At 50.3% G+C, this 57,671-nt stretch carries 53 protein-coding genes and 1 pseudogene (2 of these 54 running past the window's edge); 38 read left to right on the forward strand and 16 right to left on the reverse strand.

Annotated features, from left to right (window positions below; translation table 11 throughout):
- The 3 genes from ACLJR2_RS06105 to ACLJR2_RS06115 all read left to right on the forward strand — a co-directional run.
- Positions 1-1,148: the 3' portion of a DUF4459 domain-containing protein gene (locus tag ACLJR2_RS06105; protein ID WP_001534178.1), read on the forward strand. It extends 274 nt beyond the left edge of the window; 1,148 of the gene's 1,422 nt are visible here — the last part of the coding sequence; its start codon lies off the left edge, out of view; its stop codon occupies positions 1,146-1,148.
- A 131-nt stretch (positions 1,149-1,279) separates the two neighbouring features.
- Positions 1,280-3,451: a YgiQ family radical SAM protein gene (locus ACLJR2_RS06110; protein ID WP_001274467.1), complete on the forward strand. Its 2,172-nt coding sequence runs from the start codon at positions 1,280-1,282 to the stop codon at positions 3,449-3,451.
- Positions 3,452-3,653: 202 nt separating this feature from the next.
- On the forward strand, positions 3,654-3,848 hold the full coding sequence (locus ACLJR2_RS06115) for a hypothetical protein (RefSeq protein ID WP_000525382.1): 195 nt from the start codon (positions 3,654-3,656) through the stop codon (positions 3,846-3,848).
- Positions 3,849-4,005: 157 nt separating this feature from the next.
- Here ACLJR2_RS06115 and ACLJR2_RS06120 read toward each other — a convergent pair whose 3' ends face one another.
- The 4 genes and pseudogenes from ACLJR2_RS06120 to yqhD all read right to left on the reverse strand — a co-directional run bounded on the left by ACLJR2_RS06120 (position 4,006) and on the right by yqhD (position 8,253).
- The gene (locus ACLJR2_RS06120) at positions 4,006-4,461 is read right to left on the reverse strand and encodes an HIT family protein (RefSeq protein ID WP_000128244.1); all 456 of its coding nucleotides are present in this window, start codon (positions 4,459-4,461) and stop codon (positions 4,006-4,008) included.
- A 44-nt stretch (positions 4,462-4,505) separates the two neighbouring features.
- Positions 4,506-5,991 (reverse strand): annotated as a pseudogene (locus tag ACLJR2_RS06125) (DASS family sodium-coupled anion symporter).
- Between the two features lie 165 nt (positions 5,992-6,156).
- Positions 6,157-6,984 carry a 2,5-didehydrogluconate reductase DkgA gene (dkgA, locus tag ACLJR2_RS06130; protein WP_000013098.1) on the reverse strand — a complete coding sequence of 276 codons (828 nt, stop codon included), beginning with the start codon at positions 6,982-6,984 and terminating at the stop codon, positions 6,157-6,159.
- A gap of 105 nt (positions 6,985-7,089) precedes the next feature.
- On the reverse strand, positions 7,090-8,253 hold the full coding sequence (yqhD, locus tag ACLJR2_RS06135; protein WP_001058718.1) for an alcohol dehydrogenase: 1,164 nt from the start codon (positions 8,251-8,253) through the stop codon (positions 7,090-7,092).
- Positions 8,254-8,445: 192 nt separating this feature from the next.
- Between yqhD and ACLJR2_RS06140 the strand changes: the two genes are divergently transcribed.
- Positions 8,446-9,345: an AraC family transcriptional regulator gene (locus ACLJR2_RS06140; protein ID WP_001078198.1), complete on the forward strand. Its 900-nt coding sequence runs from the start codon at positions 8,446-8,448 to the stop codon at positions 9,343-9,345.
- 63 nt (positions 9,346-9,408) lie between these two features.
- Here the strand turns inward: ACLJR2_RS06140 and yghB are convergent, their stop codons facing one another.
- Together yghB and metC are read right to left on the reverse strand one after the other, a co-directional pair.
- On the reverse strand, positions 9,409-10,068 hold the full coding sequence (gene yghB, locus ACLJR2_RS06145) for a DedA family general envelope maintenance protein YghB (RefSeq protein ID WP_000268444.1): 660 nt from the start codon (positions 10,066-10,068) through the stop codon (positions 9,409-9,411).
- A gap of 139 nt (positions 10,069-10,207) precedes the next feature.
- Positions 10,208-11,395: a cystathionine beta-lyase gene (gene metC / locus ACLJR2_RS06150; protein ID WP_000130267.1), complete on the reverse strand. Its 1,188-nt coding sequence runs from the start codon at positions 11,393-11,395 to the stop codon at positions 10,208-10,210.
- A 251-nt stretch (positions 11,396-11,646) separates the two neighbouring features.
- Here metC and exbB point away from each other — a divergent pair, with 251 nt between their 5' ends.
- Both exbB and exbD read left to right on the forward strand, forming a co-directional pair.
- Positions 11,647-12,381: a tol-pal system-associated acyl-CoA thioesterase gene (exbB, locus tag ACLJR2_RS06155; RefSeq protein WP_000527863.1), complete on the forward strand. Its 735-nt coding sequence runs from the start codon at positions 11,647-11,649 to the stop codon at positions 12,379-12,381.
- A 6-nt stretch (positions 12,382-12,387) separates the two neighbouring features.
- Positions 12,388-12,813, forward strand: coding sequence for a TonB system transport protein ExbD (exbD, locus tag ACLJR2_RS06160; RefSeq protein ID WP_001251476.1), 426 nt, complete (start codon positions 12,388-12,390; stop codon positions 12,811-12,813).
- A 112-nt stretch (positions 12,814-12,925) separates the two neighbouring features.
- Here exbD and ACLJR2_RS06165 read toward each other — a convergent pair whose 3' ends face one another.
- The 3 genes from ACLJR2_RS06165 to ACLJR2_RS06175 all read right to left on the reverse strand — a co-directional run bounded on the left by ACLJR2_RS06165 (position 12,926) and on the right by ACLJR2_RS06175 (position 14,735).
- Entirely contained in the window at positions 12,926-13,810 is an 885-nt protein-coding gene (locus ACLJR2_RS06165; protein ID WP_000019035.1) for an SDR family oxidoreductase, read from the reverse strand.
- Positions 13,811-13,933: 123 nt separating this feature from the next.
- Positions 13,934-14,338 carry a hypothetical protein gene (locus ACLJR2_RS06170; RefSeq protein ID WP_000665656.1) on the reverse strand — a complete coding sequence of 135 codons (405 nt, stop codon included), beginning with the start codon at positions 14,336-14,338 and terminating at the stop codon, positions 13,934-13,936.
- The gene (locus ACLJR2_RS06175; RefSeq protein ID WP_000936441.1) at positions 14,325-14,735 is read right to left on the reverse strand and encodes a hypothetical protein; all 411 of its coding nucleotides are present in this window, start codon (positions 14,733-14,735) and stop codon (positions 14,325-14,327) included. Before ACLJR2_RS06175 ends, ACLJR2_RS06170 begins: the two co-directional genes overlap by 14 nt.
- A gap of 103 nt (positions 14,736-14,838) precedes the next feature.
- Here ACLJR2_RS06175 and ACLJR2_RS06180 point away from each other — a divergent pair, with 103 nt between their 5' ends.
- The 14 genes from ACLJR2_RS06180 to ACLJR2_RS06245 all read left to right on the forward strand — a co-directional run bounded on the left by ACLJR2_RS06180 (position 14,839) and on the right by ACLJR2_RS06245 (position 27,025).
- On the forward strand, positions 14,839-15,342 hold the full coding sequence (locus tag ACLJR2_RS06180) for an ESA_00282 family adhesion-associated protein (protein ID WP_001534190.1): 504 nt from the start codon (positions 14,839-14,841) through the stop codon (positions 15,340-15,342).
- Between the two features lie 278 nt (positions 15,343-15,620).
- Positions 15,621-16,115 (forward strand): TIGR00645 family protein, encoded by a 495-nt coding sequence (locus ACLJR2_RS06185; protein ID WP_000439335.1) that lies wholly within the window; start codon positions 15,621-15,623, stop codon positions 16,113-16,115.
- A 306-nt stretch (positions 16,116-16,421) separates the two neighbouring features.
- The gene (locus tag ACLJR2_RS06190) at positions 16,422-18,065 is read left to right on the forward strand and encodes a methyl-accepting chemotaxis protein (protein WP_001238433.1); all 1,644 of its coding nucleotides are present in this window, start codon (positions 16,422-16,424) and stop codon (positions 18,063-18,065) included.
- Positions 18,066-18,149: 84 nt separating this feature from the next.
- Positions 18,150-18,437 carry a DUF2623 family protein gene (locus tag ACLJR2_RS06195; protein ID WP_001059118.1) on the forward strand — a complete coding sequence of 96 codons (288 nt, stop codon included), beginning with the start codon at positions 18,150-18,152 and terminating at the stop codon, positions 18,435-18,437.
- Between the two features lie 189 nt (positions 18,438-18,626).
- A complete protein-coding gene (gene hybO / locus ACLJR2_RS06200; protein WP_000145429.1) occupies positions 18,627-19,745 on the forward strand; it encodes a hydrogenase 2 small subunit in 1,119 nt (372 codons plus the stop codon).
- Between the two features lie 2 nt (positions 19,746-19,747).
- Positions 19,748-20,734 (forward strand): hydrogenase 2 operon protein HybA, encoded by a 987-nt coding sequence (gene hybA, locus ACLJR2_RS06205; protein ID WP_001081721.1) that lies wholly within the window; start codon positions 19,748-19,750, stop codon positions 20,732-20,734.
- Positions 20,724-21,902: a Ni/Fe-hydrogenase cytochrome b subunit gene (gene hybB / locus ACLJR2_RS06210; RefSeq protein WP_000017678.1), complete on the forward strand. Its 1,179-nt coding sequence runs from the start codon at positions 20,724-20,726 to the stop codon at positions 21,900-21,902. The genes hybA and hybB overlap by 11 nt, the downstream gene beginning before the upstream one ends.
- Entirely contained in the window at positions 21,899-23,602 is a 1,704-nt protein-coding gene (gene hybC / locus ACLJR2_RS06215; RefSeq protein WP_000083044.1) for a hydrogenase 2 large subunit, read from the forward strand. The genes hybB and hybC overlap by 4 nt, the downstream gene beginning before the upstream one ends.
- Entirely contained in the window at positions 23,602-24,096 is a 495-nt protein-coding gene (locus tag ACLJR2_RS06220; protein WP_001221962.1) for a HyaD/HybD family hydrogenase maturation endopeptidase, read from the forward strand. The genes hybC and ACLJR2_RS06220 overlap by 1 nt, the downstream gene beginning before the upstream one ends.
- On the forward strand, positions 24,089-24,577 hold the full coding sequence (gene hybE / locus ACLJR2_RS06225) for a hydrogenase-2 assembly chaperone (RefSeq protein ID WP_000004951.1): 489 nt from the start codon (positions 24,089-24,091) through the stop codon (positions 24,575-24,577). Before ACLJR2_RS06220 ends, hybE begins: the two co-directional genes overlap by 8 nt.
- Positions 24,570-24,911: a hydrogenase maturation nickel metallochaperone HypA gene (gene hypA, locus ACLJR2_RS06230; RefSeq protein WP_000544945.1), complete on the forward strand. Its 342-nt coding sequence runs from the start codon at positions 24,570-24,572 to the stop codon at positions 24,909-24,911. Before hybE ends, hypA begins: the two co-directional genes overlap by 8 nt.
- 27 nt (positions 24,912-24,938) lie before the next feature.
- Complete coding sequence (gene hybG, locus ACLJR2_RS06235; protein WP_000334887.1) at positions 24,939-25,187, forward strand: hydrogenase maturation factor HybG; 249 nt, start codon at positions 24,939-24,941, stop codon at positions 25,185-25,187.
- A gap of 75 nt (positions 25,188-25,262) precedes the next feature.
- Positions 25,263-26,315: an ABC transporter substrate-binding protein gene (locus ACLJR2_RS06240; protein WP_001032018.1), complete on the forward strand. Its 1,053-nt coding sequence runs from the start codon at positions 25,263-25,265 to the stop codon at positions 26,313-26,315.
- Complete coding sequence (locus ACLJR2_RS06245; protein ID WP_015633131.1) at positions 26,315-27,025, forward strand: molybdate ABC transporter substrate-binding protein; 711 nt, start codon at positions 26,315-26,317, stop codon at positions 27,023-27,025. The genes ACLJR2_RS06240 and ACLJR2_RS06245 overlap by 1 nt, the downstream gene beginning before the upstream one ends.
- A 67-nt stretch (positions 27,026-27,092) precedes the next feature.
- On the opposite strand, the gene yghU is transcribed toward ACLJR2_RS06245, so the two are convergent.
- Positions 27,093-27,959 (reverse strand): glutathione-dependent disulfide-bond oxidoreductase, encoded by an 867-nt coding sequence (gene yghU / locus ACLJR2_RS06250; protein ID WP_000774854.1) that lies wholly within the window; start codon positions 27,957-27,959, stop codon positions 27,093-27,095.
- A 226-nt stretch (positions 27,960-28,185) separates the two neighbouring features.
- On the opposite strand from yghU, the gene gss reads away from it, so the two are divergent.
- Positions 28,186-30,042 (forward strand): bifunctional glutathionylspermidine amidase/synthase, encoded by a 1,857-nt coding sequence (gene gss / locus ACLJR2_RS06255; RefSeq protein WP_000033690.1) that lies wholly within the window; start codon positions 28,186-28,188, stop codon positions 30,040-30,042.
- Between the two features lie 669 nt (positions 30,043-30,711).
- Positions 30,712-31,770, forward strand: coding sequence for a methyl-accepting chemotaxis protein (locus tag ACLJR2_RS06260; protein ID WP_000475247.1), 1,059 nt, complete (start codon positions 30,712-30,714; stop codon positions 31,768-31,770).
- Positions 31,771-32,069: 299 nt separating this feature from the next.
- On the opposite strand, the gene uxaC is transcribed toward ACLJR2_RS06260, so the two are convergent.
- The 3 genes from uxaC to uxuA all read right to left on the reverse strand — a co-directional run bounded on the left by uxaC (position 32,070) and on the right by uxuA (position 36,261).
- Positions 32,070-33,482 carry a glucuronate isomerase gene (gene uxaC / locus ACLJR2_RS06265; protein WP_000190185.1) on the reverse strand — a complete coding sequence of 471 codons (1,413 nt, stop codon included), beginning with the start codon at positions 33,480-33,482 and terminating at the stop codon, positions 32,070-32,072.
- 11 nt (positions 33,483-33,493) lie between these two features.
- Positions 33,494-34,966 carry a fructuronate reductase gene (locus tag ACLJR2_RS06270; protein ID WP_000437132.1) on the reverse strand — a complete coding sequence of 491 codons (1,473 nt, stop codon included), beginning with the start codon at positions 34,964-34,966 and terminating at the stop codon, positions 33,494-33,496.
- A gap of 110 nt (positions 34,967-35,076) precedes the next feature.
- Complete coding sequence (gene uxuA, locus ACLJR2_RS06275; protein WP_000815487.1) at positions 35,077-36,261, reverse strand: mannonate dehydratase; 1,185 nt, start codon at positions 36,259-36,261, stop codon at positions 35,077-35,079.
- 404 nt (positions 36,262-36,665) lie between these two features.
- On the opposite strand from uxuA, the gene ACLJR2_RS06280 reads away from it, so the two are divergent.
- The 5 genes from ACLJR2_RS06280 (at position 36,666) to iraD (ending at position 41,797) form a co-directional block, all read left to right on the forward strand.
- Complete coding sequence (locus ACLJR2_RS06280) at positions 36,666-37,970, forward strand: MFS transporter (RefSeq protein WP_000784371.1); 1,305 nt, start codon at positions 36,666-36,668, stop codon at positions 37,968-37,970.
- Between the two features lie 395 nt (positions 37,971-38,365).
- Positions 38,366-39,244: a carbon-nitrogen hydrolase family protein gene (locus ACLJR2_RS06285; protein ID WP_000089254.1), complete on the forward strand. Its 879-nt coding sequence runs from the start codon at positions 38,366-38,368 to the stop codon at positions 39,242-39,244.
- A 38-nt stretch (positions 39,245-39,282) separates the two neighbouring features.
- Positions 39,283-40,206, forward strand: coding sequence for a polysaccharide deacetylase family protein (locus ACLJR2_RS06290; protein ID WP_000540893.1), 924 nt, complete (start codon positions 39,283-39,285; stop codon positions 40,204-40,206).
- Positions 40,207-40,931: 725 nt separating this feature from the next.
- On the forward strand, positions 40,932-41,417 hold the full coding sequence (locus ACLJR2_RS06295; RefSeq protein ID WP_000338746.1) for an Hcp family type VI secretion system effector: 486 nt from the start codon (positions 40,932-40,934) through the stop codon (positions 41,415-41,417).
- Entirely contained in the window at positions 41,417-41,797 is a 381-nt protein-coding gene (gene iraD, locus ACLJR2_RS06300) for an anti-adapter protein IraD (RefSeq protein WP_015633129.1), read from the forward strand. Before ACLJR2_RS06295 ends, iraD begins: the two co-directional genes overlap by 1 nt.
- Positions 41,798-41,931: 134 nt before the next feature.
- Here the strand turns inward: iraD and ACLJR2_RS06305 are convergent, their stop codons facing one another.
- Positions 41,932-43,416, reverse strand: a complete 1,485-nt coding sequence (locus tag ACLJR2_RS06305) for an NAD-dependent phenylacetaldehyde dehydrogenase (RefSeq protein ID WP_001286402.1) — start codon at positions 43,414-43,416, stop codon at positions 41,932-41,934.
- 161 nt (positions 43,417-43,577) lie between these two features.
- Here ACLJR2_RS06305 and ACLJR2_RS06310 point away from each other — a divergent pair, with 161 nt between their 5' ends.
- The 4 genes from ACLJR2_RS06310 (at position 43,578) to ACLJR2_RS06325 (ending at position 47,511) form a co-directional block, all read left to right on the forward strand.
- The gene (locus ACLJR2_RS06310; RefSeq protein WP_001093168.1) at positions 43,578-44,879 is read left to right on the forward strand and encodes an NAD(P)/FAD-dependent oxidoreductase; all 1,302 of its coding nucleotides are present in this window, start codon (positions 43,578-43,580) and stop codon (positions 44,877-44,879) included.
- 14 nt (positions 44,880-44,893) lie between these two features.
- Complete coding sequence (locus ACLJR2_RS06315) at positions 44,894-45,268, forward strand: cupin domain-containing protein (RefSeq protein WP_000542984.1); 375 nt, start codon at positions 44,894-44,896, stop codon at positions 45,266-45,268.
- A 208-nt stretch (positions 45,269-45,476) separates the two neighbouring features.
- On the forward strand, positions 45,477-46,976 hold the full coding sequence (locus tag ACLJR2_RS06320; protein WP_000475960.1) for an APC family permease: 1,500 nt from the start codon (positions 45,477-45,479) through the stop codon (positions 46,974-46,976).
- Positions 46,954-47,511 carry a DUF3156 family protein gene (locus ACLJR2_RS06325; protein WP_000100110.1) on the forward strand — a complete coding sequence of 186 codons (558 nt, stop codon included), beginning with the start codon at positions 46,954-46,956 and terminating at the stop codon, positions 47,509-47,511. The genes ACLJR2_RS06320 and ACLJR2_RS06325 overlap by 23 nt, the downstream gene beginning before the upstream one ends.
- Before the next feature lie 104 nt (positions 47,512-47,615).
- Here ACLJR2_RS06325 and ACLJR2_RS06330 read toward each other — a convergent pair whose 3' ends face one another.
- The gene (locus ACLJR2_RS06330) at positions 47,616-48,299 is read right to left on the reverse strand and encodes a helix-turn-helix transcriptional regulator (RefSeq protein ID WP_001275357.1); all 684 of its coding nucleotides are present in this window, start codon (positions 48,297-48,299) and stop codon (positions 47,616-47,618) included.
- A 511-nt stretch (positions 48,300-48,810) separates the two neighbouring features.
- Here ACLJR2_RS06330 and ACLJR2_RS06335 point away from each other — a divergent pair.
- Complete coding sequence (locus tag ACLJR2_RS06335; protein ID WP_000933437.1) at positions 48,811-49,995, forward strand: anaerobic sulfatase maturase; 1,185 nt, start codon at positions 48,811-48,813, stop codon at positions 49,993-49,995.
- Positions 49,996-50,063: 68 nt separating this feature from the next.
- Positions 50,064-51,803, forward strand: coding sequence for an arylsulfatase (locus ACLJR2_RS06340; protein WP_000712454.1), 1,740 nt, complete (start codon positions 50,064-50,066; stop codon positions 51,801-51,803).
- 47 nt (positions 51,804-51,850) lie between these two features.
- Here the strand turns inward: ACLJR2_RS06340 and ripR are convergent, their stop codons facing one another.
- Positions 51,851-52,729, reverse strand: a complete 879-nt coding sequence (gene ripR, locus ACLJR2_RS06345; protein ID WP_000423172.1) for an itaconate degradation transcriptional regulator RipR — start codon at positions 52,727-52,729, stop codon at positions 51,851-51,853.
- A gap of 91 nt (positions 52,730-52,820) precedes the next feature.
- On the opposite strand from ripR, the gene ripC reads away from it, so the two are divergent.
- The 5 genes from ripC to ACLJR2_RS06370 all read left to right on the forward strand — a co-directional run.
- A complete protein-coding gene (ripC, locus tag ACLJR2_RS06350) occupies positions 52,821-53,663 on the forward strand; it encodes an itaconate degradation C-C-lyase RipC (RefSeq protein ID WP_001112897.1) in 843 nt (280 codons plus the stop codon).
- Between the two features lie 23 nt (positions 53,664-53,686).
- Positions 53,687-54,214: a (R)-specific enoyl-CoA hydratase RipB/Ich gene (gene ripB, locus ACLJR2_RS06355; protein ID WP_001094307.1), complete on the forward strand. Its 528-nt coding sequence runs from the start codon at positions 53,687-53,689 to the stop codon at positions 54,212-54,214.
- A 24-nt stretch (positions 54,215-54,238) separates the two neighbouring features.
- Complete coding sequence (ripA, locus tag ACLJR2_RS06360; protein ID WP_000982333.1) at positions 54,239-55,564, forward strand: itaconate CoA-transferase RipA/Ict; 1,326 nt, start codon at positions 54,239-54,241, stop codon at positions 55,562-55,564.
- Positions 55,565-55,628: 64 nt separating this feature from the next.
- Positions 55,629-56,009: a VOC family protein gene (locus ACLJR2_RS06365; protein WP_000582672.1), complete on the forward strand. Its 381-nt coding sequence runs from the start codon at positions 55,629-55,631 to the stop codon at positions 56,007-56,009.
- 615 nt (positions 56,010-56,624) lie between these two features.
- Positions 56,625-57,671, forward strand: the 5' portion of a protein-coding gene (locus ACLJR2_RS06370; protein WP_001534160.1) for a Fic family protein. It continues 96 nt past the right edge of the window; 1,047 of the gene's 1,143 nt are visible here — the first part of the coding sequence; it begins with the start codon at positions 56,625-56,627; its stop codon lies off the right edge, out of view.

The following is a 57,671-nucleotide window of genomic DNA, read 5'->3' on the forward strand; positions in this document are numbered from 1 at the left end:
TTTCTACGATGAGTGGCGCGCCGTGGTGTGACATCCAGTTTTTTGAACAAGAGAATGACCATTCGGTGATTACTGGAAGTGAACATATGCGCTGTATCGATTTTCTCGTGACGCCTAAAAGAAAAGGGCTCATTCCCATGGGGACAAAGGGAACGCTGATGGATTACGGCAGCTATCTTGCTTTCGCACCGCAGATAAAGCGCATTACGCTGGAAGGCCGATTTCCTGAAGCCTCGCGGACCTGGCTTCCTGTAAGAAGCGTGCAAACCCGCGCAACCTCGATAGCCGATCTTAAAATTATGCTTAATGAGATTTATGCTCGCCACGGTTATATTTTCAGACCGGGCGGTGAGATGGAACGGTACTTCCGACAGCAGTCGTGGTATCGCCCACGCTATGCGAACGTTGATTACCTCATTACCGAGACAGAGCATCGTAATATCAAACTCCTCAAAGAGCTGCTTTCTCCTGAGTCACAGCGTAAAAAGGCGCTGTATATTCAGAACACAACCGATTTTTGTGAGGCGCTGAAAGCGAATAATATCAAATATGTCATGGACAATACGGCAGAATACCTTACGACTGGCGCAGATCAGCCAATCAATTTAGAAAAAGTATGGCAAAAATACAGAGACTTAATGATCAATGGCGGCGGAAACTGTCAACGCGATATCGAGAGCTATAAGCGCTACTCCTTTTTATACAGCGAACCTTTAGGTATTTATTATAATTCCACTTTTGAGTTTGATGAAAAGAAAGGGAAATATGTTCTCACTTATGTGAACCTTGATTCTTCCTGCAACAAAGAGGGTGACACGATTGAACTGGAAGGTATGATGGTCAAACGCGAGCACGTCATTGAAGATAATCAAGGCCAACACTCGGATAAAGATCTCGAATTAAAAACAATAAACCTTCAGTGTGTGGCAGGGGCCATGACGGATCAACCTGACTGGGATCGCTATGTCCAGCTCATTATTCCTCCTGAAAAATACAACTATTATCAACGGTTTATAGGAAAGAAAATCACCCTGCGAGGGAAAATCATGATTGCAGAATCCATGTATCATGTCACGCCGGTACTGCTGAATTTGCTCGAAGAACAAAATCCTATTATCAAAGTAGCAGATATGCCTGCTCGTCCATAAGTACGATAACCGGCGGGGCAGGCAATCGGCCCCGCTACAGAGTGCAGCCTCACCAATCAATTCGATTTCTCTCCCATTCCGGCTTATAATCCTCGGTCTTTGATTATTTTTTTACCATTTTTGGAAGCATTATGAGCGCTATCTCCCTGATCCAACCGGATCGCGACCTTTTCTCCTGGCCGCAGTACTGGGCCGCCTGCTTTGGGCCGGCGCCGTTTTTGCCGATGTCACGTGAAGAGATGGATCAACTTGGCTGGGATAGCTGCGACATCATTCTGGTAACCGGCGACGCCTATGTCGACCATCCGAGCTTCGGCATGGCGATCTGTGGCCGTATGCTGGAAGCTCAGGGCTTCCGCGTGGGGATCATCGCCCAGCCGGACTGGAACAGCAAAGACGACTTTATGCGTCTGGGCAAACCGAACCTGTTCTTCGGCGTCACCGCTGGCAACATGGACTCGATGATTAACCGCTACACCGCCGACCGTAAGCTGCGTCACGACGACGCCTACACCCCGGACAACGTAGCGGGCAAGCGCCCGGACCGCGCGACGCTGGTCTATACCCAGCGCTGCAAAGAAGCGTGGAAAGATGTGCCGGTGATTCTGGGCGGTATCGAAGCCAGCCTGCGCCGTACCGCGCATTACGACTACTGGTCGGATACTGTCCGCCGCTCGGTGCTGATTGACGCCAAGGCCGATATGCTGATGTTCGGCAACGGCGAGCGTCCGCTGGTGGAAGTGGCGCACCGTCTGGCAATGGGCGAAACCATCGATCAGATTCGCGACGTGCGTAACACTGCGATTATGGTTAAAGAAGCGCTGCCTGGCTGGAGCGGCGTCGACTCCACTCGTCTGGACACGCCGGGTAAAATCGATCCAATTCCCCATCCCTATGGCGAGGATCTGCCGTGCGCGGATAACAAGCCGGTCGCGCCGAAAAAGCAGGAAGCTAAAGCGATTACCGTGCAGCCGCCGCGTCCGAAGCCGTGGGAAAAAACCTATATCCTGCTGCCATCCTTTGAAAAGGTGAAAGGCGACAAGGTGCTGTACGCCCATGCGTCGCGTATTCTGCATCACGAAACTAACCCTGGCTGCGCGCGGGCGCTGATGCAAAAACACGGCGACCGCTATGTCTGGATCAACCCGCCCGCCATACCGCTCTCCACTGAAGAGATGGATAGCGTGTTTGCGCTGCCGTATCAGCGTGTGCCGCACCCGGCTTACGGCAATGCCCGTATTCCGGCCTATGAGATGATCCGCTTTTCGATCAATATCATGCGCGGCTGCTTTGGCGGCTGCTCTTTCTGCTCGATCACTGAACATGAAGGGCGCATCATTCAGAGCCGCTCGGAAGACTCTATTATCAACGAGATCGAAGCGATCCGCGACACGGTGCCGGGGTTTACCGGCGTGATCTCCGATCTGGGCGGTCCTACCGCGAACATGTATATGCTGCGCTGTAAGTCGCCGCGTGCGGAGCAGACCTGTCGTCGCCTGTCATGCGTCTATCCGGATATCTGTCCGCATATGGATACTGACCATACGCCGACGATCAATCTTTATCGCCGCGCCCGTGAGCTGAAAGGCATTAAGAAAATCTTAATTGCCTCCGGCGTGCGCTACGACATCGCTGTAGAAGATCCTCGCTACATTAAAGAGCTGGCAAGCCATCATGTGGGCGGCTATCTGAAGATTGCGCCGGAGCATACTGAAGAAGGTCCGCTGTCGAAAATGATGAAGCCGGGTATGGGCAGCTACGATCGCTTTAAAGAGTTATTTGACCTTTACTCTAAACAGGCCGGAAAAGAGCAGTATCTGATCCCATATTTTATCTCCGCGCATCCGGGCACGCGGGACGAGGATATGGTGAATCTGGCGCTGTGGCTCAAGCGCCACCGCTTCCGTTTGGATCAGGTGCAGAACTTCTACCCGTCGCCGTTGGCGAATTCGACCACCATGTATTACACCGGCAAAAACCCGCTGGGTAAAATTGGTTATAAGAGTGAAGATGTGGTGGTGCCGAAGGGAGACAGGCAACGTCGCCTGCATAAGGCGCTGCTGCGTTATCACGATCCGGCGAACTGGCCGCTGATTCGCCAGGCGCTGGAAGCGATGGGGAAAAAGCATTTGATTGGCGGTCGCCGTGAGTGTCTGGTGCCTGCGCCGACCATTGAAGAGATGCGCGAAGCGCGTCGCCAGAATCGCAATACCCGCCCGGCGCTGACCAAACATACGCCAGTGGAACATCAGCGGCAGGGGCTTGCTGCGAATAAGAAGCGCGGGAAAGGCGCAGGGCGTTAATTACCTTTGAATCTGTTGCTTCTGGAAGCTAATGTTTTTGGAAGTAACAGACATATAAATATATTGTATCGGTCTTTAGTAATTGCTAAATTACGGGGAGCTTTATATTTTATTTCAATATTATTGATTGTATAAATTAATTATATATTACCTTAATGATTAAGGCATGATGCTTGCACACAGCCCCAGAGGAGGGGATATCATGGGTATGATTATTATTCCCTGTTTTATCGTAATTGCTATAATAGCTGTTGTTATATTCATAATGGCTATTAAAGCATGTAATATGGAAAAACGTGAAGACAGGCAAATGACTCTTGCAGGGATAATTTTAATGGGTGTTATTGCCGCTATTCCTGGATGGTTTTTGTACGAAATATTTAGCCACGCGCCGTAATATTTAACCTACCAGGGTTGATATATTAAAATAGATAAGAAGTATATAATCTAAGGTATAATGCCTGATGGCGCTGCGCTTATCAGGTCTATGAATAGCACAGTTTTGTAGGCCGGATAAGGTGCTTACACCGCCATCCGGCAAAAGTGCTCCGTATTTATGCCTCACGAATTCTGGCCGCCAGCGCGGCCAGTTTTTCATCATCAGCCCGTTTATGATCGTGTGACGACAGATATCCTTCATACTGTTCGAAAAATTTATTCTGCCGCGATTCAATCGGTTTCCAGTGGGTTAAATCGCCAGTACCGTGCATGGGGCTTAATTTACTGTGCACATGGTCTACGCCGAAACCTTCGAAGAACATTCCCGTACGACTGACATCCGGGAAAGCTTTATCCAGTTTCTTAGCCACTTTTTGGGTCGCCAGCATCAGGTCCGCTAACGCCTGCGGCGGTAGATCGAACGCGTAGCTGGGGTAATGTTTTTTCGGGATCACTACGGTAAACCCATCGGTATTCGGAAAAATCGACAAAAAAGCCAGGTGATGCTCATCTTCCCAAACTTTATGACAAGGTGCTTTACCTTCAACTATTTGACAGAAAATGCAGGTCATTCCATTTCTCCGTTAACCGAGGGGCTTATCGATGCGTTAAGCGTTTAATACAACCCTAACACTTTCCACCATGCGAGGCCGACTGTCAAAAAGACCGCCTGATTAAAGAGGCTGATAATAAATCCCGTTCGCCACCAGACGCCCGTCGGTACATAGCCGGCGCCAAAAAGAATGGGGCCGCGTGCGTGGGTATACTGCGTAAGAGAGCAGTACAGGCTGCTGGTAAACGCCAGCATAAGCGCCATCGGCGCTGCCGGTATATTCAGATGCAGACCGACACCCAGAAATACCGCATACAGCGCGGCGATTTGCGCGTTGCCGCTGGCGAAAAAATAGTGGGTATAAAAATAGGCTGCGTTAAGCAGCAGCAGAATGATTATCCAACTAGTTCCATGCATCGTACTGCCGATGCTGTCGCCAATCAGGTTGCCAAACCAGCTGGTGAATCCTAGTTTCTTCAACTGGTTAGCCATCATCAGCAGCGCGGCAAACCAAATCAACGTATCCCAGGCGCCTTTTTCGCTTTTAACGTCTTCCCAGGTGAGCACGCCGCTCAGTAATAAAATCGAGAGACCGACAAAAGAGGCCGTCGTGGCATCCACGCCAAGCGAGCTGCCAAAAATCCATAGCACCAGCAACACGCCGACGGTCGCCAGCATGAGCCACTCGCCGCGCGTCATACTGCCCATTTGCGCCAGCTCTTTGCGCGCCAAATCCGGCGCATCCGGCGTATGTTTAATTTCCGGACGCGTCAGCCAGTAGACCAGCAGCGGGACGATAAGAAAAGAGACCAGGCAAGGCAGGAGCGCGGCGATAAACCAGCTTCCCCAGCTCAACGTAACGCCGGCGTTCGCCGCCAGTTTTACCGCCAGCAGGTTACCCGTATAACCGGTCATAAACAGTGCGGCGGTGACGTCGTTAACATTGCCAATACAGGTGATCAGAAAGGTGCCGATTTTGCTGCGAGACTCATCTTCCGGATGTGAATCAAAGCTGCGCGCCAGCGAGTCGGCGATCGGGTAAATCACGCCGCCGCAGCGCGCGGTGTTACTGGGCATCGCGGGGGAGAGGATCAGATCGGCAAACGCCAGACCATAAGCCAGACCCAGCGTTCGTTTACCTAACAGACGGATCATTTGTAGGGCGATACGCCGACCCAGCCCGGTTTTGATAAACCCACGGGCAATCATAAAGGCGACGACGATAAGCCAGATCAGCGAACTGTTCAGCTCGCTCAACGCCGTGGTAATCGCGCCGCTGGCCGTTTTGTCGCCGGCAGCATAGGCGAGCGCAAAGACGGTGATACCAATAATACCGACCGCGCCAATAGGCAGCACTTTCGCCACGATAGAGGCGATCGTTGCGACAAAAATAATCGCGGAATGCCAGGCCGGCGCGCTTAACCCGGAAGGGGGCGTTAGCTGCCACAGTCCGGCGGCGATAACCAGAATAAGAATAAATGGGAGCCATTTGACGCCCTGAGATTTTTTTTCCGCCACAATCACACATCCATAAATATTTTATATGTATTAAGTAAATTCATAATAAATATGAATAAATATTCACAAAATCAGAATAATTCTGCGCTTGTGTGTGGGGGAAATATACTGTTAAATGCGCGTAATTGTTTCTTAATGTTTCGGAATGCAAAAAAGCCCGACGACATCGTCGGGCATGGCGTGCGATAAATCCGGCTTAACCGCCGAACTGATCCGGATCGGGGCCGAGGCGTTTTCCTTGATCCAGTTTTGCGATCTCGCCTAATTCATCTTTATCGAGACGGAAATCCCAGACAGCAAAGTTTTCCGCGATACGGGAAGGGGTGACGGATTTCGGAATGACGACCAGCCCGCAGTCCAGATGCCAGCGAATAACAATCTGGGCGGGCGTTTTGCCGTATTTATCCGCCAGTTCGCGAATCACTTTCTGATCGAATACGCCTTCGCCGCCCTGCGCCAGCGGGCTCCAGGACTCGGTCTGGATTTTATGCGTCGCATTCCACGCATGTAGCTGGCGCTGTTGCATCAAGGGGTGAAGATCGATCTGGTTGATCACAGGGGTAACGCCGGTTTCATCGATCAGACGCTGGAGGTGATGGATCTGAAAGTTACAGACCCCGATACTCTTTACCAGCCCCTCTTTTTGCAGCGCGATCATGCCTTTCCAGGCGTCGACATAGTGATCGATAGCCGGTACGGGCCAGTGCATCAGATAGAGATCGAGATAATCAAGCTGCAGTTTTTTCAGACTCTCCTGCAGGGCTTCGCGGGGACGTTTTTGATCGTCATTCCACAACTTGGTGGTGATAAACAGCTCTTCCCGCGCTACGCTCGCTGCTTTTAGCGCTTTGCCGACGCCTTCTTCATTCTGATATGCTGTGGCGGTATCAATCGATCGATAGCCCACCTCCAGCGCTTTATGAATCGCCGCGATCACCTCTTCATTGCTTGCTTTCCAGACTCCCAGCCCAAGTTGTGGCATTACGTTGCCATCCTGTAGCCTGATAATGGTTGGATTAGCCATGATGTGTTCCTCTTTTAATTGGCTCGCCGGAGTCGGGGCCGGCGAGACTAAGTGACTTAAGTCTGGACGAAATGGCCAAAAACGAAAGTCAGAGGCGAAAAAACCTTAGCGCGCCGCTTCATAAATCCGACGGCTGACATCCAGCGTAATATCCTGATTTTCACCTAAATTTGTGCATCCATGCGCCTCAAGTTTAGCCAGTAGCGCCGGAATAGTGCTGCCATCCAGACCGTAATCGGACAAGTGGGTAGGCATGCCCATCTGTTCAAAGAAACGGCGGGTGGCGGCAATGGCGGCATCAATACGCTCGTCGTCGGAACCGTCGGTGATATTCCATACACGTTCAGCATATTGCAGGAGTTTTGCGCGTTTAACGTCTCGTTTTTCGTTCCATAGCGCAGGCAGAATGATAGCCAGCGTTTGGGCATGATCGAGACCGTGCATCGCGGTAAGCTCATGGCCCAGCATATGCGTCGCCCAGTCCTGCGGAACACCAGCGCCAATCAGGCCATTTAACGCCTGAGTAGCGGCCCACATCACGTTAGCGCGGACGTCATAGTTTTCAGGCTCTTGCAGCGCTTTGGGACCTTCTTCAATCAGTGTGAGTAAAATGCCTTCGGCGAAACGATCCTGAATTTTGCCGTTAACCGGGTAAGTGACGTACTGCTCAACGGTATGGACGAAAGCATCCACGACGCCGTTCGCAACCTGGCGTGGCGGCAATGTATAGGTGTAGACCGGATCCAGTACGGCAAACACCGGTTGCACGAACGAGGAGTGGAAGGCCTGTTTGTCGCCAGTGGTTTTACGGGAAATGACTGCGCCGGCGTTCGATTCTGAGCCGGTTGCCGGTAGGGTTAGCACAGACCCCATCGGGATTGCGCTACGAATCTCAGTACCGCCGGTTTCCAGAATGTGCCACGGATCGACGCCGTCCGTATACTGCGCCGCTGCGGCGATAAATTTGGTGCCGTCCAGTACGGAACCGCCGCCAACGGCCAGCAGGAAGGTAATATTTTCGTCGCGCACAAGCTGCACGGCCTTCATCAGCGTTTCATAGGACGGGTTCGGTTCAATACCGCCAAACTCCCGAACATCCAGTCCTTTTAACGCTTCCTGAACTTGCGCCAGTACGCCGGTCTTTTTCACGCTACCGCCGCCATAGGTAATCAGCACGCGGGCGTCCTGCGGGATCTGATCGCGAAGATCGACGATAGCGCCTTTACCAAACAGAATGCGGGTAGGGGTATGTAATTTGAAATTGTTCATTGCTCATTCCCTTATGTGGGTAAAAAGAGGGCAGGCGGCTGTCTGCCTGATGGTCATCATTGTGGTCTTGTGAGGGATGTCTCTCAATGCACATTTCTGCCAATGTTTTGCCTATTTCTCCAGAATGCTGGAGAAAATCGCTAAAAATGCGCACAATCCAGCGGAGTGGATTTGATGAAAAAATGGCGCGTTATGAATCGTGAAGCAATTTGCTTACAGTTGGCTGATAAAATTAATCATTTAAAAAATAATGATAAAATAATCAGCGAGCGGCTGGCGGGCATTCGTCTGTTGTATGGTGTTGAACCGGGACCGCGCACGCCGGTCATGTATCAGCCTGGCATCATATTTCTCTTTTCCGGCCATAAAATTGGCTATATTAACAAGCGCAAGTTTCGTTATGACGCTAATGAATATCTCTTACTGACCGTGCCGCTCCCTTTTGAATGCGAGACCTGGGCGACGCCGGAGGTACCGCTGGCCGGTATTCGGCTCGATATTGATGTGCTGCAACTGCAAGAGTTGCTCATGGACATTGGCGAAGATGAGCGTTTCCAGTTGCCGATGGCGGCCAGTGGGATTAACTCCGCCACGCTGTCGGACGAGATTTTATGCGCGGTGGAAAGATTGCTGGATGTGATGGAGCGCCCGCTGGATGCGCGGATTCTGGGAAAACAAATTATTCGCGAAATTCTTTATCATGTGCTGATGGGACCGCGCGGCGGGGCGCTGCTTGCACTGGTTAGTCGCCAGACGCACTTTAGCCTGATCAGTCGCGTACTTAAACAGATCGAAATGAAATACACCGAGAACCTGAATGTTGAGCAACTGGCGGCAGAAGCGAACATGAGCGTGTCGGCGTTTCACCATAATTTTAAGGCGGTCACCAGCACCTCGCCGTTGCAGTATTTAAAAAGCTACCGACTGCATAAAGCGCGAATGATGATGATTCACGACGGTATGAAGGCCAGCGCCGCGGCGATGCGGGTCGGCTATGAGAGCGCATCGCAGTTTAGCCGGGAGTTTAAACGTTATTTTGGCGTTACGCCGGGCGAAGATGCGGCAAGAATGCGGACAATGCAAGGGAGCTAAGTGGGGCATCCCGCCACGGGTCAACGAAGCGTAACCGGGCCATCCTGGCCGATTATGGATACGTCAGGCGTTACAGTATTTCTTTTTAATCACCACGACCAGCGTACCTAACAGCCCGGCGACCAGTAGCGCGACGGGAAGGATCATTAAAAATGTCATTACCTGGTCTTCATGGCGCTTAACAAACGGGATCATACTGAGCGCGTAGCCGAAGCTGGTCACGACAGTCACCCACAGCAGGCCGCTTAACCAGTTAAAAAACTGAAACCGGCGGTTGGACAGGCCGGAAATACCCGCCATTGTTGGCAGCAGAGTGCGGACAAACGCCAGAAAGCGCCCGGCAAGCAACGCTAACAAACCGTGGCGGTCAAACATGCAGGTGGCGCGCTGATGATATTTTGCCGGAAGCTGCGCCAGCCAGCCTTTGACGGTACGCGTATTACCGAGCCAGCGTCCCTGGATATAACTTAGCCAGCAGCCGAGACTGGCCGCGGTGGTGAGAATGCCAATCGTCGGCAAAAAATGCATCACATCCTGGGCGATCAACGCGCCTGCCAGTAGCAGCAGACTATCGCCAGGTAAGAATGACGCTGGCAGCAGACCGTTTTCTAAAAATAGTGTGGCGAACATGACAAAGTAGACGACGCTAACAACGTGTGGATTCGCCAGCGCGGCAAAATCATGTTGCCAGAGCGCAGCGATAATATCTTGAATGACAGCCATGAACTTTCCTGTGGAACAGCATTTACGCTTTTATTCGCCTATTGTACTCTTGAATCGTCCGGGATGCCTTGATCCCGGACGCAACAAACGCAGACTTTTCCACGGAAATTGTCTGCATATATGTCCATCCCCGGCAACTTTACACAATTCTGGCGAAGCCGGCGGCTAAATCAGCGATCAAATCATCAACACTCTCTAAACCAATATGCACCCGAACCAGCGTACCGGTAAAATCTACGCCGCCTGCGGGACGAATCGCGGCGATCTGTTCCGGCTGATTAGCAATAATCAGCGATTCGTAGCCTCCCCAGGAGTAGGCCATACTGAACAGCGAAAAGTTATCCAGATAGGCTGATAATTCTGCCTCGGTCAGCTTCTTATTGAGCACAAAGGAGAACAGACCGCTGCTGCCTGTAAAGTCTCGTTTCCAGAACGCATGACCTTTGCTACCCGGCAGGGCCGGATGATTAACGCGCGCGACCTGAGGATGGTTCGCCAGCCATGCGGCGATTTTGAGGCTGCTTTCTTGATGCTGGCGCAGTCGGACGCCGAGCGTGCGCAGACCGCGGCTGGTCATATAAGCCGTGTCGGCGTCGAGCATTTGCCCCATCAGATAGGCGTTTTCCCGCAATTGTTCCCAGCAGCGCGCATTTGCAACGGCAGTCCCGACCATCGCATCAGAATGACCAATCAGATACTTAGTGCCCGCCTGGATAGAGATATCAATATCGAATTCCAGAGCTTTGAACAGAACGCCAGCCGCCCAGGTATTATCAATCATGATGACGGTTTCTGGCGCGATGCGTCTGACCGCACTGACAATGGTCGGAATATCATGTACTTCCATGGTAATAGAACCGGGGGATTCCAGAAATACGACTTTCGTGTTCGGCTGAATATGTTGCGTGATATCCGCGCCGATGAGCGGGTCGAACCAGCTTGTCGTCACGCCCAGTTTGCCGAGAATTTTGCTGCAGAAATCCTGGCTGGGTTCATAGGCTGTATTGGTCATCAGGATGTGGTCGCCCTGCTCAACGAATGCCAGAATGGTGTTGGCGACCGCCGCCGCGCCGCACGGGAAGAGCGCGCATCCGGCGCCGCCTTCCAGTTCACACATGGCTTCCTGGAGCGAAAAGTGGGTCAGCGTTCCCCGGCGTCCGTAAAATAATTCGCCGTTGGCGCGATTGCGGGTAGCGTGTTTTTTGGCCTCGACGGTGTCAAACACCAGTGAAGAAGCGCGTTGAATCACACTATTCACGGAGCCAAGCGTGTATTTTTTGCTGCGTCCTGCGTTTACCAGTTTGGTATCCAGCTGTTTATCCGTCATGTTGCGTTTCCTGATTTTAACCGTCTGGATGTCTAAACTAGCATGAATATAACCATCTGCACCCTGGCGACGTGTGATACAGATGAAAATTTTGCCAAAATAAAAACAGGTGGCTTTTTTAATGCGTAAGCGCAAAGAAAAAGCATTAAAGGTGCGGCAGTATGTAAATAGTAATGAGAATGACTATCAATTCGACGTCGTTTTGATATTATTATGCTCAGATTTTGTGATTTGCGTCCTGGAGATACAGAGTGGGTAATAATTTGATGCAGACGGATCTCTCCGTCTGGGGTATGTATCAGCACGCCGATATTGTCGTGAAGTGCGTGATGATTGGTCTGATTCTGGCGTCAGTCGTCACCTGGGCTATCTTCTTCAGTAAAAGCGTTGAATTTTTCACGCAAAAGCGCCGCTTAAAGCGCGAACAACTGCAATTAGCCGATGTGCGCTCTTTAGATCAGGCTTCCGACATTGCGGCAGGTTTCAGCGCAAAAAGCCTCAGCGCACAGCTCATCAATGAAGCGCAGAATGAACTGGAACTCTCTCAGGGCAGCGAAGATAACGAAGGGATTAAAGAACGTACCGGCTTCCGTCTGGAACGTCGCGTCGCGGCAGCTGGCCGCTACATGGGACGAGGCAACGGTTATCTGGCGACGATCGGCGCCATTTCCCCCTTCGTCGGGTTGTTTGGCACCGTATGGGGCATTATGAATAGCTTCATCGGTATTGCGCAAACGCAGACCACCAACCTGGCGGTGGTTGCTCCTGGTATTGCGGAAGCGCTGCTGGCGACGGCGATTGGGCTGGTAGCCGCGATCCCGGCGGTCGTCATTTACAACATCTTCGCACGTCAGATAGGCAGTTACAAAGCAACGCTGGGCGACGTGGCGGCGCAGGTATTGCTGCTGCAAAGCCGCGATCTTGATCTGAATGCGAGCGCCAGTGCGCAGCCGGTACGCGCCGCGCAGAAATTACGGGTAGGGTAATGCGTCATGGCAATGCGTCTTAACGAGAACCTGGATGACAACGGCGAAATGCATGAAATCAACGTGACGCCGTTTATCGATGTCATGTTGGTTTTGCTGATTATCTTTATGGTAGCTGCGCCGCTGGCGACGGTGGACGTCAAGGTGAATCTGCCCGCTTCTACCAGTACGCCACAGCCGCGTCCGGAAAAACCGGTTTATCTGTCGGTGAAAGCGGATAACACCATGTTTATCGGTAACGATCCGGTGACGGATGATACGATGATTGCCGAGCTAACGGCCCTGACGGAAGGGAAAAAGGATACTACGATTTTCTTCCGCGCGGATAAAACCGTAGAGTATGAAACTCTGATGAAAGTGATGGATATGCTGCATCAGGCGGGCTATCTCAAGATTGGTCTGGTCGGCGAAGAGACCGCGAAAGCGAAATAAGTATTCTGCTGACGCTGTAGGCCGGGTAAGGCGAAGTCGCCACCCGGCTTTTTTATTGCCTAAGATGGCGCCTTGCGTAACAGAAGTGTGCCATCTTAATCGACTTCATACGTTAGCCTAAATGCTCCCCGCCGCACACGCCGTGCACTTCTGCGGTAACGTAACTGGATTCCTGGCTTGCCAGATAGACATACACCGGCGCCAGCTCTGCCGGTTGGCCGGCCCGCTTCATTGGCGTCTGCTGACCAAACTGCGGAATTTTATCCTGGGTTTGACCGCCGGAAATTTGCAGCGCTGTCCAGATAGGGCCAGGCGCGACAATATTCACGCGAATTCCTTTTTCCGCCACCTGTTTCGCCAGGCCACGGCTGTAATTGAGGATTGCCGCCTTGGTTGCCGCATAATCCAGCAGGTGCGGACTGGGCTGATACGCCTGGATAGACGACGTCGTGATAATACTGGCGCCTTTTGGCAGCATCGGAATCGCTTCCTGGGTTATCCAGAACAGGGCAAAAACGTTAACGGCGAAGGTTTGCTGAAATTGCTCGCTGGTCAGATCTTTTATCTTCGGGATTGCCGTCTGTTTACCGGCCACCAGCGCCAGAATGTCCAGACCGCCCAGCGCTTCACGCGCCTTATGGACCAGCGAACGGGCGAAAGATTCGTCGCTAAGATCGCCTGGCAATAACACCGCTTTACGGCCGCACTCCTCAATCAGCGCTTTAACCTGCTGGGCGTCCTCTTCTTCCGCTGGCAGATAGTTGATCGCGACATCTGCGCCTTCACGCGCGTAAGCGATAGCGGCAGCGCGCCCAATCCCGGAGTCGCCCCCTGTCACCAGCGCCTTACGATCTTTAAGGCGACCACTGCCGACATAACTTTTTTCACCACAGTCAGGAACAGGCGTCATTTTCGCCTGGACGCCGGGCGCCGGCTGTTTTTGCTTAGGATACTCGCCGGTGTAATACTGCGTGGTAGGGTCGTATAGATGAGACATTGAGCTTCTCCCTTCAGGTTGAACACCCTTTAAGCGTAGACACTTTTACTACCGTAAGAGGGAGAATCAGAACGATCCTTATGCTTCGCCCGTATTCACAACAGAGTTAACTAGCCATGAAGGTTATTTTTCTTGCCGTGCGACGGTGGTGACGTTGCGCGTCCGGTAGTCGCCATCGGAAAGCTTACGCATCAGACGTAAGGTTGCCGTCTCGCGAGCCAGCAGATGCTGCCAGTCACTTTCAAGACGAGACATAATTTTGTCTCGTAATTCAGGATGCTGCTCGATAATGGCATTGATGGTCGCGCCATAAATCTCCTCTTTGACCTGTAACGCATACATCTCCCGTCGGTTTTGCCACTTCAGGCGCACTAACGCCGCCGGTATGGATACCACCTCCTGCGTTACCTTTTCCAGGGTGGCATTTTTACTGGCGATTAGCGCTGCAAGATTTTGCTTTAAGATAAATTCATCACTTTTATGGTTGTCTAAAGCCAAATAAACGTTATTGTCTTCAACTTCTTTCATCTTTATCTTCCAGTGAATAAAATAGCGGCATATTGGTTTCTCGAGTGATTAAATTAAGCCAAATGGCATTGCCTTTTTCATTTATCATTGCGGTTTTATCCGCCAGTATTTTACTTAGCGTTTGGGCATCAATATCGCCTTCTGCCTGTAGTGCGTTTATCAGGCGGGCAAACGTTTCAATTTTAGCCACACAATACAGACGTTCTTTAATATGACGGTCGCGTTCTTCAAATAATACGTTTCTGTGTTGCCCGGCAGCGTTAGCGCTAATTAAAATATCGGGCTCGAAATCGCTGAGTTTTGTCTTTCCCTTAGGCAAATTTTTACTGTTTTCTGTGGCTTCAGGGGGCGGCGATGACAGGCGAAAATGAGAGGAAACCAGATGCTCAGGAAGCATGACTAAATATCCTTTACGATCAGTGGTATACTATTTTTAATAGTGTAGGTTTCGTTGACAATAACATGGCGTAATTTTAAAATCAAAAAAAATGGAGCCTGCTATGAACAGTATTTTTTATTCTGTTATTATATTGCTATTACTGACCGGCGCGATACTCTTCCTGATGTGGGAGGTTAATAAAAAACGTCCTGGTGGAAAAGTCGTAAATTTAAATCAAACTGAACCCATGACAAAGGAAGAGGGCGAAGATCATTTCTCAGTATTAATGAATTCGATAACGCCGGTATGGTACTGGCGCGTTAACCATGAATATATCGATTTCCTTCATGCAACGATAAAACGAATGACAATGACTGAGTTGAATGAAACGCCAGGATTATTTGACGCACAGCGTCGTTGCAGCGACCTTAACTCTGCCGTTTATAAGTATTACGACAATATTAAGAAGCGTTGTCTGAACGGAGAAAAGGTGCCGTATTCGGATTTGGACGTCCTTAATTTACGCCAGTGTTTTCGTGAGTTCAGTCTTGAAGCCTACCCGGCGTTGGTCGCGCTGGTATGGCCGGAATATCAGCGCCCACAGGTTAAACCGGATGAGATTTAGAGCCTATCCCATTAGGGCTATTTTACTTGCCATTTTGGACCTGGGCAGTGCTCGCCAAAACGCGTTAGCGTTTTGAACGCCGCTTGCGGCGGCCCGAAGGGCGAGCGTAGCGAGTCAAACCTCACGTACTACGTGTACGCTCCGGTTTTTGCGCGCTGTCCGTGTCCAAACTGGCTGCGCCAATAACGCCTGGTGGGATAGGCTCTTAACTGCATGTTGATCTGATGTTGCATGGTTGAGATATACTGTTGCTGGTTTTAGTTACCTGACAGGTCCCTATGGAACGCTTTCTTGAAAATGTAATGTATGCGTCTCGCTGGCTGCTCGCGCCGGTGTATTTTGGCCTCTCTTTGGCGCTGATCGCTTTAGCGCTAAAATTTTTCCAGGAAATTCTACACGTTCTGCCGAACGTTTTTGCCCTGGCGGAGGCCGATCTGATTCTGGTGCTGTTATCGCTGGTTGATATGACGCTGGTTGGCGGATTGCTGGTAATGGTCATGTTCTCCGGGTATGAGAATTTTGTCTCTCAGCTGGATATCTCTGCGGGCAAGGAGAAGCTGAACTGGCTGGGGAAAATGGATGCGACTTCGCTAAAAAATAAGGTGGCGGCATCGATAGTCGCTATCTCTTCCATTCACCTGTTACGCGTGTTTATGGATGCGAAAAACGTCCCGGATAACAAATTAATGTGGTATGTCATCATCCATCTGACCTTTGTCCTGTCGGCGTTCGTGATGGGCTATCTGGACAGATTGACGCGGCATAACCATTGAGCCGCCGTCAACGGCGGGGCAGTCGGGCAAAGGATGCTGAGCCCGGCTGTAAAACAGCGCTTCTTTAACGGCGGATAAGCGTCTCCCTGCAGCCTTACGCAATATTTTTACTACATCTATTCATTTACCCAGTAATAAGACTAAAAGATTTTCTCTGTGTTCACAGATATATAACATCTACGGGTACGTAAACGGCGATAACTGTAAAAAAATGGAGAATGCATTATATATTCTCCGCGCCTTGCCGATAACGAGAGTGCGTCATCATCAGATGACTAATCTCTTATATTCAGCAAGGAAATTCATATGCGTTTGCTGCAAAACTTTACTATTCGTATGGTCATGCTGACGATACTGGGACTTTTTTGTCTACTCTGGTCGGGGGTGGGGTTATACAGCGTCCATGCTTTATCCGAAGTTTCGGAAGGAAATGATATTGACCGGCATCTTGTGCGGCAAATGACGGTGCTAAGCCAGGGTAACGATCAATATTTCCGCTTTGTTACCCGCCTTAGCCGCGCGATGGATGTAAAAATCGGCGGCGGCACGCCCGATTTTGCGCCCGCCCGGCAGTCGCTCGAGAATATGCGTCAGAAGCTGGAGGAGATGAAAGCGCTATCGCCAGGGCCGATGAACCCTGATATCTCAAGGGAGGTCTTGTCCAACTGGCAGGCCTTGCTGGAGAAAGGCGTCGTTCCTCAAATGCAACTGGCGCAGCAAGGATCGCTAACCGCCTGGAGCGAACATGCCAGTACGGTCACGCCCGCACTCAGTCGCGCGTTCGGCGCCAGCGCGGAACGGTTTAGTCATGAAGCTGGCGCCATGCTGGATAACACACGTGTGATGGTCGATGGTAAAACCTATACCATCCGCATCCTGCTTATCACGGCGGTGATTCTGGGCATTGCCATCCTGATTTTTACCGATCGCTATCTGGTTGCAATGATGGTGAAACCGCTGGAGCGCATCCGTCAGCAATTTCAGCGCATCGCGCAAGGCGATCTTAGCCAGCCGATTGAAGCGTTGGGGCGTAACTGCGTAGGCCGGTTGGTGCCGCTACTACGCGCGATGCAGGACAGTTTACGCGAAGCCGTGAGTACGATCCGCGCCGGAAGCGACAATATCTGGCGCGGCGCGACGGAAATTTCTACCGGTAATAACGATCTCTCTTCCCGAACGGAAGAACAGGCCGCTGCGCTGGAAGAGACGGCCGCCAGCATGGAACAGCTTACCGCAACGGTGAAAATGAACGCCGAACACGCTCGCCAGGCGAGTCAGCTTGCGGATGCCGCCTCGCTAACGGCAGGAAAAGGCGGTGAACTGGTTTCCGATGTGGTAGAAACAATGAACGGTATTTCCGCCAGTTCGCAGCAGATCGCCGAAATTACTACCGTGATTAATAGTATTGCTTTCCAGACCAATATTCTGGCCTTGAACGCAGCGGTAGAAGCGGCCAGAGCGGGCGAGCAGGGACGCGGCTTCGCGGTGGTCGCCGGTGAGGTACGTAACCTGGCCAGCCGCAGCGCGGGGGCGGCGAAAGAAATTGAAGCTTTAATTGGCGAATCGGTACGTCGTGTAGCGCAGGGCGCGCAGTTGGTCCAGGAGACCGGCGCGACGATGGACGCCATCCTGCGCGGCGTCACGGAAGTGACGACGATTATGAAACAGATCGCGTCCGCCTCCGAAGAACAGAGTAAAGGTATTTCTCAGGTTGGCGTGGCGATCACGCAAATGGATAGCGTTACGCAACAAAACGCCGCGCTGGTTGAGCAGGTTTCCGCGGCGGCGGCGGCGCTGGAACGGCAGACGGAGGATTTGCAACGCTCCGTACAGCAGTTCCGGCTTTCCGCTAGTGAGCCGCAACAACGCGTAACGGCGAAAGCGGCGCCTGGCGTTCAGAGAATGGCGTCGGCTCCCGCACAGTCTACTGATGAATGGGTTGCCTTCTGATGTGAAGCAAAAAAGCGCGTAATGCGCTGGCCTTCATTTAATCAGTCGCTATATAATTTATTATATAGCGACTGAGGAGGTCAGATGAATAATCATTTTGGGAAAGGGTTAATGGCTGGGTTGCACGCGCCATATGCATATAGCGCGCATCATGCGGTGAATTTCTGTTCTGAGTATAAACATGGCTTTGTATTGGGTTTTACACACCGTATGTTCGAAAAGACCGGCGATCGTCAACTTAGCGCGTGGGAGGCCGGAATTCTGACGCGTCGCTATGGTCTGGATAAAGAAATGGTGATGGATTTCTTTAAAGAGAATCATTCCGGGATGGCGGTTCGCTTCTTTATGGCCGGTTATCGACTCGAAGGTTGATCCAACAGGGGTATTATCTTGCTTTAATTAATTACACTATCGCCTCTTCCCTTCGTTTTACTGTTCCGTCGAAGTATTATGGCGCACATAACCATAAAAAAAGTGTGGTAAATGGCGTACCGATCGCAATAACTTCTTCGCGAACAGTGCAAAATAAAAGCCAGGTCTTCGTAACGGAATAACTATAAAATGACTGGAGATAATACTCTCATCACTTCTCACGGCATTAACCGTCGTGATTTCATGAAGCTTTGTGCAGCACTGGCCGCTACTATGGGGCTCAGTAGCAAAGCCGCCGCAGAAATGGCAGAATCGGTATCCAATCCACAGCGTCCGCCCGTTATCTGGATTGGCGCTCAGGAGTGTACCGGTTGTACCGAATCACTGCTTCGTGCTACACACCCAACCGTTGAAAACCTCGTTCTGGAGACTATCTCTCTGGAATACCACGAGGTACTTTCCGCCGCATTCGGTCACCAGGTCGAAGAAAACAAACATAACGCTCTGGAGAAGTATAAAGGGCAATATGTTCTGGTGGTGGATGGTTCTATCCCACTAAAAGATAACGGTATCTACTGCATGGTTGCCGGCGAGCCGATCGTGGATCACATCCGCAAAGCCGCTGACGGCGCAGCCGCGATTATCGCTATCGGTTCCTGCTCGGCATGGGGTGGCGTTGCTGCGGCTGGCGTAAACCCAACCGGCGCTGTCAGTCTGCAGGAAGTCTTACCGGGCAAAACGGTTATCAATATTCCAGGTTGTCCGCCAAACCCGCATAACTTCCTGGCGACCGTCGCGCATATCATCACATACGGCACGCCGCCGAAGCTGGATGCGAAAAATCGTCCAACCTTTGCCTATGGCCGTCTGATTCATGAGCATTGCGAACGTCGACCACACTTCGACGCAGGCCGTTTTGCCAAAGAATTTGGCGACGAGGGCCACCGTCAGGGCTGGTGTCTCTACCATCTTGGCTGTAAAGGGCCGGAAACCTGGGGCAACTGTTCTACGTTACAGTTCTGTGACGTTGGCGGCGTCTGGCCAGTGGCGATCGGTCATCCTTGCTATGGCTGTAACGAAGAAGGTATCGGCTTCCATAAGGGCATTCACCAGCTTGCTCATGTCGAAAACCAAACTCCGCGTTCAGAGAAACCTGACGTCAATATGAAAGAAGGCGGCAATATCTCTGCGGGCGCTGTCGGTCTGCTTGGCGGCGTAGTCGGTCTGGTTGCCGGCGTCAGCGTGATGGCGGTACGTGAACTGGGGCGTCAGCAAAAGAAAGATAACGCTGACTCACGGGGAGAATAACCGTGAACAGACGTGACTTTATTAAAGCAGCCTCCGGTGGAGCATTGCTGTTGGGCGCCGCGCCGTCTGTCAGCCATGCGGCTGCAGAAAACCGTCCGCCAATTCCAGGTTCGCTGGGCATGCTGTATGACTCCACTCTGTGCGTGGGCTGTCAGGCCTGCGTCACAAAGTGTCAGGATATCAACTTCCCGGCGCGTAACCCGGAAGGGGAGCAGACCTGGTCGAACAACGACAAGCTGTCGCCGTATACCAATAACATTATTCAGGTATGGCGTAGCGGCACGGGCGTGAACAAAGATCAGGAAGAGAACGGCTATGCCTACATCAAGAAACAGTGTATGCACTGCGTCGATCCTAACTGCGTTTCCGTTTGTCCGGTGTCGGCGCTGAAAAAAGATCCGAAAACCGGCATCGTCCACTATGACAAAGATGTCTGCACCGGCTGCCGTTACTGTATGGTCGCCTGTCCGTACAACGTACCTAAGTACGACTACAACAACCCGTTTGGCGCGCTTCACAAGTGTGAGCTGTGTAACCAGAAAGGCGTTGAGCGTCTGGATAAAGGCGGTTTGCCTGGGTGTGTGGAAGTTTGTCCGGCAGGGGCCGTCATTTTCGGTACTCGTGAAGAGCTGATGGCGGAAGCGAAAAAACGTCTGGCCCTCAAACCAGGCAGTGAATATCACTATCCGCGCCAGACGTTGAAAACGGACGACACCTATCTGCATACGGTGCCTAAATACTACCCACACCTCTACGGTGAAAAAGAGGGCGGTGGTACTCAGGTGCTGGTGCTGACAGGCGTTCCTTATGAAGATCTGGATCTGCCGAAGTTGGATGACCTTTCAACCGGAGCGCGCTCCGAGCATGTTCAACACACGCTTTATAAAGGCATGATACTACCCCTGGCTGCGCTGGCGGGCTTAACCGTGCTGGTTCGTCGTAATAGCAAAAACGACCATCACGATGGAGGAGACGATCATGAGTCATGATCCAAAACCGCTGGGCGGAAAAATCATCAGTAAACCGGTCATTATTTTTGGACCGTTAATCGTCCTGTGTATGCTCCTTATCGTGAAGCGTCTGGTCTTCGGGTTGGGCTCCGTTTCCGACCTGAACGGCGGTTTCCCGTGGGGCGTCTGGATTGCCTTTGACCTGTTGATCGGCACCGGCTTTGCCTGCGGCGGTTGGGCGTTGGCATGGGCGGTATATGTCTTTAACCGTGGGCAATACCATCCGTTGGTGCGCCCGGCGTTGCTGGCAAGCTTGTTTGGTTACTCGCTGGGCGGCCTGTCGATCACTATCGACGTCGGTCGTTACTGGAACCTGCCGTACTTCTACATTCCAGGTCACTTCAACGTGAACTCGGTACTGTTTGAGACGGCGGTCTGTATGACCATCTACATCGGCGTGATGGCGCTGGAGTTTGCGCCTGCCCTGTTTGAACGTCTGGGCTGGAAAGTGTCGCTCAAGCGTCTGAATAAGGTGATGTTCTTTATTATCGCGCTGGGCGCGCTGCTGCCGACGATGCACCAGTCCTCAATGGGGTCATTGATGATCTCGGCGGGCTATAAAGTGCATCCGCTATGGCAAAGCTATGAAATGCTGCCGCTGTTCTCGGTTCTGACCGCGTTTATCATGGGCTTCTCCATTGTCATATTTGAGGGGTCGCTGGTTCAGGCTGGCCTGAAAGGAAACGGTCCGGATGAGAAAAATTTGTTTGTTAAGCTGACGAATACCATCAGCGTGCTGCTGGCGATTTTCGTCGTCCTGCGCTTTGGCGAACTGATTTATCGCGACAAGCTGTCCTATGCGTTTGCCGGCGATTTTTACTCCGCTATGTTCTGGATTGAAGTCGTCCTGATGGTCTTCCCGTTAGTGGTGCTGCGTGTGGCGAAACTGCGTAATGACTCTCGTATGCTGTACCTGTCGGCGCTGAGCGCGCTGTTGGGTTGCGCGACGTGGCGTCTGACCTATTCGCTGGTGGCATTCAACCCGGGTGGCGGCTACCACTACTTCCCAACCTGGGAAGAATTGTTGATTTCTATTGGTTTTGTGGCTATTGAGATTTGTGCATACATCGTACTCATTCGTCTACTGCCGATACTTCCTCCTTTAAAACAAAACGATCATAATCGTCATGAGGCGAGCAAAGCATGAGCCAGAGAATTACTATTGATCCGGTAACCCGTATTGAGGGTCATTTACGCATTGACTGCGAAATTGAGAACGGCGTCGTATCCAAAGCATGGGCGTCCGGCACCATGTGGCGCGGTATGGAAGAGATCGTGAAGAACCGCGATCCGCGCGATGCGTGGATGATTGTGCAGCGTATTTGCGGCGTTTGTACGACAACTCACGCGATCTCCTCCGTTCGTGCGGCGGAAAGCGCGCTGAATATTGATGTTCCCGTCAACGCGCAGTATATCCGTAATATTATTCTGGCGGCGCATACCACCCATGACCACATTGTCCATTTCTACCAGCTCTCTGCGCTGGACTGGGTGGACATTACCTCTGCGCTGAAAGCCGATCCGGAAAAAGCTTCTGCGATGCTGGATGGCGTGTCGAGCTGGCACCTGAACAGCGCGCAAGAGTTCACGAAAGTTCAGAACAAGATCAAGGATCTTGTCGCCAGCGGTCAGTTAGGTATTTTCGCCAATGGCTACTGGGGGCACCCGGCAATGCAGTTACCGCCGGAGGTCAACCTGATTGCGGTCGCCCACTATCTGCAGGCGCTGGAATGTCAGCGTGACGCTAACCGCGTGGTGGCGTTGCTGGGCGGTAAATCGCCGCATATCCAGAACCTGGCGGTCGGTGGGGTGGCGAACCCGATCAATCTCGACAGTATCGGTACGTTGAACCTTGAACGCCTGATGTACATCAAATCGTTTATCGATAAGCTGAGCGATTTTGTCGAGCAGGTGTATAAAGTGGATACCGCAGTCATCGCGGCCTACTATCCGGAATGGCTGGAGCGCGGCAAAGGCGCGGTGAACTACCTGAGCGCGCCGGAATTCCCGACCGACGGTAAAAACGGCAGTTTCCTGTTCCCGGGCGGTTACATTACCAATGCCGATCTGTCGACATACCGTCCGATCACCTCTCACTCCGACGAGTTCCTGATTAAAGGTATTCAGGAGAGCGCGAAGCACGCCTGGTACAAAGATGAAGCGCCGCAGGCGCCGTGGGAAGGCACTACGATCCCGGCTTACGACGGTTGGTCGGATGACGGTAAATACTCATGGGTCAAGTCGCCGACATTCTACGGCAAAACCGTCGAAGTCGGGCCGCTGGCGAACATGCTGTGTAAACTGGCTGCAGGTCGTGAATCCACCCAGACCAAGCTCAATGAAATCATTGCGCTTTATCAGAAGCTGACCGGCAAAACGCTGGAAATGGCGCAACTTCACTCTACGCTGGGTCGTATCATCGGGCGTACCGTTCACTGTTGTGAACTGCAAAACATATTGCAGGATCAATACAACGCGCTGATTGTAAATATCGGCAAAGGCGATTACACCACGTTTGTGAAGCCGAACATTCCGGCGACGGGCGAGTTCAAAGGCGTGGGCTTCCTGGAGGCGCCGCGCGGTATGCTGTCTCACTGGATGGTGATTAAAGACGGTATTATCAGTAACTATCAGGCGGTGGTGCCATCGACCTGGAACTCAGGTCCGCGTAACTTCAACGATGACGTGGGGCCGTACGAACAGTCGCTGGTCGGTACGCCGATCGCCGATCCGGCGAAGCCGCTGGAAGTGGTACGTACCATCCACTCCTTCGACCCTTGCATGGCGTGCGCGGTGCACGTGGTGGACGCCGATGGCAATGAAGTGGTCTCGGTGAAGGTTTTGTAATGCGGATATTAGTCTTAGGGGTCGGCAATATTTTGCTGACCGATGAAGCCATCGGGGTGCGTATTGTTGAAGCGTTAGAGCAACGATACACCCTGCCGGATTTCGTTGAGATTCTGGATGGCGGTACGGCGGGAATGGAACTTCTTGGCGATATGGCGAGTCGGGATCATTTGATCATTGCCGACGCCATCGTGTCGAAAAAGAACGCGCCGGGAACCATTATGGTACTGCGCGACGATGAAGTTCCGGCGTTGTTCACCAACAAAATCTCCCCCCATCAGCTTGGACTGGCCGACGTATTGTCGGCCCTCCGCTTTACCGGCGAGTTTCCGAAGAAACTGACCCTGGTCGGCGTTATTCCACAGTCGCTGGAACCGCACATCGGCTTAACGCCAACCGTAGAAGCGATGATTGAACCTGCGCTTGAGCAGGTTCTTGCTGCGCTGCGTGAATCCGGCGTCGAAGCAATTCCTAAGGAGACGGCGCATGTCTGAAACGTTTTCCGGATTCGACACGGCGCCCGTCGCTCGGGTTCAGGCGGCGTTTGAAGAGATAGCCCATCGTTCGATGCACGATCTTTCGTTTCTGCATCCGACTATGCCGGTGCATGTCTCTGATTTTACGTTGTTTGAAGGACAATGGACGGGCACGGTAATTACGCCGTGGATGTTAAGCGCATTAATCTTCCCTGGCCCGGACCAGATCTGGCCCGGGCGTACCGTCGGTGAAAAACTCGGTCTGCAACTGCCTTATGGCACGATGACCTTTACCGTTGGCGAACTGGAAGGCGTTTCGCAATATCTTGCCTGCTCGTTGATGTCGCCGCTTTCCCGTAGCCTGTCGCCGGAAGAGGGCGTCCGGCTGGCGGATGACTGCGCGCGGATGCTGTTATCCCTGCCGGTAAGCAATCCTGATGCGCCGCAGACAAGCCGGCGCGCGTTGCTGTTTGGCCGTCGGAGCTGTGAGAATGCATGAGCTGTCTCTTTGCCAAAGCGCCGTTGAAATTATTCAGCAGCAGGCAGAACAGCACGGCGTGGCGCGCGTCACCGGCGTATGGCTGGAGATAGGCGCGCTTTCGTGCGTTGAAGAGCGCGCGGTTCGTTTCAGCTTTGACATCGCCTGCCAGGGAACTTTAGCGCAAGGGTGCGAATTGCACATCGACTACAGACCGGCCCAGGCCTGGTGCTGGGATTGCAGTCAGGTGGTGGAAATTCTCAGGCATGACGCGCAATGTCCGCATTGTCATGGCGATCGCCTGCGGGTGGATACCGGCGATTCGTTGAAAGTAAAAAGTATTGAGGTCGAATAACCCGCATTTTATTTCAGGTGGTTAATTATGTGTATTGGCGTCCCCGGTCAGGTGTTGGCCGTCGGAGATGATATTCACCAGCTTGCGCAGGTGGAAGTGTGTGGCATCAAACGTGATGTCAATATTGCTCTGATTTGTGAAGGTAAGCCAGCCGATTTGATAGGGCAATGGGTATTGGTACACGTTGGTTTTGCGATGAGCATCATTGACGAAGACGAAGCGAAAGCCACGTTAGATGCGCTGCGCCGCATGGAGTACGACATCACCAGCGCGTGATCCCTTAATCACCTCTATTATATCGCTCTATAATCGTTGTATAATTATTTATATATCGATTATGGGGCGAAACCTATGAATAAATTTTTGCGCCAGCTCTCTCTGCTGGCGTTGCTTTTTTGCTGGCCGTTAATGTCACAGGCGGCGCGTACTTTTACCGATCAACTTGGCCGCCAGGTCACGGTTCCCGACACCGTCGACAGAGTGGTGGTGCTCCAGCATCAAACGCTCAATCTCCTTGTACAGATGAATGCCACTGACAAAATCGTTGGGGTCATGGCGAACTGGAAACAGCAATTAGGCGACGGCTATGCGCGTCTGGCGCCGGAACTGGCGCAAAAAGCCTCGCTGGGCGATCTAACGCACGTTGATCCTGAAAAACTGGTGGCGCTGCGCCCGCAGGTGGTGTTTGTCACGAATTACGCTCCGCAGGAGATGATCGACAAGATCAGCCGTCTTGGCATTCCGGTGGTGGCGATTTCGCTGCGCCATGATGTTGCTGGCGAGCAGGCTAAAATGAACCCGACCCTGGCCGATGAAGAGCAGGCTTATAATCGCGGGCTGCGTGAAGGAATAACGCTGATTGGCGATATCGTCAATAAACCGCAGGAGGCGAAAGCGCTGATTGAGGCGATGAATAAAGGTCGCAAGATGGTCAGCGACCGTTTGCAGTCGGTTCCTGAAAATGAGCGAGTTCGCGCCTATATGGCGAATCCGGAGCTGACCACCTACGGTTCCGGTAAATACACCGGTCTGATGATGGCCCATGCGGGGGCGCTGAATGTAGCGGCATCCTCGGTGAAAGGCTTTAAGCAGGTGACAATGGAGCAGGTGATCGCCTGGGATCCACAGGTAATCTTTGTCCAGAATCGCTATCCAAAGGTCGTCAATGAGATCCTGCACAATCCCCAGTGGCAGGTCATTGACGCGGTGAAGCATCATCGGGTTTACCTGATGCCGGATTATGCCAAAGCCTGGGGATATCCGATGCCGGAGGCGGTGGGAATCGGCGAACTATGGATGGCGAAAAAACTCTATCCGGAAAAATTCCACGATATTGACATGCAAAAGGCCGCTAACGACTGGTATCAACGTTTTTACCGTACTGACTATCAGGGCGTACAGTGATGCGAATACTGGCTGCGGGGAGCTTGCGCGTCGTCTGGCCGCAGCTAATGACGGCGTTTCAGGCGGATGCGGTATGTGATTTCGGTCCGGCGGGGCTGTTACGTGAACGCATCGAAGCGGGCGAAGCATGCGACTTTTTTGCTTCGGCGAACCTGGCGCATCCGCAGGCGCTGCTGGAAAGCGGGCGGGCACTGCGGGTCGCGCCTTTTACGACGAACCGTTTGTGTCTGAGCGTGCGGGCACAGGCGATGCGTGAAGGCGAGGACTGGCTGTCGATATTAACCCGGCGGGATCTGCGGATCGGCACCTCAACAGCAGGTTGCGATCCTTCCGGCGATTATACGCAGCAGCTTTTTTCGCGGATGGGCAAGGAGGGCGAAGCGATCCGAAAACGCGCGGTAGCGCTGGTTGGCGGCAGACAGACTTTGCCGTTACCGGCGGGCCGGCTGGCGGCGGAATGGCTCATCAATCATGATTACACCGATATCTTTATCGGCTATGCCAGCTATGCTCCCAGGCTACGGCAGGTTAATTCGCTGCGAGTGGTTGATATCCCGGAACCTTATAATCCCGTGGCTGAATATGGCTTTGCCTGCCTGAGCGAGCAGGGAAAAACGCTTGCCGACTTTTTACTGTCAGCACGGGCGAGGTTGATTCTCATGCAACATGGGTTTAGTGAAGCGCCGCATATGACGCACTCGCAGAACTGATAAGCGAAGCGTCAGCAGGGAATACCATGCCGGATGACGACATTACTACCTCATCCGGCATTATGGTTTAACTTTGACGTTTATCTTCGGTATGGTTTTCGAAGTCGCTGGCGTCATGGCGTTCGTGAAGCTGTTCGTTCAATGGGCCGTTGGTCCGGTTGACAATGCGCCCCCGCTTTACCGCCGGACGTTCGGCTACCTGTTTCGCCCAGCGTTGTACGTTTTGATAACTTCCGGCATCCAGAAACTCCGCTGCATCATAGACATTCCCCAGCACCACGTTGCCGAACCACGGCCAGATGGTCATATCGGCAATAGTGTACTCTTCTCCCGCGACATACGGGTGGTGAGCTAACTGCTTATCCAGCACGTCCAGCAGACGCTTGGCTTCCATGGTGAAGCGATTAATGGCGTACTCAATTTTTACCGGCGCATAATGATAGAAATGACCGAAACCGCCGCCGAGGAACGGCGCCGCGCCCTGTAGCCAGAACAACCAGTTAAGGGTTTCTGTGCGCTTAGCCAGATCCTGCGGCAGGAAATGGCCAAACTTATCCGCCAGATAAACAAGAATTGCGCCCGACTCAAAAACCCGAATCGGCGGGTTGTGTGAGTTATCGCGCAGCGCCGGGATTTTTGAGTTCGGATTGATGTCAACAAAGCCGCTGGAGAACTGATCACCCTCGCCGATGCGAATCAACCAGGCGTCATATTCGGCGCCGGTCACGCCCAGCGCCAGGAGCTCTTCCAGCATAATAGTCACTTTCTGGCCGTTAGGCGTCCCCAGCGAATAAAGCTGTAACGGATGTTTGCCGACGGGCAGCGTTTTGTCGTGCGTCGGGCCGGAAACCGGGCGATTAATGTTAGCGAACGCGCCGCCGCCGGATTTATCCCACGTCCAGACTTTTGCGGGTTGATAAGTATTATCTGCCATATTGACCTGCCTTCACAGTGGTGGTGTTGAAGCAGTGTAGCAGCTTGCTAACCGGACATTTAACCGATTGGGACATTCCGGCGAGTGAAATTTTAACCTTCTGGCCTCAGTGTGCCTTATTGAGGTGTATGATTATGTCGACCTCTGTCCGGTTAGTGTCACAGAGCAGACAATCAGAGCGAAATCACGCCAGGCTGCTCAGGCGGTCTTGTTTTGAGGTAAGTGCATGAGCAAAGGAACCACCAGTCAGGATGCCCCCTTCGGGACATTATTGGGTTACGCCCCCGGCGGCGTAGCGATCTACTCTTCAGATTACAATTCCCTCGATCCGTGGGACGACGACGACGCAGCTTTTCGTAGCTACATCGACGATGAATACATGGGGCATAAATGGCAGTGCGTGGAATTTGCCCGCCGTTTTCTCTTTCTGAATTATGGCGTTGTTTTTACTGACGTCGGCATGGCCTGGGAAATCTTCTCGCTGCGTTTTCTGCGCGAGGTCGTGAATGACAATATTTTGCCTTTGCAGGCCTTCCCGAACGGTTCGCCGCGCGCGCCGGAGGCCGGGGCGCTGCTCATCTGGCAAAAGGGCGGCGAGTTTAACGAAACCGGGCACGTTGCGATTATCACCCAGCTCCTGGATAACAAAATTCGTATTGCTGAGCAAAACGTTATCCACACGCCATTGCCGCCAGGGCAGCAGTGGACTCGCGAACTGGAAATGGTCGTAGAAAACGGGTGTTACACCCTGCGCGACACCTTCGATGACACGACGATTTTAGGCTGGATGATCCAGACCGACGACACGCAATACAGTTTGTCACAGCCTGACATCGCGAATCAGTCGCTGGCGATTCGCGGCGCAAGACTGCCAGAGAAAGGTCAGTTTGACGGTCAGTGGCTGGATGAGCGCGATCCGTTACAAAAAGCCTATGTACAGGCGAACGGGCACGTTATCAATCAGGACCCGTACCAGTATTTTACCATCACCGAGAGCGCTGAACAGGAGCTTATCAAAGCGACCAATGAGTTGCATTTGATGTACCTGCACGCCACGGACAAAGTTTTAAAAGACGATAATCTGCTGGCGCTATTCGATATCCCCAAAATTCTTTGGCCGCGTCTGCGCCTCTCCTGGCAGCGCCGTCGTCACCATATGATCACCGGTCGTATGGATTTCTGCATGGATGAACGCGGGCTGAAAGTCTATGAATACAATGCCGATTCCGCATCATGCCATACCGAAGCGGGATTAATTCTCGAAAAATGGGCTGAGCAGGGCTATACCGGTAAAGGGCATAACCCGGCGGAGGGCTTAATTAACGAGCTGGCAGGCGCCTGGAAACACAGTAAAGCGCGTCCTTTCGTCCATATCATGCAGGATGATGATATCGAGGAGGACTATCACGCGCAGTTTATGCAGCAGGCGCTGCATCAGGCCGGTTTCGCGAGCAAAATTCTCCGCGGGCTGGGCGAGTTGCGCTGGGATGACGCCGGGCAGTTGATCGATGGCGACGGACGGCTGGTGAATTGTGTCTGGAAAACCTGGGCGTGGGAAACGGCGATGGAGCAGATACGCGAAGTCAGCGAGACGGAGTATGCCGCAGTGCCTATTCGTACCGGGCACCCGGAAAATGAAGTCCGGCTGATTGATGTATTACTGCGCCCGGAAGTGTTGGTGTTTGAACCGCTGTGGACGGTGATCCCGGGTAACAAAGCGATCCTGCCCATCCTGTGGTCGCTCTTCCCGCATCATCGCTATTTGCTCGACACGGATTTTACCGTTAACGATGAGCTGGTGCAGACCGGCTATGCGGTAAAACCGATTGCCGGACGTTGCGGTAGTAATATTGATTTGGTGAGCCATCAGGAAGAGCTCCTGGATAAAACCAGCGGCAAGTTCGCCACGCAGAAAAATATCTATCAGCAGTTGTGGTGCCTGCCGAAGGTCGCCGGGAAGTATATTCAGGTCTGTACGTTTACCGTGGGCGGTAACTACGGCGGTACGTGCCTGCGCGGCGATGATTCATTAGTCATTAAAAAAGAGAGCGATATTGAACCGTTAATCGTCATCAAAGCGTAACGGGGGCATTCTCGTCGGGATATCGGCGTGTGTGCCGATATCCCGCCTGTTGTGTTTACCAGCGAACGGCTATCAGCCTGCCATTTACTGGTAACATATGAGAAATAATATCACAAATTATTCTTAACTTTTCTGACGCAGGCGGTGACGCTCGCCGCGTTGGCGCATCCGTTTCCTGATTTTCGACTAATCGATACTTTTTGCGGCTGGTTACGCTGCGCCCATTCCTTTGGATTTAGGTCATGCCTGTTTGGCTGGTAAACGGACAGCATAATATATTGATGAGTCCAAATGATATTATTGGTCATATAAAAAGTTTACGTTAGGTTATTTTTCTATTGCAAAAGTTTGCGTTTAAACCCTGTCTGCAATCTTCGTGGCGAGATATAGCTACACCTAAGTAAATGCAGTTAATTATTATTCAGCTATTGTTGTCAGCCTTGTAAATAATATTTCCGTATAAAGCGAAGCGACTTCCATCATGACTGTTAATGGTATTGTTGAATAGTTTACTTTGTAAGTATTTAAGTTTGGTGGACGTTTTGTCTTATTCTGGTGAGCGTATGGTTATGGCAGATGACAGCCGATTTTTCATTATGTTAGCATGAGTTGATAATACTTTATCCAGGCATAGATCAGGATGTCCACATATAATAAGGAGAATGGTATATGTTTAAAAAAGTATTAGGCTTGCGCCACTGGAATAATAATGTTGTAAAAATACCGCCGCCAGCAGCAGAATCTGGCGCTAATGCGTCTGACGTGGTGGTGGATACTCCTGAGCCTTATGAGCGGATACTGTGTCAAAAAATTCTGATGGGGATCTCGACGATCGATATCATTCGTAATGCCATCATTAAGTCCTGTGAGCAGCTCAACATTGAAAAAGAACGCATTAATGAACTTAACGAACAGAATGATAAAGCCAGAAGTTCATTAAAATCGCTCGTGGAATTTATCACCGAAATTGGCACGACTTCGTCGGATATTGGCTGTCGTATGGGCGACTTAAATACCTCCTTAACGCAAATTAATGCGTGTATTAAAGAGATACAGAAGATCGCTAACCAGACCAATTTGATAGCGATTAACTCCGCGATCGAGGCCGCGCGCGTAGGGGATGCCGGGCGTGGTTTTAGCGTTATTTCGAAAGAGGTGAAAAACCTGTCCGAAGATGTTAAACACAGTTCGAAAAGCGTCAGTACGTTAACCTCTGTAATCAAAGATAATACGGCCAGAGTGAGTGAGGTGCTGGATAACCAACAGCCGGTTATTGATAATATTACGACTAACATAAATCAAATTGTGGAGTCTATTGGCATCGTCATTGATAAATCGCTGAGCATGAAATCGGTCATGCAGTACATCTCTACGGTGCAGTTTTTGAATATTGTCAAAGTTGACCATGTTATCTGGAAAATGGAAGTCTACAAATTACTCTTAAATAAAGACATAAACAGTAAAATAACGATGCACGATCAGTGTCGGCTGGGGAAATGGTACTACGGTTTTGAAGGGCAGCAGTTTAGCAACTACTACAGTTTCCGTAGTCTGGAAGCGCCGCATAAAGAGGTGCATACCGCTGGTCACTCTGCGCTGAACTATTTTGCCGCAGGCGATATGAATGCGATGTCGCAAGAACTCGACAGAATGGAGCGATCCAGTAATGAGGTGGTTAACCAGCTGGAAATGCTGGCTGTCGATTTATTAAAGGAAACCACAGTGTGAAGTCATGAGTTATTACCGTATAACCAACTGGAGCCATCATCAACAGGACTGATGTATCACACTTTCTGCACTGGAGTTATTCCGGACAGAGAAAAAAAGCATGACGCAGAAGATGGCTGTGTTTGTTTACCCGAATCACTTACCTTAGTAAGTGATTCGGGATTAATCAGCAACATCTTTGCTTTTTATCGGCGGCCAGACTTTGGCTGGAAAAGTGCGTTACTGCTAAATTTCTCACTCTCTTACCGCCCTCCTGCCCCTCGAAATACCTGAGACCTGTGCTCACAGATTAATAGCGATTATTTAATCGTGAAATAACGCTGGGCATTATTGAAGCAGATATCCTGAACCATACGGCTTAGCATCGCTTCATCATCAGGAATCTCTCCGTCCTGCGCCCACTGTCCCAGCAGGTTACAGAGAATACGACGGAAATATTCATGTCGCGTATAAGAAAGGAAACTGCGGGAGTCGGTCAGCATCCCGACAAACTGACTTAACAGTCCCATTTGCGACAGTTGCTCCAGTTGGCGCAGCATCCCGTCTTTCTGATCGTTAAACCACCAGCCGGAACCAAACTGCACTTTTCCGGCAATTCCCGGCCCCTGGAAGTTACCGATCATGGTCGCCAGGACTTCGTTATCACGTGGGTTCAGGCAATAGAGGATAGTCTTGGGCAGTTCATTGGTCACATCCATACTGTCGAGCAAACGGGAGAGCGCCCAGCTAATGTTATTATCGCCAATGGAGTCAAAGCCGGTATCCGGCCCCAGCAGGCGGAACATCCGGGTATTATTATTACGGATCGCGCCAATATGTAGCTGCATCACCCAGCCGCGCGCGGCGTACTGACGGCCCAGCCAGACCAGCACCGCCGTGGTAAACTGGGCGATCTCAAGTTCGCTCAGCGTTTCGCCAGCCAGACGTTTGCCCAGAATGGCGTCAAGCTGCGCGTCGTCGGGCACCGGCGCAAATCGCAGCGTTTCAATGCCATGATCGGACGCGCGGCAGCCGCAGGCGGCGAAATGGTCGAGGCGGCGAGTGAGCGCCTGGCGTAAATCGTCGAAACGGGTAATGCTGACATCTGCCGCCGCTTCCAGTTTCCCCAGGTAATCGACAAAGCCGTCCAGTTCGATTTTGAAAACTTTGTCGGGGCGCCAGCTTGGCGCGACTTCAATATCAATGCTGTCGTCGGTGGCTATCTGGCGGTGATATTCCAGAGAATCTATCGGGTCGTCGGTGGTTCCGACCATCCGCACATTCATCTGCTGCATAATACCGCGCGCGGAAAAGGCCGGCGTCGCCAGTTTCTCATTACACTGCGTCCAGATACTTTCCGCGGTATCCGGTCCGAACAGCGTACCTGTAATACCAAATGGACGGCGTAGTTCAAGGTGCGTCCAGTGATACAGCGGATTGCCCAGCGTTTTTGGTACGGTATTGGCCCAGGCCATATATTTTTCATAATCGCTGGTCTCTTTGCCGGTGATCAGCGACTCATCCACGCCTGCGCTTCGTAGCGCTCGCCATTTATAGTGGTCGCCTTCCAGCCAGATCTGACCGAGGTTATCGAAACGGCGATCGTCGGCGATTTCCTGCGGACTTAAATGGCAGTGGAAGTCATAAATCGGCATGGGCGCGGCGTATTTATGGTACAGCGTGCGGGCAATGTCGTTTTTCAGTAGAAAATCTTCAGTCATAAACGTAGCCATGATTTATCTCCTTACTTAGCCAGCGCTTCTACCGTGGCTTTCGCGCCATTCTGCAATAGCTGTTGGTAAGCGTCGGTAACGGCTTGCACAAATTCGTGGTTCTTCGGCAGGTCGTTGCCAAAGATAGACTCGATGGCCAGTAGCCCGCGAACGCGTTCTTCCGGCGTCTGATATTGCTGATGAATCGCCTGATACTGCGCGAGCAGCGGATCGACGACATCAATGGTTTTACCTTGCTCATCGACACCGCCGACGTAACGCATCCATCCGGCGACGCCCAGCGTCAGGCGGCGATAGTCATCGCCCTGTTGCAAGTGCAGGCGCACCGGGTCCAACAAACGCTGCGGCAGTTTCTGACTGCCATCCATCGCGATCTGCCAGGTGCGGTGTTTCAACGAGGGGTTAGTGAAACGCGCGATCAACAAATTCGCATACCCTTCCAGATCGGTGCCTTCCGGCATTGACAACGTCGGCGCTTGTTCATCAAGCATCAGCGCCAGCGCCGCGCGCCGGTAAGCCGGGTTGGTCATGGTATCGGCGATAGTGTCATACCCGCCGAGATAACCCAGATAGGCGAGGAAAGAGTGACTGCCGTTAAGCATACGCAGCTTCATCATCTCAAACGGTACGACGTCTGCAACGAATTGCGCCCCGACGGTGTCCCAGTCCGGGCGACCATTCACAAAGTTATCTTCGATGACCCACTGGCGGAAGGGTTCGCAGGCGATAGCGCAAGGATCATAAACCCCTAACTGGTCGGCAACCAGTTGTAGCGTCTCTTCGGTCGCCGCCGGAACAATGCGGTCAACCATGGTGCAGGGGAAGGTCACATTGTCGGCAATCCATGCGGCGAGGGCGGCATCGCGAGCTTTTGCCAGACCGAGGACGGCAGCCTTCGCGACGTGACCATTCTCGCGTACGTTATCACACGACAGCACGGTAAAAGCTTTCAGTCCTTGCTCCCGGCGCATGTTTAGCGCTTCGACAATATAGCCAATGGCGGATTTAGGCTGCTGTGGATGGGCAAGATCGTTTTGGATAAGCGGATTATTGACATCAAGCTCGCCGCTGGCGGGGTCGGTGCAGTAGCCTTTTTCGGTCACGGTTAAGGAGACGATGGCGGTTTCCGGGCGCGCCATTGCCGCCAGAATCCCTGCATGGCCGTCGAATTCAGGGTGCAGCGCTTCTTTCATTGAACCGATAATTTTCAGTTCGGTGCTTTCTGCGCCGCGTTCTGCAACGGTGTACAGCAGATTTTGCGCTTTCAGGTTCGCGATCAGCCGCGCGTCGTTACCCGGCATCAGGTTCACTTCACAAATGCCCCAGTCGCTGTCGCTCTTTTCCAGTAAATGATGGGTAAAGAGCGCCTGGTGCGCGCGGTGAAACGCCCCGCAGCCCAGATGCACAATACGGGATACCAGACGTGATTTGTCCCAGTTTGGGCGGGCGACGGAAACCTGGGCGGTGGCGATATTCTGTTCCATTGCAAACTCCTGTCATTCGACGTCTTCGCCCGCGATCTCCGGGGCGAGGCATGTTGCTATTGCATTGAGTAGGGGAAATCGCATGACGCGTCGCGCCATGCGAAAGAAGGTTATTTGCTAAAGAAAGCGCGCTGGATAGCCAGTTCGACGCCGCGGACTTCCGCAAGCCCTTTCAGACGGCCAATGGCGGAATAACCCGGATTCGTTTTCTTCTTCAGATCGTCCAGCATCTGATGACCGTGGTCCGGGCGCATTGGGATCAGATCGTCGCTACCTTCGGCTTTACGACGGTGCTCTTCTTCCACAATCGCTTTAACGACTTCATACATATCCACATCGCCGTGCAAATGGGCGGCCTCGTGGAAGGTCTTCGGATTCTCTTCGCGCAGCGTAGAGCGCAGATGCGTAAAGTAGATGCGCGGACCAAATTGCTTGATCATATCAACCAGATCGTTGTCGGCGCGCACGCCGTAAGATCCGGTACACATGGTGAAGCCGTTCGCCATGCTATTAACGGTTTCCACCATCCATTGCATGTCTTCAATGGTAGAGACAATGCGCGGCAGGCCGAGAATAGGGCGCGGCGGATCGTCAGGGTGAACGGCCATACGCACGCCAACCTCGTCGGCAACCGGAATAATGGCTTTCAGGAAATAGGCAAAATGTTCACGCAGTTTTGCTTTATCGATATCTTTATACGTCGCCAGGTGTTGGCGGAACTGATCCAGCGTATAGCCTTCTTCCGCGCCAGGTAAACCGGCAATAATGTTGCGGGTCAGACGTGCTTTGTCTTCCTCGCTCATGGTGGCGAAACGCCGCTCTGCCTGAGCAATCTCTTCTGCCGTATAGTCGGCTTCTGCTCCCGGACGCTTCAGGATATGCAGTTCGAACGCGGCGAATTCAATCTGGTCAAAACGCAACGCTTTGGAACCATCCGGCAATACGTATTCCAGATCCGTACGTGTCCAGTCCAGCACCGGCATAAAGTTATAGCAAACCGTATAGATACCGCATTGCGCCAGGTTACGCAGCGTTTGCTGGTAGTTTTTGATCCATAAATCGTACTGACCGGTGTGGGTTTTGATGTCTTCGTGGATAGGTACACTCTCTACCACAGACCACTCCAGACCCGCCTCTTCAACGATTGCTTTACGTTTCTGGATCTCGTCTACCGACCAAATTTCTCCATTCGGGATATGGTGTAACGCCGTTACCACGCCGGTTGCGCCAGCCTGGCGTACATCTGACAGCGTTACCGGGTCGTTAGGTCCGTACCAGCGCCAGGTTTGTTTCATATCTCGTTTCCTCTTCTTGCGATAACGTCTTCGTGGTTGACCCATTGCCAGCCAACATCGAAACGTGCTTTGTAAACCCGTTCTGCCCCCTAAATTCAACCAAAATTTTTCTCATGTCAACCTTATTGTCTAAATTGGCTAACCAAATCACAAATATCATCATTCACGGTCTGCCAATTTTATTTATTTGATCTGTGTCAATTTTTGCTGGGTGAAAAGCATTCACCATTCAACTTGAAATGAGTTGATGTATTTATTTCAAGAATATTAAGGGCGGGAGTTGCCGCCAGATTTTGACCGGTCCGGATGAGAAAATATTGATTGGTCAACCAATTTTTGTGATTTCAGTTTTCCCGCTACAGGTCAGACGGCGCGGAGCTAATGTTTTTTAACGAGGCTTTATCATGAAGATGACAAAATTAAGATGGTGGATTATCGGCCTGGTCTGCGTAGGGACCATCGTAAACTACCTGTCCCGTAGCTCGCTTAGCGTTGCGGCGCCAGCGATGATGAAAGAACTCCATTTTGATGAGCAACAATATTCCTGGGTGGTGAGCGCCTTCCAGCTTTGTTACACCATTGCGCAGCCGATCACCGGCTATTTGATGGATGTCATCGGACTGAAAATCGGCTTCTTTATCTTTGCCTTGTTGTGGTCGCTGATCAACATGGCGCACGCGCTGGCCGGCGGCTGGATAAGTCTGGCATTTCTGCGTGGTCTGATGGGGCTAACCGAAGCGTCAGCGATTCCGGCCGGGATTAAAGCCAGCGCCGAATGGTTCCCGACGAAAGAACGCGGTATTGCGGGGGGCCTGTTTAATATCGGTACTTCGATTGGTGCGATGCTGGCGCCGCCGCTGGTGGTCTGGGCGATGCTGACCTTTGCTGATAGCGGCATCGGTACTGAAATGGCGTTTGTGATTACCGGTGGGATCGGCGTGCTGTTCGCCATCACCTGGTTCCTGATTTATAACTCGCCAAATAAACACCCGTGGATCACCCACAAAGAGCTGCGTTATATCGAAGACGGCCAGGAAAGCTATCTCCAGGACGATAATAAAAAACCGGCCGTTAAAGAGATCGTTAAAAAGCGTAACTTCTGGGCGTTGGCGATTACCCGTTTTCTGGCTGACCCGGCATGGGGAACGCTGAGTTTCTGGATGCCGCTGTATCTGATTAACGTGATGCATCTGCCGTTAAAAGAGATCGCCATGTTTGCCTGGCTGCCGTTCCTGGCGGCGGACTTTGGCTGCGTTGCAGGCGGTTTCCTGGCGAAGTTCTTCATGGAAAAGATGCACATGACCACGATCAATGCGCGTCGTTGTAGCTTTACCATCGGCGCTGTTTTGATGATTTCGATCGGTTTTGTCAGCATTACGACTAACCCGTATGTCGCCATTGCATTGATGAGTATTGGCGGTTTTGCGCACCAGACGCTGTCTACCGTCGTGATTACCATGAGCGCTGACCTGTTCAAGAAAAATGAGGTCGCGACGGTTGCCGGTCTGGCAGGATCTGCGGCATGGATGGGACAGTTAAGCTTCAACCTGTTTATGGGGGCATTGGTCGCTATTATCGGTTACGGCCCGTTCTTCATTGCACTCAGTCTGTTCGATATTATCGGCGCCATCATCCTGTGGGTACTGATTAAAGATCCAGAAAAGCACCACCCGCCAATGACGGAACAGCCGCTGGCGTCTCACCGCTAAAGCTGTCTCGGTTTCACTGGCCTGATAAGCGAAGCGCTACCGGGTTCTAACGGCCACCTTCGGGTGGCCGTCTTCATTACCCTTATCGGTAAAAATACGCGTTGGTTTTATACCAGCGCGTTATCATTTAGTTTGCCTGATTATTTTCAGATGCTGAAAATAATATTGTGGTAAGGGTTATTGTTTTTCGCCTGGATTTTTATCGACTCTCTGTCTCGCTGCGATCATCGATAAAGTCCCCTTTATGTAAATAAAGGTTCAATGCTTCTACTCTTTTCTCCATATATTTTGCGCAGCTTCACAAAAAATAACCTGATGTCGTAATGTCCACTCCCTAATATTCTCCATGCGCTATACGTTAATTTAAGTTTAAATTTCATGCCGGGGATATCACGATGTCACGTAATTTTACTGTTTCAGCCTGTCAGTATATTGTTACCGAAATAAACACTTTTGAAGATTTCATAACAAAGGTAAGGATACTTCTTAATAAAAGTCAGGGGGCTGATGTCGTTATCTTCCCGGAGCTATTTACCATTGAGTTATTTACATTATTGAAAAAATGGCAAGAAAGACCCATTTCACACCTAACTTTAATTGATCAGTTTACGGATGCCTATAAGCAGCTTTTTCAACAGGAAGCGAAAGAAAGAGGACAGTTCATTATTGCTGGCTCTCATCTGGAGCAGACTGGAGCAGATCGCTATGAGAATGTTGCGCATATATGGGGACCCGATGGCGAACATTATGCTCACAGTAAGACGCATATCTTCCCGGCTGAACGGGGTTGGTATACTCAGGAAGGCGATAAAATGGCTGTTTTTCAACTGCCATTTGCAAAGGTGGGTTTTAATATTTGTTATGAAGCAGAAATACCGGAGTGTGCCGCGACGCTGGCGGAACAGGGTGCGGAGTTAATTTTAACGCCTTCCGCTACGTTTACTGAACAGGGATTTTGGCGAGTCAGGCATTGTTGCCACGCACGTTGTATTGAAAATCAAATTTATCTTGTTCACTGTTGCCTGGGCGGAAACCCGGGCGGGCCACTGCCTGGCTGCTGGGCCCGAAGTTCAATTTTAAGCCCCTGTGATGTCGTGTGGAAAAATCCACAAGGTATTATCGCAGAGGCGCACGTCAATCAAGAGGATGTCATTTCAGGAGAAATTAACCTCGATGTTCTATATGAAAATAGACTTGGGGGGGCAGCAACAACGTTCAAGGACAGACGCAGAAAAGCAGGCATATATAATATCTGGCCATCACACATTAAATAACAGAATGTGTCCCTTCTATGTATTAGCTGGAGGTCGTTATGGGATATTTAAAATTACCTGAGGGTAAAAGGATTGCGGTCAATCTTGGTGTCGATGTAGATGCTCAGTCTTTATGGCTGGGCGGATTTAATCGACCATCGCCATCCTTTATGTCACGAGGAGAGTTTGGTGCACAAGTTGGCGTACCAAGGCTTCTGAAATTGTTCAAAGAAAATAATATCAAAACCACCTTTTTTATTCCCGGACACACTGTAGACACCTTCCCGGAAATCAGTAAAGCGATTTTTGATGCCGGGCATGAAATCGCTCACCATGGCTACTATCATGAAAATCCGACTCTGGTGAATCGTGATACAGAACGCCGACTTATGGATCTGGCGTTCGCCTGTTATAAAAGACATTTTGGCATACGCCCTGTGGGATACCGTTCTCCCTATTGGGATTATAGCGAGAATACGCTGGATCTTCTGGAGGAAGCCAGTTTTCTCTATGACAGTAGCCTGATGGCGAGAGATCTTGTGCCTTACCATCCTCAACGTTGGCAGGTGAATTGGGAAACGGGAAATATCGCAGGCCCGGCCAGCGCGATTCTGGAAATTCCTGTTAGCTGGTATCTGGATGATTTTCCCGCACTGGCGTATACCGGCAACCAGGAGGGGATGAGCGATACTGACGGTGTTCTGCGACGCTGGAAGGATATTTTTACCTATGCTTATAACCATCAGGAAAACGGCTTATATGCGATGGCTCTTCATCCGCAGATAATCGGTCATGGGCATCATATGATGATGTTGTCACGTTTGATTGAACATATTAAAGGGCATGATGGCGTATGGTTTGCAACCTGTGAAGAGATAGCCAGTGTCTGGGTGGATGACGAAGAGGATCGACAAAAAATGCTCCGTCCTGATGTTCGTGGCGTAGCGCCGGTTCCGGATGATTATGGCTGGCCAGGCAAATGATATCACCTCATGACAATGTTAATATCAGTCGGGTAACGGATTACCCGGGCAGAAGTTACCTGTTTGCCCGCTCGTTAATGCATATTGTCCATCAGAAAGGGAGACTATCCCGGGACGTATAAAATCTTTTTTATTTCGGTCAAAACGTTAATCAACGAGAATAGTTTGTTTTTTGATTTAAATCATTTTTTAGTGTTCACAGGAAAATAAGCAAATAGTATTTATAATGTGAGTATTAAGAAAAATAAAATTTCCATAGTGATTAATTTTTATTTAACGCTTTGATTTTTAATGTTTTTGTATGTGTTAATTGATGTAAATCAATTTGTATTTTTTTATTAAATAAGTAAAAATTAAGTTGATATTTGCTTTTTGATGTGTTTTTTATATATAGCTGATTATTATTCTGAAATGTCAATTTTTGAATAACGACGCTGTGATACCGGCACCAGGGATACTTTGCGATAAAAGGGATTGAATATGGCAGAGAGCGTTCAGTATAACCTCAATTGTATTTGGCCACAGCGGGCCAAAACCTTCTATTGCATTGCAACCAGCGGAATAACGTTCATCAGACGTGGGTAAACGTTGGCAAAATCCCTGCAAACCTGGCGTTTTTCACGCTGTGTTTTTTGGTAGTTGCGCTTTTAATAAGAGTCACAAGCGTTGGCCGCTGGTATTCGTCTGGCTGCTGAACTGCCACTTGATCAACAAGGAGATAAATCATGGATGCGATTTTTTTAAAGCTCGACAATATCAAAGGCGAAAGCCAGGTTGAAGGCTTTGAAGATCAGATAGAGATCATGTCTTATAGCCACAATGTGGCAATGCAGGTAAATAACGATATTAGCCTCACCGAGCGGACTTCCGGGCGTGCGCATGTTGGTGAAATGTCGCTCACCAAATTTGTCGACCTCGCCACGCCTGTGCTCAATGAGTACTGCTGTAGCGGGAGGCTTATTAGAACCGCGGTGCTGACGTTGTGCCGCAATGACGACGGCAAAATGCGGTCGCTTATCGTTTATACCCTGACAAACGTGCTGATATCACAACTCAGTGTTAGCGGCGGCGCCGGCGGTAAGCCGGTGGAAACGATGTCGCTGAACTTCACGAAAATCAAATGGCAAATCACTGCCGAGAAATCAGACAGCGCTCAACAGGAGTCCAGAACGTCAGTATGGGATCTGGCGATGGACCAGATAGGGAAATGATGATGACGCCAACCATTCCGGTCGCGCTATTCGACAGGCTCTTGGTTGAGGGGATAAGCCCACATGAATTGGTACGCTGCAAGTTAATGTGTTTATTCAACTCTTGCGCCGTGCCTGGTGGCGAGACATTACCGCCGCTGCTCACTCGGGGTATGCCGGAATGGCACGAGGTGAATGTGGGTGACAAACGGGTTCTCAACTGGTTTTGCCGTGAGCTTCGCGCTGCTATTTTACGTTATGAACCGAGCATCAACATGCTGAAAGTCAGTGTAAAAGATGCCTATCATCAGACGCTGGCGTTGTCTTTGGAAGCGATGTTACAGGATGAGTCTGAACCGTTAAGGCTGGAGATAGCCTACTCTAACGGTAGATGGCGCTAGTAATGCAGGAAGGAACGCCGGGCCGGGCGTTTAACATTACCCACAAGCAATAAAACGCAGCGAGCGAACCTGATAATCAGGCAGACAGTCCTCCTTTCGGTATGGTTGATCTGCCTGCATCATTTTCAGGATGGTTAATAACGGACCATGACCGATTTAAGTTCGGTATAGTCATCAATAAACGCGCTGCCAAATTCACGACCAATGCCCGATCCTTTCATCCCTCCAAAGGGTACCGCGGGATCGAGGAAGGTATGCATATTGACCCACACCATGCCAGCATCAATATCTTCAGCGTAGCGTAATGCCTTAGACATATTTTCCGACCACACACTTGCAGCAAGGCCGAATGGCGAAGCGTTGATATGCGAAAGCGCCTCTTTTTCATTCTGATAACCGATAAAGCTACAGACAGGGCCAAAGGTCTCCTCGTGCATCAGCGTACTGTTTTTACTACGCACTTTTACCGCCGTCGGCTGTAAAAAGTACCCTTCGCCGGGTAAAGTTTCACCGCCGTAAACAATAGTATCCCCTTCTTCCCGTGCGCGTTGAATCAGATGCAGCACTTTTTCAAGCTGAACCTGATTCGCCAGCGGGCCCATCACCGTTTTTTCATCTAAAGGCGAGCCGGGCACGATCTCCGATAACCGTTGCCTGAGGAGCGTCATGACCGTATCCAGTTTTTCCTGGGGCAGATAAAAACGCTCTGCGGCAGCACAAATCTGTCCTTGATTCAGATAACCGGCTTCAAGAATACCGTTGACCATGGCTTGTGCCGAGAGATCATTGAGAAACAGCGCCGCATTTTTCCCTCCTAGTTCGAGGGTAACGCGTTTTCCTGACGATGTTGCCGAACGCCGGACTTTCTCACCTGTCGCAACTGACCCGGTGAAACTCACTTTGGCGCAATCTGGATGCGCGATCAGCTGTTGCGCTATCTCACCGCCAGCACCGTTTACCACGTTAATTACGCCATCAGGGAAACCTGCCTCTTTAGCCAGCTCAGCGACTCGCAGCAGTGTCAGCGGGGTATATTCACTTGGTTTAATGACGATGGTGCAGCCACATACCAGCGCTGCGGCCAGTTTCCAGATAGCAATCATAATTGAGAAATTCCACGGCACAATACCGACGACCACACCAATGGGTTGGCGTTGGGTAAACGCGGTGTATCTCTCTTCTCCCATTGATGGCAGGGAGACATTCAGCGTTTCACCGGTTATTTTTCCTGCCCAACCGGCAAAGTAACGCAGGAAGGCCACTGACTGATCGAGTTCAAGACCGCGCGACAGCAGAATCGTTTTACCTGAACAGACGCTTTCCAGTTGAGCCAACTCTTCACGATGAGCGGCAAGAGTATCAGCCAGTTTCAGCAGTAATGCGCCGCGTTGTAACGTTGGCATTTTACGCCAGACATCAAACGCCCGTCTGGCGCTCTGCATGGCCTGTTCTGCCTGCGCAGGGGTTGCCGATACAACGTCGGCGATGATTTTGCCGGTGGCTGGGTTAGTGACCGAAAAGTTCGTGCCGTTTCCGGCCTGACGTTCACCTGCAATAAATTGTCCGTGTCGTTGGCGTAAAAAAGTCGTTACTTCGGCAAGTAATGTCACATCGCTCATCAGAAGTGCCTGTAGGTCAGGAATGTACGTTTTTCCATCCCAACATACTTTTTCGGAACTGAATATCGTTCCAAAGAACGTCATTCTTCCGGACGATATTTTGTAAAACGTTACCGTGCTGTGATAGCGGTCTTAGTCAAGCGTGATGACAAGGTAACGCGATGAATACAAAACTCGATGCGTTGAATTACTACGGCGCGACGAAAAAATACCCGTTGCATTTTCCTGCTCTGCAAGAGGATATTGATGCCGATGTGGTGATCATTGGCGGTGGCTTTTCAGGCATCAATACCGCGCTGGAACTGGCGGAGCAGGGGATCACTAATGTTGTCGTTCTGGAAGCCCGCCATCTTGGGTATGGCGGCACCGGACGAAACGGCGGTCAGGTGATGGCCGGTATAGGTCACGACATCGAAGCCGTTAAAAAATATGTAGGCGCAGCGGGAATGGAGACGCTGTTTAAAATCTCGAACCTCGGCGCAGGTATTATTCGGGAGCGAATTCGTAAATACCATATTGATGCTGATTTTGTCCCCGGATATGGTTATCTGGCCTACAACCAGCGGCAGTTAAAAACGCTGCAACAATGGGAAAAAGAATTCAAAGCCGCCACGCCGGAAGACGATATTGAACTCTATACCGGTAAAGACGTGCAGCAGGTTATCGGTTCCGACGTCTACTGCGGTGTTCTCAAGCATATGGGGGGAGGGCATGTCCACTCGCTGAATTTATTGCTGGGCTCCGCTCAGGCTGCGAATTCGCTGGGGGTGAAGATATTCGAATATTCACCTGTGGTTGAGGTCAGTTACGGTAAAACTGTGCGGGTACGTACTGCGATGGGCAGCGTAAAAGCAGCCAAATTGCTGTGGGCCTGTGATAGTTTTCTCAATAATCTGGAACCAGAAATTTATAAGAAAACGCTGGTTACTTATTCTTATCAGGTCTCTACAGAACCTCTCTCCAGCGAGCTTGTTGAGCGGATCAGTCCCTTGCGCGGGGCTTTTAGCGATATCCGCCCGGTGATAAATTACTACCGTCTCACAAAAGAAAACCGTCTGCTGTTTGGCAGCGCCACAAGGTTTCTTGAATATACCCCGCACGATTTTGCTGCCTGGAACCGCACTCTGTTGACGGAGGTCTTCCCTTATTTGAAAGACGTTAAAATCGATTTTGCCTGGGGCGGACCGATGGCCTGTAGCGCGAATCTGTTTCCGCAGATTGGCACGCTTCGTGAGCACAATAATGTTTTTTATGTTCAGGGTTATTCCGGATTTGGCGTCACGCCTTCCCATATTGTATGCAAAATCCTGGCCGAAGGAATAAATGGCGGTTCCGAGCGGTATCGTCTGATGAGTAGCATTCCCCATGCGACAATTTATGGTCGCGACAGTTTACGTCTATTGCTGGTCAGTGCGGGAAAACTGATACATCAAACAGCCGGTTTCTGGAAAGGCCGGAATTAACCAGGAGAACATTAATGCACGCTTTTAAACTCAATCAACCTGTTCCTGAATTACAGCCAGTCGGGAGTGTCAGCCTGTTAGGGGCGTTGCCAACAGAAGGCGATCCCCAGGTCGCCGTTGCGATGATTTACGGTAAACCTGAGGACGTATTTACCTGTGGACTGTTTTCATCGACCCGCGGCGGTTTCACGATGATTTATCCCTTTACCGAGCACGCAACCGTGCTGGAAGGGGAAGTGGAACTCACTGTCGCGGGTCAGGAACCGATACGTTTTTCACCGGGCGATAGTTGGTTTGTTGAACAGGGAACCGAAGTGGCATGGAAAGTTTTAACGCCCCGTTTTGTAAAACATTATCTGGCAAACGTTGAAAGCCATAAACAGGGTTGAATCCTTTAATTGTTCGTCAGTAGCGTTGGCATCACTGGGGAGAATAACGCGCTCCCCACTTGCTATTAGCGCATGCGGGGACGGCGTCACAACGTTATTTACCGTTATCCCTCTTCAGGACGATACCTGTTAGTTACGGTGCCTGCCATAAATAAGCGTTATTCCGGAGCGGTAATTTATTGTTGTAATAATAGTGAAGAGGTTGACCATGTTTAAAAACAGACTTGCCAGCCATCTTGAACGTGGCGTTATTGGTTTCCCCACGACGCTTGCCAGCTCCGTCGGGCTGATTATGGCAAGCCCGGTGATCCTGACCGTGACCAGTGGTTTTGGCTCAGGGGGAGATACCTTTGCCCTTGCGGTATTACTGGCATTTATTATGATGCAAGCGCAGATTACCACCTTTGCCGAAGCGGCAACGCTTATTCCCACGACTGGCTCCGTCTACGACTATATTTCCTGCGGGATGGGGCGTTTTTTCGCTATCACCGGTGCGCTTTGCGCTTACCTGATCGTACACATTTTTGCCGGCACGGCAGAAACGATTCTCGCTGGCGTCATGGCGCTGGTGAACTTTGAGTCCGTTAGCGAACACGTGGCCATGCAGCACAATACATGGATGGTTGGCGTCGGCATGGTAGTGGTTTTCGGGTTACTGAATGCCATTGGTGTTGAAGTATTTGGCAAGGTGGAAGTATTTCTTACTTTCGGTATGTGGACTACCCTGACCATCTTCGGTTTATGCGGGATCCTGTTATCCCCGGTCACTCATCATTCTGGGTGGTTTGGCGCACCGCTTGATGTCAGTAATCTTTCTGGTCTGTTTGGTTATATTGGCATGGCGATGTTTATGTTCGTCGGTTGTGAACTGGTAACGCCAATGGCGCCGGAAATTAAAAAAGCGCATCGTACGATTCCCAGAGCGATGGCGCTTGGCCTTTTAGCGGTGGCAGGTTGTATGTTCCTCTATGGCGCTGCGATTAACCGGCAGGTAAATAATGTGGTGGTCGATGCGGCAAACCATATCTTTTTACTGGATACGCCGATGGCTATTCCCGCCTTTGCCAATCGTGTCATGGGACATGTCGGGCAATACTGGCTGGGCGTGGGGTTGTTGTTAGCGGGATGTGCGACGATTAATACGCTGATGGCGGCAGTACCGCGTATTATATACGGCATGGCGCTGGACGGCGCTTTGCCGCGGTTTCTGACCTGGTTGCACCCCCGCTTTAAAACACCGGTCATCGCCATCGCATTCGGTGTTGCGATTCCCTGTTTACATGCCTGGTATCTGAACGGTGATATCGACCACATTGTTCCGCTGATCCTCGCTGCGGTCTGCGCCTGGGGAGTCGCTTATCTGCTGGTAACGTTATCGGTCGTTATCTTACGTATTCGGCGCCCCGATTTACCACGCGCTTACCGGGCCCCCTGGTTTCCCTTACCTCAGATTATTTCGAGCGTGGGTATTATTATCGCCATTATTAATATCGCGCCTCCAGGAATGAACAGTCGGGATGTACTTATACCATTCGGTATTATGCTTGGATTGACTGCCGCCTATGCCTTATTCTGGACATTATGTGTGCAACGGGTTAATCCTTTCCTCCCGCTTCCGGTAGAAGAGGTCGTGGAACGGGCGATGGGCAATTATGAAAAGCGAAACAATGAAGAGATGACGCCAGATGTCCTCCGTCCCCTGGTTTAAGAGCACATTAATGAACATGGTGTTACGTGATTTGAGCGGCTGGCGTTGTGAAAAATTGACCGAACATAGCGCCGTGCTGCATCTGAATGCATTTACCCAGGTTATCTGCCATGTTCAGCAAAAACGGTTATTCATGGCCAGTATTCAAAGTTGTGAATTCAGGGTGAAAGGCACAATCAATTATCCTTTGCAGGGCAAAATTCGCGCTCATCAGCCCGGATGGCTGAAACGTTATCCCGTCATTTTTACTGGCAGCAAAAGTACCGCCGGGCTGATTAACTATCTTAATCGTTTCCCCAATTTACAACAGGCTCTGAGTGAACTGGATTATCGTCGGTTTACGCTGGTTTTACATCATAAGGAATGGTATTGCGGCATTGAGCTATGGGCTGCTAGCGAAGTGGTTTGTAAAATGCCGCCGCTGCGCCGTTATCTGCGGCTTGAGCGGCACCAGCGTGTTCTTCTGCTTAGTGTGATAAATATGATCAATCAGGCCATGAATCAATGGCTGCAACAGGATACCGACGCCAGATAATATGACATTTTATTGCGGCATCAGCTCAGAGGGTGGTATTAATTCAGGCATATATGACATATGGGGAAAAGACCCGCAATTGACGCGGGTTAAAAAGAACGCTTTCACATATTCAGTGAATGTTGTACCGAGGACATTCTGGTTCGGGAAACCAGTTCCGTGCGATTTATCACTTCTGTTTTAGCAAAAATATTACGTAAATGCGTTTTCACTGTTGAGAGAGAAATATTCAACTGACGGGCAATCAATTTGTTGCTGGCCCCTTCGCAGACCATTCCCACAATTTCACGCTCTTTGGCGGTCAATATTGACGTCAGATTGTTGTCTTCCTGAAGAGAATCATGAATCGCCAGTCCCAGTAATGGTTGTACTGCCTGGGCTCGCAAACGCTCTTCGCTGGAAAAAGGTATATCGCGCATTAATGAAATGCCCGCGATAATACGATGGCCCCGACGAATAAAGATCTCAATCATGTCGCACACATGATTAGGTAGCATAAATTCATGATAATAATGGCGATGACGGGCACAGATACCGGGCGTCATCGTCGCTACGGTAATAACCTGCTGGCCGAACCGGGAAGGCGATAGCGGGTCTAATGGTTGAAAATGCTCCAGATATTGTTGGTGTGTGCTATTAGAAATGTTATGTAAAACATAAGCTTCCGGCTTTAAATAAGCATTAACACGATAAAAAACCGCCGACGACAGAGGAATGAGTTGCGCAATGCTCTGTAAGCAATGGAGAGTGATCCCGTCATTATGGCCAGTAGTTGATAAGGCTGACATGTTATCTCCTTCCATCCGGATGAGCGCGTCGGGGCGCAGTAAAATAGTGGTATGTTGAAACATACAATTTACATTCGATTAACACAATCATTCACATGTTAATAATGTGATGCGTGTTGCGATATTTTTTATAACCGATTGAAAATAAATGATTTTAATTTAAATCTTGTCTGGATTTATAAAAAATAATTAAAAATTATTAATATAATTTTTTTCTGTCGCGGTTGACTCATCTCCTGAAAATGCCGTGAGTTCTCGTCCTTCAGGACGATATTCTTTTGAGACGCCTGTTCTATGATTTTCTGTAATAGCGCAGGTTAACAGAGACTTAATTTCTGGCTCAGACAGGATTTGCTAAATAACATTTCAATAGCGTCATGCGCTATGCAGAAAACCGGCGTATCAATAGATACAGCCTGCTCTCGGCATTCTGCCCGCAGCGCCAGACGAACGCTATTGCGAAATGTGAGTCATGTCTCCGCATCAGAAATGATAATTACAGGACAGAATAATGTTGAATCTCAACACATTACGGCAACAACAAATCCCCGTAATGACGGAATATCGCGCGCAGATACCCTTTCATATATTGGCAAAACCCATAGGCCCTGCATGTAATCTGGCCTGCCGCTATTGTTATTACCCACAGGGCGAAACGCCCGTAGAAAAAATGAATGAATCAACGCTGGAGGTTTTTATTTGTCGCTATATTGCGGCGCAACCTGCCAGTGCGCGTGAAATTAATTTTGTCTGGCAAGGCGGTGAACCGCTTTTAGCCGGAATCGGTTTTTATAAAAAGGTAATAGCGCTTCAACAACGATATGCGCCTGACGGCGTGACGATCAGTAATAGTCTGCAAACGAATGCGACGTTGTTAAACGATGCCTGGTGCCGTCTGTTTCGCGACAATAATTTTACTATTGGCATCAGTCTTGAGGGCAGTGAAGACTTGCAAAATCATCATCGTCCGGGCAAACGCGGCGAGGCCAGCTATCCGGCGGTGTTGCGGGGAATCACATTGTTACAACACTATCGAGTCGATTTTAATGTACTGATTGTCGTGCATGATGACATGGCTCGCCATGCGGCAGCCATCTACGATCATGTTGTTAGCCTTGGCGCTCGTTATCTGCAATTTCAGCCACTGATGGACGAAGGCAACGCCCTACAGCAACGTTACCAATTGAGTGCGGATAACTGGGGACGTTTCATGATTGATATCTGGCGTCAATGGCGCAAACGCGGTGATATGGGGCGGGTTTTTGTGATCAACATTGAACAGGCATGGGCACAATATTTTACGCATATCAGCGCCACCTGTGTCCATTCCGCCCGCTGCGGCACGAATCTGGTCATGGAGCCGGACGGCAAACTCTATGCCTGCGATCATCTGATTAATAGCCAGCATTACCTGGGACAGCTTTCTAATAATACGTTAGCGCCAGCCGTAGATTCCGCAACCCGGCTTCCCTTTGGTATTAAGAAAAGCCAGCGCCGGGAGTGTCAACGGTGTTCTGTGAAAATAGTCTGCCAGGGAGGCTGCCCCGCACATATCAACAGTGCCGGCTACAACCGACTTTGTAGCGGCTATTACTCTTTTTTCACGGAGATTCTGGCTCCGCTACGCGCCTGGCCCCGGAATCTGAATGGACTGAAGGCCTGGCGTGCTGACGTTATGGGCAGATTTTCGGGCTGATGGTCCCTCTTGCTGCATTTGCCCGCCGCTCTTGTACAACATCCGTAGTCTGAAATGGAGAATAAGCCGTGAAAAAAGAAGTAACACTTGCCACACTCAGCATTATCTTCTCCGGTACGGCACACAGTACGCAAAACGAACGTCCTGATATTATCGTGATTATCGCTGATGATATGGGATATTCTGATATCACTCCCTTCGGTGGGGAAATCCCAACGCCTAATTTGCAGGCGATGGCTGAGAACGGCGTGCGGATGAGTCAATATTACACGTCTCCCATGTCTGCTCCCGCCCGTGCGATGCTATTAACCGGGAACACCAGTCAGCAAGCGGGTATAGGCGGTATGTGGTGGTATGAAAATACCATAGGTAAGGAAGGCTATGAATTGCGCCTGACTGATCGGGTGACGACCATGGCTGAACGCTTTAAAGATGCTGGTTACAATACGCTGATGGCGGGTAAATGGCATCTTGGTTTTACGCCAGGCTCGACGCCAAAAGATCGGGGCTTTCGTCATTCTTTCGCCTTGATGGGGGGAGGCGCCAGTCACTTTGATGATGCCGTGCCGCTGGGAACCGTGGAGATATTTCATACCTATTATACCCGTGACAATCAGCGCATTTCACTGCTCTCCAGTTTTTACTCCAGCGAAGCCTATGCCAGCCAGATTAATCGCTGGATCAGCGAGACGCCACGGGAACAACCTATCTTCGCGTGGTTGGCCTTTACTGCGCCACATGATCCTCTGCAGGCACCGGATGAATGGATTAGTCGTTTTAAAAGTCAGTATGAACAGGGCTATGCAGACGTCTATCGTCAGCGTATTGCTCGTTTGAAGAAACTGGGTTTCCTGCGTGATGACATACCTCTGCCAGGACTGGAACTTGATAAAGAATGGCAGGCGATGACCCCGGAACAGCAGAAATATACGGCGAAGGTGATGCAGGTTTACGCTGCTATGATCGCCAATATGGATGCACAGATTGGTACCGTTATTGAGACGTTAAAAAAGACCGGGCGCGATAAAAACACGATTCTGGTCTTCTTAAGTGATAATGGGGTGAATCCGGCAGAGGGCTTTCACTATGAATCTGAACCAGATTTTTGGAAGCAATTCGATAATCGTTACGAAAATATTGGTCGTAAAAATTCATTTATCTCTTATGGTCCCCACTGGGCTGATGTCAGCAATGCGCCTTATGGTCGCTATCACAAAACGACCAGCGGTCAGGGGGGAATTAATACCAGTTTTATGATTTCCGGTCCTGGTATCATCCATCATGGCGCCATAGATAACGCCACAATGGCGGCGTATGATGTCGCGCCCACGCTCTATGAATTTGCAGGTATTGATGCCAGTAAATCATTATCTGAAAGACCGACACTGCCAATGATCGGCGTGAGTTTTAAACGCTATCTGACCGGTGAAAGTCTGCACGCGCCTCGCACACAATATGGTGTTGAACTCCATAATCAGGCGGCCTGGATAGATGGGGAATGGAAATTGCGTCGTCTTGTCACAGTATTCCCACAGGCGGGTAATGCTCCATGGGAATTATTCAACCTGCAACGTGACCCCCTGGAAACGCATAATCTCGCAGCAGATTATGTGGATAAAGTGAAAATACTGAGCAGTGCATATGAGGCATTTACAAAACAGACAATGGTGCTTTATGCCAAAGGCAAGCTTATCGATTATGTGGGTATCGACAGTAAAACCGGGCGTTATCTGGCTGTCGATCCACAGACATTGCAGCCAGTTCCTGCTCCGTTAGCGATTCCTTTAGACACAAAATCGGACCAATAATTATTGGTTACGTTTCAAATGATTATTCAACGCTCACGTAACTGCATTCAGCCAGTGACTTTCAGGATGAAGTTTCTCAGCGTTGGCGATGTATCGCCGCGCCGGTATGCCAGAGCCAGCTTTGCGACGGGCATCTGGTCTGCAACGGGGCGGTATACTACTCCCTTGACATTAACCTGTTTCATTGAATCTGGAACCATCGACACGCCCATCTCTGCCGACACAAGGTTAATGACTGACGAAATTTGCGGCACGAGTTGACCAATTTTCGGTTCAAAGCCCGCTTTACCGCAGGCCTCGATCACTGCGTCATAAAGCGACAGGCCGATTTCACGTGGGAAGAGTAAAAAAAACTCATCTTTGAGAATCGAGAGTGCAATCTGTTTACACGCCGCAGCAGGATGCGTTTCTGCCAGCACAATAACCATTGGCTCTTCAGACAGTAACCTGAGCTGGAACCGTTCATTGCCTGTAAAACCGGGTCTCAGAAAGGCAACATCCAGCGATCCTTCATTCAATTCATCAGCCAGTTGAGTTGTATTTCCTTCCTCAAGCTGCAAACGAACGTCAGGATAAGCCCGCTTGAAAGTACGGATTGCGCTGGGCACCACACTGTTAAATGCCGCAGAGGCAGTAAAACCCACCCTTAACACGCCCGACTCCCCCCTGGCGACACGCTGCGCCGCCAGCACGGCTCTTGTCGCGGTAGCAGGCATCCCTTTAACAACATCATAAAATGCTTTTCCAGCCTCGGTTAATTCCGCGCCATGAGGCACTCTCCGGAATAGCTGCGCTCCCAGCTCTCTTTCCAGATCCTTAATCTGTTGGCTTAGCGGCGGCTGACCTATGCCTAATTTTGTCGCAGCCCGCGTGAAATGCCGCTCTTCAGCGACGGCGAGAAAATAGCGAATATGGCGCAGTTCCATCCTCATCTCCAAAAGCAATTAAGAATGGCACTATCATATATTGGAAGAATGAAACCAGCGAGCGCATAGTGAGGTTAACAGGAGGTGCAATATGCCCGATATTTCTCATACACCGACACGTAGCTGGCTTTTTACCCCAGCAATTCGACCAGAACGCTTCATAAAAGCAGTTGAAAGTGCGGCGGATATTTCTATTATCGATCTTGAAGATTCCGTCACCCCGAATGACAAGGCGCAGGCCCGGAAAATTGCGATGCAGTTCCTTTCATCCCGACCAAACTCATCGCTGAAAATAGCATTAAGAATTAATGGAATGAATACTCATGCTGGCATTGAAGACCTGCATATGTTACTGGAATGCCGTTTTTTTCCTGATTACATTATTCTTCCAAAAACAGAGTCAGCCGCGCACCTGCAAATCGTGGATAGTCTTATCATGATGGCTGGTTCTGATACTCGCCTTATTGGCATTATTGAGTCAGTTGTTGGGCTTAATGCCGTAGAGTCTATTGCGGACGCCACCCCCAGACTCTGCGGGTTGATGTTTGGCGCCGCAGATATGGCGGCTGACATTGGCGCCACACCCGCCTGGGAGCCTCTTGCGCTGGCGCGGGCCAGAATAGTGGCTGCCTGCGCTATGAAAGGGCTTCTTGCAATAGATGCTCCCTTCTTTGATATAGGCGATTTTTCAGGTCTGAAAGAGGAAACGCTGCAGGCGCTCAGTTTTGGTTTTTCTGCAAAATCGGCTATTCACCCCGCTCAGATTAGTGTAATCAACGCCGCATTTACTCCTACAACGGCAGAAATTAATCATGCTCGTGCAGTACTGACAGAGAATGCCAAAGGCGTCGGGATCGTTAGCGGCATGATGATAGATGCAGCCGTTGCCCGTCAGGCCCGGAGATTACTCGCCCGGGCAGGGATCTTTTCTTGATTTTATTAACAGAGGAATTGATTATGAACACGTTATTACCCGCTTATAAAACCATTAGCGAGGGGCGCTACCGAGAAATTTCGGGTCTTTACTGGGAGGATTTTCATCCCGGTGATGTTTTTGAACATCGTCCCGGCCGGACGGTTCTGGACGCTGATAATGTGTGGTTTACCCTGCTCACTCTCAATGTGCAGCCGGTCCATTTCGATGCGGCTTACGCCAGCAAAACGGAATGGAAAAAGTTACTGGTTGATTCAACGTTCACTCTGGCGCTTTTAACCGGTATGAGCGTGCGTACTGTCAGCGCCAAGGTCGTGGCCAATCTTGGCTGGGATAAGGTACAAGCCGTCCATCCGGTTTTCGCAGGGGATACACTTTATGCTGAAAGCACTGTACTCAGCAAACGCCTGTCAAATAGTCGCCCGGGACAAGGCATCGTTACCGTTCGGACATGTGGTATTAACCAGAATGGTGTAGAGGTCATGCGCTTCGAACGAACAATGTTAGTTTATTGCTGTGGATGTTCGCCTGAAGAAGACGCCGCTTATTGAGAAATCGCCCTGAGGTTTAGAGTCATGATGAATGTTAATGCAGTGTATGCCGAAAAATGCGTGACGCCTGACGAGGCGGTTACTTTAATTACCTCCGGCAGTCACCTCTCTATGGGAATGTTTGCAGCAGAGCCTCCAGCTTTGCTGAATGCGCTGGCAAAGCGAGCGAAAAGGGGAGAAATCAACGATCTGCGGGTTTACTGTTATGAAACAGCCAGCATTGCCGGGAACACTATTTTCCGTTATGAGCTAAGTGACTATATTCATCTCTACAGTATGTTTATTACCGGTATTGAACGGGCTTTAATACGTCAGGGGATTGAGAGTTCCGGGCGAAAAATAGTTAACTATGTACCTTCAAATTTTCATCAGGCGACGCGATTACTGGCTGATGATATTGGTATTGATACCTTTATTCACACCGTGTCCCCTATGGATAAGTATGGCTATTTTAATTTTGGAATTGGAAACGATTATTCCACCCGGATTGCGAGGACAGCTAAAAAGCTTATTGTCGAAGTTAACAAATATATGCCACGCGTTCATGGAGAAGGTGCTGCAATCCATATTTCAGAAATTGACGCCATTGTTGAAAACCATGTCCCTTTAATTGAACTACCAATACGTACTGCCGTAGCCGAAGATATTGCTATCAGTCAGATTATCGCCTCTCTTGTGCCAGATGGCGCTTGTCTCCAGATGGGGGTCGGCGCATTACCGGAGCTCATCTGTAATGCGCTCAAGGAACATAATGATCTGGGGGTCCATACAGAGGCACTGAATCCGGGGTTGGTAAGTTTGATTCAACAAGGCGTCGTTACCAACCAGCGTAAAAATATCGACCGGGGAATGTCTGTATTTACTTTTGCTATGGGACAAAAGGATATGTATGACTATCTCAACGACAACCCCTCTTTTTTTAGTCGGCCTGTCGATTATGTTAACGATCCGGGGATCATTGCGCAAAATGAGAATGTTGTCTCCATTAACGCTACCTTACAAATCGATCTCACTGGTGCCTGTAACTCTGAATATTTGCTTGGACACCAGTACAGCGCTTCAGGAGGGCAATTGGATTTTGTCAGAGGCGCATATGCATCTAAAGGAGGTCGTTCCATTATTACGACCCGCTCAACGGCCGTGAATGATACGATTTCTCGTATTGTTCCCCGCCTTGAGGGGCCTGTAACAACCCCACGAACGGATACGCACTGGATAGTCACTGAATTTGGCTCCGTAAACCTGAAGGGGCTCTCTTCAACCGAGCGTGCGCTCAGCATCATTGAATTGGCACATCCCAATTTTCGGCAGCAACTTAGAGAAGATGCAAAAAAAATGCATCTGATTTAAAAGTAGGTTAATGCTATTTTTTAATGTAGCATCCCTAAAATATAAACATCATGAGTCTATTCAAATGATAATTGACAGAATTGATCACCTTGTATTAACGGTATCTGATATATCAACCACAATAAGATTCTACGAAGAGGTACTTGGTTTTTCTGCGGTAACATTTAAACAAAACAGAAAAGCGTTAATATTTGGAGCGCAAAAAATTAACCTCCATCAGCAAGAAATGGAGTTCGAACCAAAAGCGAGTAGACCAACGCCGGGATCTGCCGATTTATGTTTTATTACATCGACACCGATAAATGATGTTGTGTCTGAGATCTTACAGGCAGGCATTCCCATTGTTGAAGGCCCGGTTGAGAGAACTGGAGCCACAGGCGAGATAATGTCTATCTACATCAGGGACCCTGATGGAAACTTAATTGAAATTTCGCAGTATGTTTAATGTTAAAACTTACTATTACTGCCTTTATTATGATCACGCATCCGTTTATATTGGTCTAATGGAGATCATATGGCAATAATTTCTGGAAAGAGTCTATGTTCAAACTTATTGACTTGAAGACATCGAGGAATTCATAAGAAAGCATAAAAAAGGAAAGGTGGTGCCGGACTCGGAATCATATCTAGGATTAACATGCTGTTTGTTATTGGTTTTGTTGGTATTTCTCGTAAATAGCGCCCCCACTAAAGCCCCCATAAAAAATCACTTTATTTTTGTGATGGTTATCACAAAAAAACGTTGTTTTGCGAGTGGGGCTTTGTTATGTGTGGAGTCAGGTCTACACATAACGGTCTGAGGTCCACATATAGCAGATGGAATTCCACACATAATGGTTCGGGGTCCACACATAGCGGCGCTAAAAAATCCATGCTGCATTACGCAGGCAAAACTTCATCCCTCTTCGCATTGAACATCTTTCAAACTTACATTTGATATGTTGGAACAAAGGTTTTTGAGATAATAAAAATTGGTGTGTTTTCTAATTTATAGATTCTATTAGTATTTTTTCTATACTTTTGAGATGCCTTCATGCACCAGTTGAGATAACTAAACATCATGGCTCAATTTAATCACTTTGAACTCTCGCTTCTGAACCCCAGCTTTGACTCCCCTTTGGTCGATGCGCTGACGGAGCTGGAGTTATTCCGGCACCTGCGGCTGGAAACCGATGTTCACCCTATCCTATTTGCGCAGTTGAAGGCCGTTTTCCACATGCTGGAGAGTCTTGGCTCTGCAAGAATTGAGGGAAATCACACCACGCTTGCCGACTATGTTGAAAGCAAGGTTGAAGGAACGCAGAGTTCGACGGATCAGCTCAAAGAAATCAACAATATTGAAGCCGCGATGGAGTACATCGACGAATACCTGAGCGATGGTGATGAGATAACGGAATATTTTATCCGCGAGTTGCATAGTCTGGCGGTAGCCGGGCTGCAACAGGAAGGCGACAGAACGCCCGACGCATATCGACAACATAATGTCAGCATTGCTCAGTCTGACCATTTGCCGCCGGACCACATTCGCGTTGCTGATTATATGGCGGAACTAACCGCCTTTATTAACCGTGCCGATAAGCCAAAGTACGATCTGATGAAGATTGCGCTGGTGCACCACCGCTTTGGCTGGATACATCCCTTTGGCAACGGTAATGGCCGAACGGTCAGACTGCTGACCTATGCGTTGCTTATCAAGTATGGTTTTAATGTTCAGGCTGGTGGGCGGGTTCTCAATCCGACTGCGGTATTCTGTAATGATCGTGAGCGCTATTACGCCATGCTTTCGTTAGCCGATAAAGGCACTGAGCAGGGGCTGGAAGAATGGTGCTTATATGTGCTTTCGGGGATCTCCTCTGAGCTGAAGAAAGTCGATCAACTGACAAGCCACGCTTTTCTGAGCGAAAAGATCCTGTATCCGGCTATCGATTTTTCGTCGGAGCGAGGGTTGATAAATCCGCTGGAATCGAAGGTACTGAAACGCGCCGTCGAGTTGGGGACGATCAAAGCGGGCGATCTACGTACCGTTTTGCCTGATCTGAAACCGACGCAGGTGACTTATCAGCTTGGTAAGTTGATTGAGCGGGGATTGCTTCAACCAGTAGAAGAG

Origin of the sequence: Salmonella sp. SAL03688 (genome assembly GCF_046551895.1) — a bacterium.
Lineage (GTDB): Bacteria > Pseudomonadota > Gammaproteobacteria > Enterobacterales > Enterobacteriaceae > Salmonella > Salmonella enterica.

Coding starts and splice junctions, on each gene's coding strand:
- ACLJR2_RS06110 (WP_001274467.1), top strand. CDS start 1,280: ATGAGCGCTATCTCCCTGATCCAACCGGATCGCGACCTTTTCTCCTGG.
- ACLJR2_RS06115 (WP_000525382.1), top strand. CDS start 3,654: ATGGGTATGATTATTATTCCCTGTTTTATCGTAATTGCTATAATAGCT.
- ACLJR2_RS06120 (WP_000128244.1), bottom strand. CDS start 4,461: ATGACCTGCATTTTCTGTCAAATAGTTGAAGGTAAAGCACCTTGTCAT.
- dkgA (WP_000013098.1), bottom strand. CDS start 6,984: ATGGCTAATCCAACCATTATCAGGCTACAGGATGGCAACGTAATGCCA.
- yqhD (WP_001058718.1), bottom strand. CDS start 8,253: ATGAACAATTTCAAATTACATACCCCTACCCGCATTCTGTTTGGTAAA.
- ACLJR2_RS06140 (WP_001078198.1), top strand. CDS start 8,446: ATGAATCGTGAAGCAATTTGCTTACAGTTGGCTGATAAAATTAATCAT.
- yghB (WP_000268444.1), bottom strand. CDS start 10,068: ATGGCTGTCATTCAAGATATTATCGCTGCGCTCTGGCAACATGATTTT.
- metC (WP_000130267.1), bottom strand. CDS start 11,395: ATGACGGATAAACAGCTGGATACCAAACTGGTAAACGCAGGACGCAGC.
- exbD (WP_001251476.1), top strand. CDS start 12,388: ATGGCAATGCGTCTTAACGAGAACCTGGATGACAACGGCGAAATGCAT.
- ACLJR2_RS06165 (WP_000019035.1), bottom strand. CDS start 13,810: ATGTCTCATCTATACGACCCTACCACGCAGTATTACACCGGCGAGTAT.
- ACLJR2_RS06170 (WP_000665656.1), bottom strand. CDS start 14,338: ATGAAAGAAGTTGAAGACAATAACGTTTATTTGGCTTTAGACAACCAT.
- ACLJR2_RS06175 (WP_000936441.1), bottom strand. CDS start 14,735: ATGCTTCCTGAGCATCTGGTTTCCTCTCATTTTCGCCTGTCATCGCCG.
- ACLJR2_RS06180 (WP_001534190.1), top strand. CDS start 14,839: ATGAACAGTATTTTTTATTCTGTTATTATATTGCTATTACTGACCGGC.
- ACLJR2_RS06185 (WP_000439335.1), top strand. CDS start 15,621: ATGGAACGCTTTCTTGAAAATGTAATGTATGCGTCTCGCTGGCTGCTC.
- ACLJR2_RS06190 (WP_001238433.1), top strand. CDS start 16,422: ATGCGTTTGCTGCAAAACTTTACTATTCGTATGGTCATGCTGACGATA.
- ACLJR2_RS06195 (WP_001059118.1), top strand. CDS start 18,150: ATGAATAATCATTTTGGGAAAGGGTTAATGGCTGGGTTGCACGCGCCA.
- hybO (WP_000145429.1), top strand. CDS start 18,627: ATGACTGGAGATAATACTCTCATCACTTCTCACGGCATTAACCGTCGT.
- hybB (WP_000017678.1), top strand. CDS start 20,724: ATGAGTCATGATCCAAAACCGCTGGGCGGAAAAATCATCAGTAAACCG.
- hybC (WP_000083044.1), top strand. CDS start 21,899: ATGAGCCAGAGAATTACTATTGATCCGGTAACCCGTATTGAGGGTCAT.
- ACLJR2_RS06220 (WP_001221962.1), top strand. CDS start 23,602: ATGCGGATATTAGTCTTAGGGGTCGGCAATATTTTGCTGACCGATGAA.
- hybE (WP_000004951.1), top strand. CDS start 24,089: ATGTCTGAAACGTTTTCCGGATTCGACACGGCGCCCGTCGCTCGGGTT.
- hypA (WP_000544945.1), top strand. CDS start 24,570: ATGCATGAGCTGTCTCTTTGCCAAAGCGCCGTTGAAATTATTCAGCAG.
- hybG (WP_000334887.1), top strand. CDS start 24,939: ATGTGTATTGGCGTCCCCGGTCAGGTGTTGGCCGTCGGAGATGATATT.
- ACLJR2_RS06240 (WP_001032018.1), top strand. CDS start 25,263: ATGAATAAATTTTTGCGCCAGCTCTCTCTGCTGGCGTTGCTTTTTTGC.
- ACLJR2_RS06245 (WP_015633131.1), top strand. CDS start 26,315: ATGCGAATACTGGCTGCGGGGAGCTTGCGCGTCGTCTGGCCGCAGCTA.
- yghU (WP_000774854.1), bottom strand. CDS start 27,959: ATGGCAGATAATACTTATCAACCCGCAAAAGTCTGGACGTGGGATAAA.
- gss (WP_000033690.1), top strand. CDS start 28,186: ATGAGCAAAGGAACCACCAGTCAGGATGCCCCCTTCGGGACATTATTG.
- ACLJR2_RS06260 (WP_000475247.1), top strand. CDS start 30,712: ATGTTTAAAAAAGTATTAGGCTTGCGCCACTGGAATAATAATGTTGTA.
- uxaC (WP_000190185.1), bottom strand. CDS start 33,482: ATGGCTACGTTTATGACTGAAGATTTTCTACTGAAAAACGACATTGCC.
- ACLJR2_RS06270 (WP_000437132.1), bottom strand. CDS start 34,966: ATGGAACAGAATATCGCCACCGCCCAGGTTTCCGTCGCCCGCCCAAAC.
- uxuA (WP_000815487.1), bottom strand. CDS start 36,261: ATGAAACAAACCTGGCGCTGGTACGGACCTAACGACCCGGTAACGCTG.
- ACLJR2_RS06280 (WP_000784371.1), top strand. CDS start 36,666: ATGAAGATGACAAAATTAAGATGGTGGATTATCGGCCTGGTCTGCGTA.
- ACLJR2_RS06285 (WP_000089254.1), top strand. CDS start 38,366: ATGTCACGTAATTTTACTGTTTCAGCCTGTCAGTATATTGTTACCGAA.
- ACLJR2_RS06290 (WP_000540893.1), top strand. CDS start 39,283: ATGGGATATTTAAAATTACCTGAGGGTAAAAGGATTGCGGTCAATCTT.
- ACLJR2_RS06295 (WP_000338746.1), top strand. CDS start 40,932: ATGGATGCGATTTTTTTAAAGCTCGACAATATCAAAGGCGAAAGCCAG.
- iraD (WP_015633129.1), top strand. CDS start 41,417: ATGATGACGCCAACCATTCCGGTCGCGCTATTCGACAGGCTCTTGGTT.
- ACLJR2_RS06305 (WP_001286402.1), bottom strand. CDS start 43,416: ATGAGCGATGTGACATTACTTGCCGAAGTAACGACTTTTTTACGCCAA.
- ACLJR2_RS06310 (WP_001093168.1), top strand. CDS start 43,578: ATGAATACAAAACTCGATGCGTTGAATTACTACGGCGCGACGAAAAAA.
- ACLJR2_RS06315 (WP_000542984.1), top strand. CDS start 44,894: ATGCACGCTTTTAAACTCAATCAACCTGTTCCTGAATTACAGCCAGTC.
- ACLJR2_RS06320 (WP_000475960.1), top strand. CDS start 45,477: ATGTTTAAAAACAGACTTGCCAGCCATCTTGAACGTGGCGTTATTGGT.
- ACLJR2_RS06325 (WP_000100110.1), top strand. CDS start 46,954: ATGTCCTCCGTCCCCTGGTTTAAGAGCACATTAATGAACATGGTGTTA.
- ACLJR2_RS06330 (WP_001275357.1), bottom strand. CDS start 48,299: ATGTCAGCCTTATCAACTACTGGCCATAATGACGGGATCACTCTCCAT.
- ACLJR2_RS06335 (WP_000933437.1), top strand. CDS start 48,811: ATGTTGAATCTCAACACATTACGGCAACAACAAATCCCCGTAATGACG.
- ripR (WP_000423172.1), bottom strand. CDS start 52,729: ATGGAACTGCGCCATATTCGCTATTTTCTCGCCGTCGCTGAAGAGCGG.
- ripC (WP_001112897.1), top strand. CDS start 52,821: ATGCCCGATATTTCTCATACACCGACACGTAGCTGGCTTTTTACCCCA.
- ripB (WP_001094307.1), top strand. CDS start 53,687: ATGAACACGTTATTACCCGCTTATAAAACCATTAGCGAGGGGCGCTAC.
- ripA (WP_000982333.1), top strand. CDS start 54,239: ATGATGAATGTTAATGCAGTGTATGCCGAAAAATGCGTGACGCCTGAC.
- ACLJR2_RS06365 (WP_000582672.1), top strand. CDS start 55,629: ATGATAATTGACAGAATTGATCACCTTGTATTAACGGTATCTGATATA.